The organism is Sphingopyxis sp. H053, from assembly GCF_001468225.1.
In the GTDB taxonomy this organism is placed as follows: domain Bacteria; phylum Pseudomonadota; class Alphaproteobacteria; order Sphingomonadales; family Sphingomonadaceae; genus Sphingopyxis.
Genome location: NZ_LNRU01000002.1, coordinates 453,085 through 508,682, shown reverse-complemented (window position 1 = coordinate 508,682; position 55,598 = coordinate 453,085). Strand labels below are relative to the sequence as shown.

The following is a 55,598-nucleotide window of genomic DNA, read 5'->3' as shown; positions in this document are numbered from 1 at the left end:
CTGCCGAAGCTGCGCAGCACCGAATATGACGGGCAGTTCGAAATCCCGACCTTCGAGGAAATTCTGACCCTGCTCGCCGAGGTCAACAAGGACCGGAAGAAGCCTGTCGGCGTCTATCCCGAAACCAAGCACCCGAGCTATTTCGTGTCGATCGGCCTGCCGCACGAGGCGCCGTTGCTCGCGGTGCTCGATCGCTTCGGTTATCGCGGCCGCACCGCGCCGGTGTTCACCCAGAGCTTCGAGGTCGGCAATCTGATGGACCTGCGCGCCAGGAGCGACCTGCCGCTGATCCAGCTGATGGATGGCGAGGGCGGACCCGCCGACCGGCCGGGCACCAGCTATGCCGCCATGACGTCGCCCGCGGGGCTGAAAATGATCGCCGCTTATGCCGACGGCATCGGCCCCAACAAGGCGATGGTGATCCCGCGCGGCGCGCTCGGCCGGCTCGGCAAACCCACCGACCTCGTGCGCGATGCGCATGCCGCGGGGCTCAAGGTCCATCCGTGGACGTTCCGCCGCGAAAATTATTTCCTGCCGCTGGACGACAAGGGCGGGGTCAATCCGGCCGGACATGGCGATCTCGCGGGTGAAATCGCCGCTTATCTGAAGACCGGTATCGATGGCCTGTTCAGCGACAATCCGCGCGAAGCGGTGGCGACGGTAAGGAAGGAAAGCGGACAATGACCGAAAGAGCCTTGGACCAGAGCGGCCTGTCGATCCGGCCCTTCGTCCTCGGCGGCAATGTCTTTGGCATGACCGCGGGGCGCGATGCGAGTTTTGCCGTTCTCGACCGCTTCGCCCTGCTTGGTGGCGGGATGATCGACACCGCCGACGTCTATTCGGCGTGGGTTCCCGGCCACAAGGGCGGCGAATCCGAAAGCATGATGGGCGCGTGGCTGAAAGAAAGCGGCGCGCGGGACAGCGTGCTGATCGCGACCAAGGTCGGGATGATGCCCGGCGGGCTGAAGCCCGACCGCATTCGCGAGGCCGTGCAAGATTCGCTCGACCGGCTCGGCACCGACGTCATCGACCTCTATTTCGCGCACAAGGACGATCCCGACGTGCCGCTCGACGAAGTGCTCGGCGCCTTTGCCGAGCTGGTCGACGCCGGCATCGTGCGCGCGATCGGGGCGTCGAACTATTCGGCCGACCGTTTGGCCGAGGCGCTGCGGGTGGCGGACGAAAGGGGTCTGCCGCGCTTCACCGCGATGCAGCCCGAACTCAACCTGCTCGACCGCGACCAATATGAAGGCGCGCTGCAACAACTTTGCATCGACGAGGGGCTGGGGGTCGTCACCTATTTCAGCCTCGCCTCGGGCTATTTGTCGGGCAAATATCGCAGTGCCGACGACCTTGGCAAAAGTCCGCGGGGCGCGCGCGTCAAACCCTATCTGGGCGGCAAGGGGCCGGCGGTGCTGGCCGCGATGGACCGCATCGCGGCGGAAACGGGCGCCACCCTGTCGCAGATCGCCCTCGCATGGGTTGCCGCGCAACCGGGCGTGACCGCGCCGATCGCCAGCGCGACGTCGGTGGAGCAGCTGGACGAGCTGATGGGCAGCCTCGACCTCCGCCTCAGCGACGAGCAGCTCGCGGCGCTCAGCGCGGCCTAAGGCCCGGCCCGACACCACCGGGGAGGGGCATCGGTCCGGGCCCGCGCGGCCGCGCTGTCTCAATCGCTGGCGTCATCCCACTGGAATACGACCTCGAGCGGCTTGTCGAAGACGTGCGCGATCCGGAACGCGACCTCGAGCGACGGCGAATATTTGCCCTGCTCAATCGCCGCGATCGTCTGCCGGGTCACGCCGACACGGTCGCCAAGCTCGCCCTGCGTCATTTCGTCGGCGAGGAAGCGGAGCGTGCGAATGTCGTTGGTGAAAGGCGGCCTAGCCATGCGGGCCTCGACGATGGGCTGTCCGAGCGTTGCCAATCCTCATGCGCCGGTCCGATAGAAACGGATCTGCAGTCCCAGCCGGACGAGTTCGGCGACCACGGCGGCCGCCAGAACGGCGTTGAGCACCAGCACCAGGTCGCGCGTGATGTGCGCGAGCGCGAAACAGCCGGCAAGCCCGGCGATCAGGACATAATAAGCGAAGCCGCTGGCGCGCCGCGTGATATTGCGGTCGCGCTCGTCGGCGGGGGCATTTGCATCCCGGGGTCGCATCACCGCAAACAGCGTCGCCGCAGTCGTCATGACGATCGTGAAGATGATCGCCAGCGCGATCAGCAATCCCGCCTGTGCCGCCATGCCCTCGCGGTCGCCGACACCATAAGGGAAAATCCAGAAATAGGCTGAAAAGCCGAGCAGGATCACCGCAAAGCTCAGCCAGTCGATTTTTTCGCGAAACGCCATCCTGCGAATCTCCAATGTTCGTTCTGTCTGACTTTATGTTAAAAATATACAACATGGAGTCAAGCAGGATTACCATTGCTGCTCTTCGACCTTTCGCTCCGGCCCACGAGGGGCTAGACCCCCGCCCCATGTCCACGCTCCCGAAAACGCTCACCTTCGACACATCGACCAGCCGCGCCAATCCGACGCCGCAGCCGATGAAACGCCTCACCGTACCGCGCATTCGCCAGCGCAAGGGCGGCGAACCGCTCGTGATGCTCACGGCCTATACCGTCCGCATGGCGCAGCTGCTCGACCCGCATTGCGACATGCTGCTCGTCGGCGATTCGCTCGCGCAGGTGATCTACGGCCTGCCGCACACCGTCGGGGTGACGATGGACATGATGGCGCTGCACGGCGCCGCCGTCGTGCGCGGCAGCTATCACGCCGCGGTAATCGTCGACATGCCGTTCGGCAGCTATGAGGGCAGCCCGCAGCAGGCGTTCGACAATGCCGCGCGGCTGCTCAAGGAAACCGGCGCGGCGGCGGTGAAGGTCGAGGGCGGCAAGGTGCTGGCCCCGACGATCGAATTCCTGACCCAGCGCGGCATTCCGGTGATGGGTCATGTCGGACTGACCCCGCAGGCGGTGAACATCCTCGGCGGCTATGGCGTGCGCGGCAAGAGCGAGGAAGAAGCCCGCTCGATCGTCGAAGACGCGATTGCCGTCGCACAGGCCGGCGCCTTTTCGATCGTGATCGAAGGCGTGCTCGAATCGATCGCGATCGAGATCACGAACAAGGTCGATTGCCCGACGATCGGTATCGGCGCTTCGGCAGAGTGCGATGGCCAGGTGCTCGTCACCGACGACATGCTCGGCATGTTCGAACGCGTTCCCAAGTTCGTCAAGCGCTATGGAAATATGGCGAGCGTCGTCGAAGGCGCGGTCAAGGACTATGCCGACGAAGTCAGGTCCCGTTCATTCCCGACCGAGGATCAGACCTACGCAGGTTAAGAGTCCGGCGAGCCGTGCAGAGTGAAACGCTTGGCGTTTTTCGGCGCCGTCGCTAAGGAAGCGGCCGGCGCGATGCTGAAGGCCCGGGCCAATATTGAGTTTATGGAGGTTTGATTGGCGCTGAGCCCGACGAATGATGCCGCGCTGTTGCAGGAAGTCGACGAAGCCGTCCGCAAGGACCGGCTCGATACGATCATGCAGCGCTATGGCCGCTGGATCATCGGCGGCGTCATCGCCGCCCTGCTGGCGTTCGGCGGCTATCTCTTCTGGAGCCACCAGCAGGATGCCGCGCGCGGCGAGCAGGCCGAAGAATTGATCGCGGCGTTCGAAAAGCTCGGCACCAACCAGCCGCGCGCCGCGGCGACCGATCTGCAGAAGCTCGCCGCCGAAGGCGATCCCGCCTATCGCGCGGTCGCGCAGATGCAGCAAGCGAACATCAAGGCGCAGACCGGCGATCTGAAGGCGGCCGCCGCCCTGATGGCGAAAGTCGCCGCCGATACGAAGCTCGACCAGGCGCTGCGCGATCTCGCGCTGATCCGCCAGACGGCGTTCGAATATGACACGCTGAAGCCCGAAGTGGTGATCGCGCGGATGAAGCCGATGGTCGATGCGAAGGATCCGGCGTCGAGCTGGTTCGCGAGTGCCGCCGAACTGTCGGCGACCGCGCATTACCAGCTGGGCCAGTTCGACCAGGCGGGCGCGCTGTATGGCCGCATCGCCAAACTGCCCAATGTGGCCAAATCGCTGCAATCGCGCTCGGTGCAGATGGCGGGGATGCTCGGCGTCGATGCGGTCGCGGACCGGGCGGACGAAAGCGCCGCAGCCGAAAACAAGGGCGCGGCGCAAGCCGCCGCCGCCGGGGACCAGAAAGGCAATGCCGCGCCAAAGGCCGCTGCAGCCGCAAAGACTGAGGAAGCCAATTAATATGCGGAAAGCGCGTTTCGGAATTTATGCGGCGCTGCTCGCGCTGCCGCTGACGGCATGTGGGGTGCTGAAGGGCGACGGTCCGCCAAAGACCCCGACGGTCGGTGACCGCGTCTCGATCCTGTCGAACGACAACAGCGTCAAGGTCGATCCGGCCACCGCGTCGATCGCGGTCGTGCTGCCCGAACCGGCGGTCAACGCCGCCTGGGCGCAGTCGGGCGGCAACGCATCGAAATCGATGGGCCATCCGGCGCTCGCCGCGACGCGGACGAAGCTGTGGGAAGCCAATATCGCGGGCAGCACCAACAAGCAGCGGATCGCCGCCTCGCCGGTGATCGCCGACAACCGTCTGTTCGTCGTCGATACCGACGCCGTGGTGACCGCCTTCGCCGCCGACACCGGCGCGAAATTGTGGAGCGTGCCGATCGGAAGTACCGGCAAGGATTTCAAGGCGTCGCTGTTCGGCGGCGGCGCTGGGGTCGACGGCAATGTCGTTTATGCGACCAGCGGCGTCGGTGACGTCGCGGCGCTGAACGTCGCCGACGGATCGGTGATCTGGAAGGTGAAACCCGCGGGCCCGCTGCGCGGCGCGCCGACGATTGCCTTTGGCGGTGTCTATGTCATCAGCCAGGACAACCAGATTTTCGCGCTCAACGCCGCCGATGGTGCGGTGCAGTGGCAGGCCACCGCATCGGCAGAGGCGGGCAGCGTGTTCGGTGCCGCCTCGCCCGCGGCGGGGCAGGGGACGATCGTCGCCGGCTTCTCGTCGGGCGAGGTCCAGGCCTATCGTTACGAAAACGGCCGCGATCTGTGGGAAGACGCGCTCGCGCGCACCTCGATGGCGCTGTCGGTGTCGACGCTCACCGACGTCGACGCCGATCCGGTCGTCGATCGCGGCCGCGTCTTCGCGCTCGGGCAGGGTGGCCGTATGGCGAGCTATGAACTCGTCACCGGCCAGCGCAGCTGGGAAATCTCGATCGCCGGCATCTCGACGCCTTATGTCGTCGGCGAATGGGTCTATGCGATGACCGACGACGCCAAACTGCTGGCCGTCGCGCGCGCGAACGGCAAGGTGCGCTGGCTGCAACAGCTCGCGCGCTTCCGCGTCGAAACCGAAAAGAAGAAGAAGGATCCGATCCGCTGGACCGGACCGATTCTCGCCGGCGGCCGTCTGATCGCGGTCAACAGCGAGGGCGTCTTGTCGGAATTCTCGCCGACCGACGGCTCGCTCCTGGGTACGACCGAATTCAAATCGCCGCTGTCGCAGGCCCCCGTGGTTGCGAACAATATTTTGTACGTCCTCGCGGACGACGGGCAGATCACGGCCTGGCGCTGATACAGCGTCCGGGCCGGGGCGGCCCGGTGTAATAGGGATAAGTCTCATGTCGCGATTCGCGACGATTGCCATTGTCGGCCGGCCCAATGTCGGCAAATCGACGCTGTTCAACCGGCTGGTCGGCAAGCGCCTTGCGCTCGTCGACGACCAGCCCGGGGTGACGCGCGACCGCCGCGAGGGCGACGGGCATCTGCTCGGCCTCGATTTTCGCATCGTCGATACCGCGGGTTTCGAGGATTATGACGCGGCGACGCTGCCCGGCCGCATGCGCGTGCAGACCGAAAAGGCGGTGCGCGAGGCCGATGCGGCGCTGTTCATGATCGACGGCCGCGCCGGCGTGACCCCGCTCGACGAGGAAATCGCGCGCTGGCTGCGTAGCGAGGACACGCCGATCATCCTCGTCGTCAACAAGGCCGAGGGGAAACAGGGCGAAAACGGCTTGATGGAGAGCTATTCGCTCGGCTTCGACAATCCGATCGCGCTCAGCGCCGAGCATGGCGAAGGCGTCGTCGATCTGTTCGACGCGCTGCGCCCGATCGTCGATGCATTTGACGCCGCCGCGTTCGAAGCGGTGCCCCCGCGGGTCGAAGGCGACGAAGAGGATGAAGACGCGCCGCTCGGTCCGCTGAAGCTCGCGATCGTCGGCCGCCCCAATGCGGGCAAGTCGACGCTGATCAACCGCATGATTGGCGAGGACCGCCTGATCACCGGGCCCGAAGCCGGGATCACGCGCGATTCGATCCGCGTCGACTGGCAGTGGGAGAAAGACGGCGAGGTCCACGAGATCCAGCTGTTCGACACCGCGGGCATGCGAAAGCGCGCCAAGGTGGTCGAAAAGCTCGAGAAGCTCTCGGTCGCCGACGCGCTCCACGCGGTCGATTTCGCCGAGGTCGTCGTCCTGCTGCTCGACGCCACCAAAGGCCTTGAGTCGCAGGATCTGCACATCGCCGACCGGGTGTTGCAGGAAGGCCGCGCGCTGATCGTCGCGCTCAATAAATGGGATGTCGCCGAAGACCCGTCGTCGTTGTTCAACGGCGTGCGAACCGCGCTCGAAGACGGGCTCAGCCAGGTCAAGGGCGTTCCGGTTCTCAGCATTTCGGGCGCGACGGGCAAGGGCATCGACACGCTGGTTCGCGTCGCGTTCGAACAGCGCGCGATCTGGACCAACCGCGTCTCGACCGCGAAACTCAACCGCTGGTTCGAAAATGCGGTCGAAAACAACCCGCCGCCGGCACCGGGCGGCAAGCGGATCAAGCTGCGCTATATCACGCAGGCGCGCACCCGGCCGCCGACGTTCGTCGTTTTCGGCACGCGGACCGACAGCCTGCCCGGAAGCTATACGCGCTATCTGGTCAATGGCATGCGCAAGGAATTGGGTTTCCAGGGCGTTCCAGTGCGCCTCAACTTCCGCAATTCGCGCAATCCCTATGATGAATGACGACGCCTAAGACATTGGGGGCGCTGGTCGTCGATGCGCGCGGCATGCGCTGCCCCTGGCCCGCGCTCAGGCTCGCGCGCGCGATGCGCGATGCGTCCGACGTGCTGCTGATCGCCGACGATCCGCAGGCGGGGCGCGAGGTTGCGGCGCTTGCGGGCGAGCATGGCTGGTCGGTCGAGACCGATGTCGCGACCGCCGACGAGGGACGCTGGCGCGTCCGACGCTGACCCAAAACGGGGCGACTTTCTTTGCGGCACCCCTGACACCGTAACGTCTTTTTTACCCAACTTCGGCATGGACCGGTTGGGACCACGGCCGAATTTGAACACCAAGGGACTAAAGCATTGGACGAAATCCTGGTCGATTGGGATGAGTTTCGCGCGACGCGCACCCAGTTGGGCGCCGCGTTCGTACGGATTCTCGGCTATTTTCGCGAAGACGGCACCAAATCGGTTGCCGCCATCGAAGAGGCAATGCGCGCGCGCGACGCCCGCGGCCTCGTCATGCCCGCGCACACGTTGAAAAGCGAAGCGCGGCAGTTCGGCGGCGAGAAACTCGGCGCGCTCGCCGAGGATATCGAAGTCTTCGCGCGCCATTGCGTCGAAAGCCAGACGAGCCCCGAAGAATATCTGCCGCGCGTCGTCGAACTGCGCCGGCTGTTCGAGGAGACGCTCGGCGCGCTCGAACGCGAAGCGAACCCACTCGTCCAGCGCCGTCCGACGGGTTTTGGCCGCGCGGTCGGCTACTGACGCATCGGTTGCAGCGACCCGCGCGCGAGGCTGCGCCACAGCCATTCGAGCGGGCCATAGCGATAGCGGTCGAGCCACGGCTTCGACCAGAGCAGCATGACCGCCCACATAGCGATGCAGAAGAGATAGAGCGTCCAGCGGCCGACGTCGCCGAACAGGCCGATCCCATAGCCATAGAAGATCGTCGTCATCACGATGCTGGTGCCGAGATAGTTGGAAAAGGCCGCGCGACCCGCTGCCGCGACGCGGGTTATCCAGGCGCTGGCAGCAGCGCGCCGGATCAGCAGCACGAGCAGCGCGGCATAGGCGATCGTCATCATCAGTCGTCCCGGCCCCGCCCACGCCATGAAGGCATTGACCGCGACGAGATAATCGAAGCCCGCGCGCCACTGGAGCCAGCCGACGAGCAATGTCAGCAGCACGCCGGGAGGCAGCCAGCGCAGCGCGATCCGCCGGTAGTCGGCCGCCGCCCATGCCCCCGTCAGGAAGCCGTTGCGGAACAGCGCCATGCCGAGCATCATCAGCGGCAGTGTCTCCCATATCGTCATCAGCACGCCGACGAACGGATTGATCGCGGTATCGAGCCGTGAGTTGAGGATCGGTAGATAGGGGCCGCGATAGAGCGCGAGTTCCTCGGTCACCTCGCCGTCGATCTTGGCATATTCGGCGCGGACCTCGCGGCCCGCCTCGGCCATCGGCGAAGCGGGATTGTCGGCCGCGCTTCCGATCGCAAGCTGCGCGCCGAAGAAAAGCGACGTCAGGACAACGCCGAGGGTGAAGATGCCCAGCGCCCATTTGATCAATCGGCGCGGTTCCCACGCGCGGAAGCGGAAGGCGACGCAGCCGACGGCGGCATAAAGGAACAGGATGTCACCCCACCAGAGGAAGACATAATGGCAGAGACCGAAGACCGCGAGCCACGCCATGCGGCGGTAGTGCACCGAGCCCGGATCCTGTCCCGACGCCTCCGCGCGGTCGACGATCAGGAGCATGCTCGCGCCGAACAGGATCGAGAACAGCCCGCGCATCTTGCCGTCAAAGAGGAGGAAGCCGAGCGCCCAGGCGGCGATGTCGGCCCCGGTTTCGCCGCCATAGGCCTTGGGCGAAACATAGGCCATTTCGGGCATCGCAAAGGCGGCGATGTTCATCGCCAAAATGCCCATCACGGCGAAGCCGCGCAGCGCGTCGAGGGTGACGAGGCGTTCGCTTGCAACTTGTCTGTCTTCGCGCATATCGCCCTCCACTGTGTTATTCGCCTATAACGGTTGGGGCGACGATCCGTCCAGCGCTTTAACCTGCTATTGACATCTATGTCAGTAATGCTATCTGAGCATCATCACCTGATTCGGACGAGGCCAGCCATGACCCCCACCATCTTCTCCCACCCCGACCGCCAGCCGCAGAAGTTCCGCCCGTTCAAGGCGTTCCAGCACTTCCGCAAGCTGATCGCGGACAAGGAAGACACCGAGCAGGTGTTCCACATCTTTGAAAATTTGCCGCGCAAGGGCTTCATGGACGACGCGCGCGCCTTCGTCGAAAGCGATTTCGGCCAGAAGCTGATGGAACGCGAACCCTATCTGCCCGACCTGCTCGACGACCATGCATGGATCGACGAACTGCCCGAGGGCAGCGTCGGCCACGCCTATGTCACCTTCATGCGCCGCGAAGGCCTCTCGGCCGCGGGGCTCGTCGCCGAAAGCGACAAGATGGGCCGTCCCAAGTTCGACGATCAGGTGCAATGGTATTCGAACCGTCTGCGCGACACGCACGACCTGTTCCATATCCTGACCGGCTATGGCCGCGACGCGCTCGGCGAACAGTGCGTGCTCGGCTTCACCTATGGCCAGACGGGCAACTACGGCAATTTCTTCATCGCCTATGCCGGCGGTTATGAGGTGAAGCGCGGCGTCAAAAGCGACGCGCCGGTGTTCGGCGCGATCCGCCAGGGCCAGCGCCACGGCAAGGCGGCGAAGGCGATCATCGAGCAGGACATCCGCTCGCTGCTCGCCGAACCGCTCGAAGCCGCGCGTGCGCGGCTGGGGATCGGCGAGCCGACGCTCTATCAGGAAGCGCACCGCGCGTACCGCAACCGTGGGATCGATCCGTACAACTTCCTCGCGGCAAAGGCTGCGATGGCCTGAACTGTCCCCGGCGAAAGCCGGGGAACCCGGTGCTCAGGCGACGCTTTCCGGCCAGACGCGCGGGCTGCGCGGCGTCTCCAGCCTGTAGTCGGAATAGGATCGCGAAAATATCTCCCGGCCCAGGCGTTCGGCGTCGCCGATCGGGTTCGCCGGATCGTTTCGCACTTCGCCGCGGCTGTTGCCGGCCCCGCGCACTACGTTGACGAAGTCCGAATTGGTGTAGCGGGAAAATTCCTGAATCTGGTGGATAATGCCGAGGGCGACGCCGGGATATGTTTCCTCGGACGCGAGCACCAAGCCGAGCCGTTTGCCGGCCATCGCCGCAAGCGCGTCCTGCGAGCCCGGATAGGAGGCCGCATAATAGCAGAAGCTGCGATCGAAGAACGCTTTGATCTGGGCGGACACGCCGTACCAATAGATGGGCGAACAAAAGATCACCCCTTGCGCGGGCAAGAACTCGTCGAAGAACAGGGCGCGATACGGGTCGTCGATCGCGCATTCCCCATCGGGCCCGCGGCATTGGCGGCAATCGCGCAGAAACCCCGAAATATGGTCATCCAGAAATCGCAGCGCGACATCGCTGCCCGCCGCCTCGGCGCCGCGCCGGACGGCTTCGGCAAGCGTCGCGGTGTTTCCGTTCCTGCGCGGGCTTCCGACAAGAATGAGCAGTTTTTCCGGCATATCGGCCGATCCTTTCGCGTGGGACACGGCGCGGCTGCCATGTCTTGTTGACGCAAAGGGGTGGCGTGATACTTTCGATTGATCAACTACCTACTATTTTATCAGGTACACACTTTCAGGTAAGAATTGGTAATCATGTCGACACGCAATCAACCCTATAATGACGGTCTTGGGCCGGTGTTCGCGATTATCGGCGGAAAATGGAAGGCGCTGATTCTTTGGGAGCTTCACGGCACCCCGGTGCGCTTCGGCGCGCTCAAGCGGCGTATCGACGGAATCAGCGAAAAGATGCTGATCCAGCAATTGCGGGAAATGGAAGCCGATGGTCTGGTCCACCGCGAGATGTTCCATCAGGTTCCCCCGCGTGTCGATTATTCGGTTACCCCCTTGGGGGCATCGCTCAACGAAGCGCTGACGCCGCTATGCGAATGGGGGAAACATAATCTGCCCGGCGGCCGGTGATGTTGGTCAGTCGAGCTTCGCGATCAGCGCTTGCGCAGCGGCGGGGTTGCGAACCTTCGCGCCGGATATGAAGAAGATATAGACGTCGCGGTCGCCGACCGCCCAATCCTTGGCGCGCTTCGCCCAATGGTCGAGCGCCTTCGCATCATAGCCGGTTTCGACATCGTCCTGACTGCGCTGGAGCCGCGCATAGGTGAAGTCGGCGGTCTGTTCGTCGATGCACGGAAATTCGTCGCTGTCGGCGAAGACGACCGCCATGTTCCGTTCGCGCACCATGTCGATAAAGGCTTGGTCGCGGAAGCTTTCGTCGCGCACCTCGATCGCGTGGCGGAGCGGCAAGCCGTCCTGCGTATCGGGAAGCAGGTCGAGGAAGCCCGCGAAATCGTCGCGGTCGAACTTCTTCGTCGCCATGAACTGCCAGTGGATCGGGCCGAGCCGGTCGCCGAGCCGCGTCAGCCCCTGCGTCAGAAATTTCTCGATCGATGCCGCGCCTTCCGCCAGCACCTTGCGGTTGGTCGTGAAGCGTGACGCCTTGACGCTGAACTGGAACCCGTCGGGCACCGACTCCGCCCAATTGGCGAAGGTTTCGGGCTTCTGGCTGCCATAATAGGTGCCGTTGATCTCGATGCCGGTCAGATGCTGGCCGGCATATTCGAGCTCGCGCTTTTGCGCGAGGCCGGCGGGGTAGAAGGGGCCGCGCCATGGTTCGAAGGTCCAGCCCCCGACTCCGACATAGATGCTCATTGGCCCCTCACTTTCAGCTATTATGCGAGCGCGGCGTCGGCCCCCATCAGGTTAGGGAAGAAGCCTTCATGCGCTTCGCGCAGTTCGGCGAGCGTCACCTGATGGTCGCTGCCTTCGAGTTCGAAGACGATGCGATCCTTGATCGTGCGTCCGACCGGATCGACCGGCACGTCGGCGCGGCCCGCGGCGTCGAGGAAGTCGGCGAGGCAGGTGTCGCACACCGTCACGAGGTAAAGCCCCTGATCCTCGCCGAAGAAGCTTTCGGCGACGCCGAACGGCTGTTCTTCGCTGACGAGCACCCCGATGTTCGACTTCAGCGCCATTTCGGCGAGCGTCACCGCCATGCCGCCGTCCGATACGTCGTGACAGGCGGTGATCCAGCCGGCGTTGATCGCGCCGCGGATGAAGTCGCCGGTGCGCTTTTCGGCGCGGAGGTCGACGGGCGGCGGCGGGCCTTCCTCGCGGCCCAGAATCTCGCGGAGCCACACCGACTGGCCGAGGTGGCCGGCGCGTTCGCCGACCGCGAGCACGATGTCGCCGGTGCGCTTGAAGCCGATGCCGACCGCTTTCCCGAGATCCTCGATCACGCCGACGCCGCCGATCGCGGGGGTCGGCAGGATCGCGCTGCCGCCGCCGGTCGCCTTGCTCTCATTATAGAGGCTGACGTTGCCCGACACGATCGGATAGTCGAGCGCGATACACGCCTGTGCCATGCCGTCGAGACAGCCGACGATCTGGCCCATGATTTCGGGGCGCTGCGGGTTCGCGAAGTTGAGGCAATTGGTGATCGCGAGCGGGGTCGCGCCGACCGCGCTGATGTTACGCCAGGTTTCGGCGACCGCCTGCTTGCCGCCCTCGACGGGGTCGGCGTAGCAATAGCGCGGGGTGCAGTCGGTCGACATCGCGAGCGCGCGGTTGGTGCCGTGGATACGGACGAGCGCGGCGTCGCCGCCGATCTGCACCGTGTCGCCGCCGACCTGGCTGTCATATTGTTCCCAGATCCAGCGGCGGCTGGCGATGTCGGGGGTGCCCATCAGCGTCTTGAGGTCCGCGGCGACATCCTTCGTCTCGGGGACGTTGGTGAGGTCAGCCTGCTTCGGGGTCGGGACATGCGGGCGATCATAGAGCGGGGCGTCGTCGGCGAGCGGCGCGAGCGGGATGTCGCAGACGATCTCGCCTTTATGCTCGAGCACCATGCGGCCGGTGTCGGTGACAGTGCCGATGACCGCGAAGTCGAGTTCCCATTTGTGGAAGATCGCGGCCGCGAAATCTTCGCGACCGGGCTTCAGCACCATCAGCATGCGTTCCTGCGATTCGGACAGCATCATTTCATAGGCCGTCATGCCGGTTTCGCGCTGCGGCACATCGTCCATCTTGAGGTGGAGGCCGACGCCGCCCTTCGACGCCATTTCGACCGACGAGGAGGTGAGGCCCGCGGCGCCCATGTCCTGGATCGCGACGATCGCGTCCGACGCCATCAGCTCAAGGCACGCCTCGATCAGCAATTTTTCGGTGAAGGGATCGCCGACCTGCACGGTCGGGCGCTTTTCCTCGGCATCCTCGCCGAAGTCGGCCGACGCCATCGTCGCGCCGTGGATGCCGTCGCGGCCGGTCTTCGAGCCGACATAAACGATCGGATTGCCGACGCCCGATGCGGCCGAATAGAAGATCTTGTCCTGTTCGGCGACGCCGACGGTCATCGCATTGACCAGGATGTTGCCGTCATAGGCTTTGTGGAAATTGACTTCGCCGCCGACGGTGGGGACGCCGACGCAATTGCCGTAACCGCCGATGCCGTGGACGACACCCGAGATGAGATGCTTCATCTTCGGATGGTCGGGGCGGCCGAAACGCAGCGCGTTGAGGTTCGCGACCGGACGCGCGCCCATCGTGAACACGTCGCGCAGGATGCCGCCGACCCCGGTCGCCGCGCCCTGATAGGGTTCGATATACGACGGGTGGTTGTGGCTCTCCATCTTGAAGATCGCGGCGAGCTTCTTGCCGCCTTCGCCGGTGCCGATGTCGATGACGCCGGCATTTTCGCCGGGGCCGCAGATCACCCACGGCGCCTCGGTCGGCAGTTTCTTGAGGTGAAGGCGCGAGCTTTTATAGCTGCAATGCTCGGACCACATGACCGAGAAGATGCCGAGTTCGACAAGGTTCGGCTCGCGCCCGAGCGCGTGCAGGACGCGATCATATTCCTCGGGCGAAAGCCCGTGCTCGGCGACGATTTCGGGGGTGATGGCGGGCGCTTGCTGAGTCATGGCGCGCCTTTAGCCGCACAGGCGCAAAACGAACAGACCCCATGATGCATTTTGCACCATGGGGTCTGCGGTCGGAGAGACGGATCAACGCGAGGCGAGGGTGGCCGACGGCTTCACGAGCGGCGCGACGTCGCGCAGCGCGAAGCTGACCTGCTGCGAACCGACGGTGCCGCGCACGCGGTGCTGGCCGACGCGGAGCGTGAACGGCTTGCCGGTGCGTTCCTCGACGCCGCTGATCACGCGCGTGTCGCCGACCTGCGTGACGCTATAGCTGTAGGTACTGCCCTCATGCTCGAAGCGGTTGGTCGGCGCATCCTTGGCAAGGGCGACGGACGGCGCCAGCGCGAGCAGGCCGAGGGCGGGGAGAATGAATTTTTTCATGATGCAAGTCCTTGTCTGATGAACAAAACTTGCCTTTGAGCCCCTCTCTTCTTGTGCAGTGCAGCATGACCGGCTCGCGCGGCGCGGGCAATTGCAAAAAACAGAAGCGTGATTGCGCGGCGCGAAGGGGTCAGGTGCGGACGGGCACCGCGAGCCGCCGGTTGGCGCCCGCCCACGCCGCGGTCCCGGCGAGCAGCGCATAAGCGAAGAGCATCGTCGCGGGGATGGCGAGCGAATAGGCGGGCTCTTTCGGGCCGAACCAGTCGATCGCCTGCGCAAAGGCGAGCAGCCCGGCGAGTATCCAGAGCCGGCGGTTGCCGCCCGGCGCTTCGGTGCGGCGCTGATAATGAAGAAAGGCGCCGCCGATCAGCAATATCTCGAGCGGCATCGCGATCAGCGGATGATTCCAGAGCCCGAGCCCCAGTTTGGGCGGCATGCCATAGAGCGTCAGATCGGGAATATGGACGAGAAGGTCGATGAACCAGTGCGACACCACGACCAGCGCGGCGCTGATCGCCGCCTCTTTGCGCTTGGTCGCGAACCAGACGAGCACGCCGAAGATCTTCGCCCAGATCAGCGCGCCGAGCAGGCTGTGCGTATAGGGCATGTGGTACAGGTCCATCGGGTTCATCGCGGCGATGCCGGGGACGATCCGCATCGCCTCGATCCCCGGGACCAGCAATGCGGCAAAACCGATGTCGATGAGCTGCGCCGCGACGAACAATGTCCCGAGCCCCGCCGCCTTTGGACGGGCCGCGACGATCAGCGCCGGGGCGAAATGGCCGATGAACATGGCGCGACGCTATAGGGCAAAATCACCACGTCAAGCTTGACCGGACGGGGGCGAAGGGGCCAAAGCAGGGCGATGACGGACACCCCCGAACCCGCTCGAGAAGGCTTTGGCGCCGCCGATATCGCCTCGCTGTCGTTCGAAGCCGCGATGGGCGAGCTCGAAACGATCGTGCGAAGGCTCGAGAGCGGCGATGTCAGCCTCGAGGAATCGGTGACGCTCTATGAGCGCGGCCATGCGCTGCGCGGCCATTGCGAGGCGCGGCTCGCCGCGGCACAGGCGCGCATCGAACAGGTCAGCCTGGGTGCCGACGGCCGACCGGCGGGAACGACCCCCTTCGGCGAAAGCTGATCCACGGTGACGCTCGTCGACAGCGAAGTTTCGCGCGAGCGGCAATTGCTGCTTGCCACCCAGAATGAGGTTGCGGCCGGGATCGACACGCTGTTCGATCAACTGCTCGCCGTTCCGTCCGACCCGCGCGGGCCGCTCTACGAAGCGATGCGCCATGCGGCGGTGGCCGGCGGCAAGCGGCTGCGTCCGCTGCTCGTTCGCGCCGCGGGCGATCTTTTCCACGTCGACCGCATGCTGACCCTGCGCGTCGGGGCGGCGGTCGAGGCGATGCACGTCTATTCGCTGATCCACGACGACCTGCCGTGCATGGACGATGACGACATGCGCCGCGGCAAACCGACGGTGCACAAGGCGTTCGACGAGGCGACCGCGGTGCTCGCGGGCGATTCGCTCCACGCCCTCGCGTTCGAATGGCTGTGCGACCCGGTGACGAGCGCCGATCCCTTCGTGCGCGGCGAGCTCTGCTGCGAACTCGCGCGCGCCGCGGGCCCGGCGGGGATGGCGGGCGGGCAGATGATGGATCTCGCCGCCGAGACGTCGAATTTCGACCTGCCGACGGTGACGCGGCTCCAGCAACTCAAGACCGGGGCGCTGATCGCTTTTTCGGTCGAGGCCGGCGCGATCCTCGCGCGGATCCCGCCCGAGGGGCGCGCGCCGCTGCGCGCCTATTCGCGCGACATCGGGCTCGCGTTCCAGATCGCCGACGACATCATGGACGTCGAAGGCGACGAGGAACTCGCGGGCAAGGCGCTGCACAAGGACGATGCCGCGGGCAAGGCGACCTTCGTCACCTTGATGGGGCTCGAACGCGCGCGCGAGCAGGCGACCGCGCTCGTCGACCAGGCGATCGGCCATCTCGCGAGTTTCGGCGAAGAGGCGGCGCTGCTGCGCGCGATCGCCCGTTATGTGGTGGAAAGGGACCGTTGATGCGCATTGGGGTTTATCCCGGAACCTTCGACCCGATCACGCTCGGGCATATGGACATCATCCGCCGCGGCGCGAAGCTGGTCGACCGGTTGGTGATCGGCGTGACGACCAACATTACCAAATCGCCGATGTTCGACGACGACGAGCGCATCGACATGGTGAAGGCCGAGGTCGCGTCGATCGAGGGCGATATCCGCGTCGTCGGTTTCAATGCGCTGCTGATGGATTTCGCCGAGCGCGAGGGGGCGACCATGATCGTCCGCGGGCTGCGCGCGGTCGCCGACTTTGAATATGAATATCAGATGGCGGGGATGAACCAGCAGCTCAACGACCGGATCGAGACGGTGTTCCTGATGGCCGACGTCGGGCTGCAACCGATCGCATCGCGGCTGGTCAAGGAAATCGCGATTTTCGGCGGCGATATCCGGAAATTCGTGACGCCGTCGGTGCGCGATGCCGTCGTCGCGCGCATCGCCGAGCGGGGGCTCCTCCAAGGCGAGCGCTGATACCGATCATTGAGCGTTCAGCTTTTTCCGGCTAGGGCGCGCCATCGGGGCGCAAATCCAGTTTATTATCCAAAGGCCGATCCAGCATGAAATCATCCTTCCGCCCCTTGGTTCTTACGGCGATGGCGTTCGGTCTCGTAGGCACGGCCGTCGCGCAGGATGCGCCGCCCGCACCGGGGCCGAACCCCGAGCAAAGCCAGCCGGCGCCGCCCGTCGAAACGCCGCCGCCCGCGCCGGTCGAAACCCCGACTGCGCCCGCGCCCGCGGCGGCCGAGGGAACCCCTGCGGTGGAAGCGCCCGCGGTGCCCGCGATGACGCCCGACCAATATATCAACGTCCCCGAATATATGCTCAACATCGACCTTTCGACGGGCGGCCGGATCGTGGTCCAGCTCTATCCGAATGTCGCGCCGAACCATGTCGAGCGGCTGAAGCAGCTCGCACGCGCGGGCTTTTACGACGGGATCAAGTTCCACCGCGTGATCGACGGCTTTATGGCGCAGACGGGCGATCCGACCGCGTCCGGGCAGGGCGGCTCGCAGCTTCCCGACCTCAAGGCCGAATTCAACCCGACCCCGCATCTGCGCGGCACGCTTTCGATGGCGCGCGCCGAGAGCGAGGACAGCGCGAACAGCCAGTTCTTCATCATGCTCCAGCCGCGCTTCAGCCTTGACCGCCGCTACACCGCGTTCGGCCGCGTCATCTCGGGCATGCAATATGTCGACGCGATCCATAAGGGCGAGCCGCCCGAAGTGATGTCGCGCATGGTGCAGGTGTCGGTCGCCGCCGACAACAAGCCGATCCCGCCCGCCTCGATGCTGACCGAAGCCGTGCCCGCGCCGGTCGCCGCGCCCGCCGTGACGGTCGACGAGCTTAACGCTCCGATCAAGCAGTAAGCGCGGGCACGCGCGTCAAGATCATGCGCGTCGACGCCTTCGATTTCGATTTACCCAATGAACGCATCGCGCTCCGCCCGGCGCGGCCGCGCGATGCAGCGCGGATGCTCGTCGTCGATGGCGGTGAGATCGTCGACGCGGGGGTCGCGGACCTGCCCGCATGGCTGCGCCCGGGCGACTGCCTCGTCTTCAACGACACCCGCGTCATTCCCGCCCAGCTCGAAGGACGTCGCGGCGACGCGAAGATCGGCGCGACGCTCCACAAACGCATCGACCTGCGCCGCTGGCAGGCGTTCATCCGTAACGCGAAGCGGCTGCGGGTCGGCGAGAGCGTCGATTTCGGCGCGGGGGTCGCGGCGCTCGCCGAGGAGCGGCTCGCCGACGGCAGCTTCATCCTCGCCTTCGCCGGCGACGAGCCGGTCGAAGTCCTGCTCGAGCGCGCGGGCACGATGCCGCTCCCGCCCTATATCGCGGGCAAGCGCCCCACCGACGACGCCGACCGCGCTGATTACCAGACAATGTTCGCGCGCGAGGATGGCGCCGTCGCGGCCCCGACCGCGGCGCTGCACTTCACGCCGAAGCTGCTCGATGCGCTCGCGGCGGCGGGGATTGCGAGCGAAACGCTGACGCTGCACGTCGGTGCGGGCACTTTCCTGCCAGTGAAGGCCGACGATACCGAAGACCATGTCATGCACGCCGAATGGGGGCGGATCGACGCCGATACCGCGGCGCGGCTCAACGCGGTGCGCGCGGCGGGCGGCCGCGTCATCGCGGTTGGCACCACCAGCCTGCGCCTGCTCGAAAGCGCGGCAGAGGATGACGGCATGATCGCGCCCTTCGCGGGCGACACCGCGATCTTCATCACCCCCGGCTATCGCTTCAAGGCGATCGACGGGCTGATGACCAATTTCCACCTGCCGCGCTCGACCTTGTTCATGTTGGTCAGTGCGCTGATGGGATTGGAAATTATGCAATCAGCTTACAGGCACGCAATCGAGGAAGGCTACCGCTTCTACAGCTATGGGGACGCAAGTCTGTTGCTGCCGGGCGACTAAGGCGAAAGGCACTTTAAAGGCATATCGACCAAGGCTCAGCGTCAGTTGCGGCCACAGGGCCTTTGGCCGCGTTTACACGGTGCTTAGGATTCCCGCGAAGGTGGTTTTCACGACGCCAGACGATGCCGTGGATCGGGTAAGGGCAGCAATACTGTCTGGAAGAATTCCCCGCAAAACGGTCGGCGATGCATTGCGCGCTGTCTCATTGCCGACAGCGAAAGGAGTGCTGGCCGGACTGGCTGGCGCCGCTGAACAATTCAATATGCACATGGCGACATCTCTCGCAGTGAAGGAAGCTCTGAAGCCGGTTGAGCTTGCGATTGAGAGTGAGAAAAGTGTCTTTGATGCAGCGATGCAGCGCTCCCGTCACAAGATTGAGATGGAGGAGTTTCGGAAACAGCACCGCATGGATCAGGAGTTGTTGGACCAAGCCAAACGCGATCTGGATGAGGCGATCCAGCGCCGACGCGGAGAAATGCAAAAGCCGCGCCCCGTCATTGAAGTGCCTGTCATAGTGCGCCCGAGCCCCCATCGCGATCCCTCTATCGATGGTGCAATCCAACGGCATTTCGATGGAGCGATGGTGGCAAGGTCGAAATATTATGCTGAAATTGCTGAACAGCTTGGTTCCGATGATCGCCTGTCGAACTTGATCCGGCCCTCATTGCAGGAGTTAGGTCACGACCATTTTTGGAACTTGTTCGTGTCGCAAATGACAGATGCAAAATTCCGCGCGTTCCTCAATTCCGAAAGCAATCTGCGATAGGTGATATGGGCAATGAAGTATGAACCACTGGGGGAGTTTCTCGACGCGCAAGCAGGGCCCGACGTTGTATTGAGCTTCGATCAGATTGCACGCGTCGTGAATGGCGGCCTTCCCAAGAGTGCCTATGTCCATGATGCGTGGTGGAGCAATTCGCCAGTTGCAGGCCGACACAATGAGGTTTGGCTTGGCCGAGGATGGGCGACGTCGGACCTCAATCGCAAGGCGGGGACCGTCAAATTCGTGCGCTCAAGCTTGCCACGCCAGATCGTCAGTAGAGAGCGCGGGCAGCGTCGTCGATCCAAGATTATCCAATCCTCCGCCCCTCTCGCACCTGCGCCGGTTGCGGCGTCAAATCACGTGTTCCTGTCATTCGATTGGATGACGCTCGGCGAAGTGGCTCTGGACGGAAATGGCGGCCTGCAATTTCCCACCGCCACGACTGATGCAGGCCTTTATCGCATCCGTATCAATCTGGCTGGGCGATCGCGGTTTTACGTCGGGGAATCTCAAAGCCTGCGCGGCCGATTCTCAAATTACCGTTCAGGCTCAAAAGGACAGCAGACAAGTCGCCGAATTCACCTTCTGTTGAAGGATGCACTGGCCGGTGGCGCGCGGGTCGAAGTCGATATCGTAACGAATGACGTGGCGGTTCAGATAAATGGCGTTCCCATTTCGACAGACCTGAACGATAGGGCTACCCGCCGGATGATCGAGCACGCGGCGATCGTTGCGACTGGGGGCATCGACGTTGAGCTTGCCAACCGATAGGGCGCATTTCCCAACCCGGAAGGCTGCTTGCGATAGGGCGGTGATGGGGCAGGTTCCAATGAGCCCATCCGACCAAAATCTTTTCACCTTGCGAAATTCGATTTCCCGGTTTTGGCTGCGGATAGGAGAGCGATGGGGCAGGTCAGAAACTTGCGCTTCCGGCGTTACCTAACCGATGGAATATATGCGAAAAACGTGTGTGGATCGCTGAGTTGTTCATGCTGGTGAGTGCATTGATGGGACTGGAGACGATGCAGGCGGCCTATGCGCATGCGATTGGGCATGCGTACCGCTTCTATAGCTATGGCGACGCGAGTCTGTTGTTGCCCGCACGATAGGGCGGGCGGCCCGTCAATATTCGATCGTGATCTTGACCTTGGCGGGCTCGACGCCGGCGAGCGCGGCGATCTCTTCGCGGCTCGCACGGACCAGCGCATGCATTTGCTGCGCGCTTGCCGCGGGATCGCCATGCGCGGCCGAAGGCGCGCCGGCGAGCAGTTCTTGCTCCGAAATGCCGAAAGCCTCTGCCAGCGCGGGCAGGTTGCTGCGCCGCGGCACGGTCTTGCCGCTTTCCCACGCCCAAATGCTCGGCCGGCTGAACCCCGTGAGATCCGAAAGCGCCGCGCGGCTGAGGCCGCGTTCCTTCCGGAGCCGGAGCAGGCGCTGGGCCAGCATTTCGTCGCCATCGGGGATGCGCGCCGGATCGACGTCGCCCGGAAGCGGATTGCGCAGCTGCGCCGCGCTGAGCGCCGCGCGCGACAGCGGCCGATCGAAACGGCAACCCGCGAGCGCCTCGCTGCGCCACACGATGGTGGCGGCGCAATCGGGCGCCTCGGGCAAGGCGACCGTCAGCCGCTGACCGATGGCCAGATCGGATGCGGTTTCGATCAGCATGCCGGTCGCCGACAGATTGTGGATCGCGACCGTCGTGCCCTCGCTGCCTTCGAGCGAGCCCGCCGCTTCAAATCGCATATGCATGCGCGGCGCCCCGCGCGTGCTTCCGTCGGCCTGCTTTTCGATCATCGCATGAATGGGCATGGGTCAGCTATGCGCGCGATCGGTTGTCGAGTGGTTAATGGGGAGCGCCGCATCGCGGGCACATGCTCCGCCGGATGCCCGGCAACAAGGTCCGTTCGCCATCCTTGGGGCGAACTGTGCGCTGCTTGCGGCGGGTGAATCGGCAATCCGCCGCGGATTTTTGCCGATTTCGACAGCTCCAATTAAACTTATAGCCTATTTTTCTGTTAATATATTAACATCGGTTGTCCCGATTCTGAACGCCGATAGCCAGGCTGGCCGCTTGACGCGCGCCGAATTAACCCTCTGCAAGCGCAGGAAAGCGCCAATTTCCGTTAAACTTGAACGACATCGCTGACACCCAATTTTGGCCCGAGCCAATTTGGGGGTGCGAAGCTGTCTTAATTTATGTACTAAGTTTTTATTAACAGACGGGTTGATGAGTCGGGTCGCGGCTTGTCGGGCACCGGGGGGTGCCGAGGGCTATCTGCAAAGCGGAGCCCGAACCGTTGGGATTTTTGGGGGTTCGAGTCATGAGGTTCATGCTTTTTGCGCTTGCCGCGGCGGCTTTTGCTGTGCCCGCGAACGCAGAAGAAATCCGGAACGTCACATCGCTCGACATCGCGGTCAGTGGGGCGATCCGCCAGCATTGCGCGATGGGCAGCATCGCCAATATGGATTTCGGCAATCTGGAACGCCGCGGCCTGGGCATCGAAACGCGCGTCGCGCTCGATTGCAACGTCCCTTTCACGATGACGATCAAGGGCGCCCGCGGCGGCCTGACCCACACGACGATGCCGAACGGCCAAGGCCCGTACAGCGGCGTCCTGCCTTATAATCTCGCCGTCGAAATGCCCGTGCGATACCCGTCGCGGCAGACGGTGAGCCAATCCTTCAACAGCCGCCAGCTTTTGGCCGGCGGCGTCATCTCCAGCAACGGCGGCATCGCGACGGACGGAATGGTCCTGGCGGTCGAGCTTGGCCAGCCTTCGGGCGAGGCCGGGCTGCTGGCTGGCGACTATTCGGAAACGATCACGATCACCGTTTCTCCGATCTAGAAATTCGCCTGCGGCCAGGTCGCGGGCGGAATTAAGCCGGAAGGGTAGGCACCGATGCCCTCCCGGTTCTCCGACCAGACGGTGCAAAAATTACGCCGTCGCCCGGCTTTTGGGCAGGGCGTTATAATAGAGGGAAGAAGATTATGAAGAAGATCCTTAGCGGCACCGTCGCCGCCATCGCGCTCATCGCCGTCGCCACGCCGGCTGCCGCTCAGACCAACCCGACCAATCAGCGCCACTATGCCGGTACGGGCACCGTCAACGTTCCCTTCATCGGTCCGGTTACGATCAGCGGAACTGACACCAACCCGAGCAATTTTGTTGCCGGTCTCTATGACGACTACGTCCTGCCCGCCGGCGTCGGCACCCGCTACCGCGCCCAGGCTGACGCTCCGAGCGACAGCGAAACCGCAACGCCGACCGTCAATGTCGCTTTCAACCTGAGCGGAACGGTGAACAAGGACTGTTCGTTCTACTCGGGCAACGGCGCCAGCGCGACCAACATCAGCTTCGGCGTGATCGGCGTTCGCACGGGCAACAACGAGAACGTCAATTCGGCGTTCGAAATGGTCGGTCCGGCAGAAGCCAACATCGACACGCTGACCGCAGGTTGCAACTTCAACAACGAAGTCGTGATCACCAAGAACAACGGCACCAACGGTCTGGTTAACTCGGCTGCTGGCGGTTATGACACGAACCAGTTCCAGGCGAACATTCCGTACAGCGTGAATGCAACTTGGACCGGCGTTGCGCTCAACGCAGTGACCACCGGTTCGGGCCAGTCGCTGAACGTTTCGACCACGCAGAACAACAACCTGATCTCGCAGGGCGCATGGCGTTCGCGCATGGACATCGACATCGTTGCTCCGGCTGTGACGAGCAAGGGTCTGGTCGCAGGCACCTACAGCGGCACCACGACGCTGACGCTGCGCGCTCTCTAAGTTCGCGCGGTAACGAATGGGGAGAGGGGAAAGAGCGATCTTTCCCCTTTCTTTATAAATAAGTGCAATTATGTCCGGCGAGGACAGGGGGATGGGAATATGACAGCTTTGGCGACGGTGAAGCGCCATGCGCGCGCGCTTTTGGCTGCGCTCGCCGCTCTCGTGCTAGTGGTCACCCCCGCGCTGGCGATGCGCGTCTCGCCGATGGTCGTCGAAATGGAATCGCGCGGCACGGGTGCGGTGGCGCGGATCGAGGTCCAGAATATCAATCCCGGCAATCTGGCGTTCCAGACCCGCGTTTTCCGGATGGAAATCGACAAGGACGGCAATATTTCCGAAACCCCCGCCGACCAGGATTTCCTGATTTTTCCGCCGCAGGGCATTCTGCCCGCCAGCGGACGGCAGGTCGTCCGCCTGCAATGGGTGGGCGGCGCCGAACTGGCGACTTCGCAGGCATATTATGTCTCGGTCGAACAGTTACCCGTCGCCTTCGAACCCGGCGCTGCCGATTCAGTTGGGGCGCAGGTTCAGGTTCTTTACAATATGCGCGCGCTGGTCGTGGTGGCACCTCCCGGCGCCAAGCCCGACGTGAAGGCAACGACCGTCAAGCAGGCTAATTATCAGCCGCCGGCGCTGCCGGGATCGAGCGAATTGCCGCCGATGCAGGATGGGGTGGAGATCACCTTGCGCAACGCCGGCCGCCGCCACGCGCTGATGGCGAATTTCGGCTGGCAGCTCGAAGGCACGGGCACCGACGGCAAATGGCTACGCGTCGATGTCTCGCCTGAAGAGCTCAATCGGGCGGTCGGCACCGGCTATGTGCCCGCGCAGGGCGAACGCGTTTTCCGCGTCCCCGTTCCCGGCTTCGGCCCCGGACCGATCAAGCTGTCGTTCAAACAGTGAGGATCGGCTTCGCTCTGAGTAGTGTGGCGCTGTCGGCGCTGTGCGCGAGCACGGCGGCGGCGCAGGTATCGATTCCGCTGCCGCAAAACCCGCGGCCGTCGCCGTCGGCGCAAAACCCGGGCGCGCCGACAGTCATTCCGTTACCGGGGACGCAGATCCCGCCGATCCCGACCCCGACGCCGGTCATGCCGCAGCTTCCGATCGGCGCGCATGGCCGCCCGGACATCAACCCGTACGACCGCGACATCGAAATGACGGTGCCGCTGACCTTCCAGAGCAGCAGCCTCGGCGATATTCCGATGCGGCTCACCGCGGACGACCGTTTCCTGCTCGATTCGGCGACCTTCGTGCGGCTGATGCAGCCGGTGCTGAACGAGGAAGCACATGCCGGGCTGGCGTCGCGTTTGGCGTCGCTGCCCAATTTCGGTCCCGACGATCTGGAAAAGACGGGCGTTCAGCTGACCTACGATCCCAGTACCCTGGCGGTCGTCGTCGTCGAGGTGTCCGCCGAACAGCGGGCGATCAAGGATATTTTTGCGCCGCCGCGCCAAGACACCAACGACGTGACGCTGCAGCCCGCCGATTTCTCCGCCTTTCTGAACCTCAGCGCCGTCCAGAGCTATATCTGGGAGGGCAATCAGGCCGACCCGCCGACGATAAACTTCGACGGTGCGGTGCGGCTCGGCAAATTCGTGTTCGAGGGCGACGCGCAGTTGGGGCAGCAATTCGGGCTGGCCGGCGATTCATATAAATTCACGCGCAACTACGCGCGTCTCGTCTATGACGAGCCGGAGGATTTTCGGCGCTGGTTCCTCGGCGACCTCGACCCCGAAATCCGTGGCCAGCAAGCCTTTGTCGAAATGGGCGGCGTCGGCGTGCTGCGCCAGCGGCGGCGTTTCAACAGCTTTCGCTCGGCGATCCTTCAGGCCAATCGTCAGCTCGTGCTGCAACGCGAATCGACCGTCCGATTTTTGCGCAACGGGTCGCTCTATCGCGAAGTTCGGCTTCAGCCGGGGCGCTACGACTTCAGCTCGCTGCCGCTGATTGCGGGCAGCAACGATGTCGATATTCAGGTTACCGACAACAGCGGTGCGGTCCAGAACCTCTCCTATCAGCAATATCTCGACCCGATCGACCTCGATCCGGGCGATTTCGAATATGGCGCCTTTTTCGGCCCGACCAGCCGCACCTTCGGCGGGGCGCCCGATTATCGCGGTCCGATCGCCTTCACCGGTTTCTTTCGCAAGGCATTTTTCAATCATCCCGCGATCGGTGTCGGTTTCCAGGCCAGCAAGGATGTCCAGACGCTGACCGGACAGACCCAGTTCGTCCTGCGCAACGGTAGCCGTCTGCTGCTCGATGCCGGCGGCAGCAATTCGAAAACTGCAGGACAGGGGTTCGCGGGCGGCGTCAGCTACGAACATTTCATCGATCGCGAGGGGCTGTCCGACAGTTTAACGTTTCGCGCGGATTATCTGTCGCCGCGCTTCGCGACCTTGGGAAACCTCGACGGGGTCAACACCACGTCGGCCACGATTTCGGCGCAGTATACGCGGCAGCTCAACTTCAAGTTAACCAGCACGTCGACCGCGTCCTATCTTCGGGGGCGCAACGGTGTGGGTGACAGTTATCGCGCGGGAACGACAGCTTACTACCGTCTCGATCGCAAATGGACGATTCGGGCGGGGGTAGATTATACCAAATTCCCGTCAAGCTTTTCGCGCGGCAACGGATTCAGTTTCAACATCGGCATTGTCTTCCAACCCGATTATCGCCGCCGCGCCGAGGCGCGCTATGAGAGCCGCGACAATCTGGGCGAGCTCTCCTACAACCAGAGCGGCCTGAATCAATTGAGCAGCGTCGGTTTCGGGGGTGTCGTGACCCGCGACGACAACAGCGCGCAGGCGCTCGGCTATGCCACTTATGCTGCCAACCGCTTCGATGCGTCGGTAAGCCATGCGACCTTCGGACCGAACCTGTCCAATGTCGCCCAAATCAACGCGACGACCGTCCGTGTCGGCACGTCGCTGGCCTTTGCCGACGGCAGCTTTGGTATCGGGCGGCGCATCAACGACAGCTTCATGCTGCTCTCGCCGCACAAGAATCTGGGCAAGCGCAGCGTCGTTGCCGGACAGTCGCTCGCCGAGAATGACTATATCAGCAAGAGCGGCGCGCTGGGCGCGGCGGTCAACAATTTCCTCGGCTCCTATGCCACCCAGTCGGTGCAATATGATGTCGAGGATCCGCCGACGGGCTACGACACCGGTCCCGGCGTGTTCCGCGTCCATCCGCCCTACAAGAGCGGTTATGCGGCGCGCATCGGCACCGATGCCTTTGCCAGCGTGATGGGCACGTTGATCCTCGCTCCCGAAATGCCCGTGTCGCTGATCGGCGGCCGCGTGACGTTGCTCGACGTCAAGGACGCCGAAAGCCCCAAGCCGATTCCGTTCTTCACCAATTCGGTCGGACGCTTCGCGATCACCAACCTGCTGCCGGGCCGCCGCTATCTGGTGGAAACCTATGGCCCGAATGGCACGGTCGACCGGAGTTTCGAATTCACAGTACCCGCGGACACCGATGGTCTATTGAACCTTGGCACCGTTCGCCCCGGTACGAAAAATTAGGAGGCATTATGCTGCGCCATACCCTGTTCCTCGCCGCGGCTTTCCTCGCTGTGCCGCTTCACGCGCAGGCACCGGCGCCGGGTGCCAACATCCGCGGCGCCGATTGCCTGATCCGCGCCAACGCGACGCCGTCGAGCTGGCTGATCCAGGGCTATGACCCGTTCGACAGCGCGATTCCCGAAGGCACATTCGGGGTCACCTTCGTCAACGAAGGTACGGCGGAATGCCGCTTCACCCCGACGTTCGAACTGAGCCAGCCGCCCTTTGGCCTGTCGAAGGGCACGGGGAAGCCGATTGGCTATGCCCTGCTCAACCTGACCGACACGCAGGATGTGACGCCGCGCGTCGGGCGGACGCAGCGTAGCCCCTCGCAGCGGATGCTGACGCTCGGCGCCAATGCCTCGCGCACCTTGCTCTTCAAGCTCGTCGCCGATCCCGACGATGTGAAAGAATCGGGCACCTTTACCCAGGATGTGACGCTCGAAGCGCAGGACGGCAATTTCCGTTCGCTCGGCGGCACGCGCATCGTGCTTGGCATCGATGTCCTGCCTTCGGCGCGGATCGGCCTGGCCGGCGCCTACACGATGAGCGACGGGCATGCGGTCGTCGACCTTGGCGAACTGCGGCCCGGCGTCGCGCCGGTGCCGCTCCAGCTTCGCGTCGCCAGCACGGGTTCCTATGACCTCAGCGTCACGTCGGCCAATTCGGGCCGCCTGCGTCTCGGTTCGAGCGAATGGTATGTGCCCTACAGCCTCGCGATCGGAGGAAATTCGGTCAATCTGACGGGCATGCGCACGATATCCGGTTCGACGAACGGCAACCTCCGCCGCGACGCGCTGCCGATCCAGTTCCTGATCGGCAATACGTCGGATCGCCGCGCGGGCGTGTACAGCGACGTAATCTCGATTGCGGTGACCGCACGCTGACGCACCCGCTCCGGCCGCGTCGTCCGGCGGCGCGCCTTAACTGAATGTTAGATTTGCGAGCCTAAACAATCATCCAACAGCTTCGGCCTACAGGCGGAAAGGTTTGGCGGATGATTCAGAAATTCTCGCTCGGCGTTGCGAGCTTCGTACTCGCTGCGGCGCCGACGACCGCCACGGCGGCCACGTTCGGCTTCAACCTCAGCCTGACGGTGCCCGTGCATTGCACGGTGCAGCATCAGGCGACGGGATTCGGCGCGATCAGCGGCAATGCCGTGTCGCTGGGCAGCTTCCGTGAATATTGCAACGCGCCGACGGGTTATGATCTTGTGATCAACTATGCGCCGGGTTCGCTGGAAGGCGCCCGGATCATCGCCGGAAATGACGAGATTATCCTCAACGGCTCGGGCCGTGCGGTGCTCAGCCGCGCGACCGGTCCGCGGGTCCGGGAACGCCCCATCGCGGCGGTGCCCGGTGAGCAGGGCTTCGATACCGATCGTTTCGAGCTGACGATCATTCCGACCTGACGCCAGCCAGTTACGGCCAAACACAAAACCCTCCGGCGACGTCGGAGGGTTTTGTGTTTGCGCGACCGGCGGGTCACATCTCGATCGTGAACTTGATGCTGCCCGGGCTGACGCCGGCCGCCTTGGCGATTTGCGCCTTGGCTTTCGCGACCAGCTCGTTCAGATTTTCGGCCTCGTCAATGCCGAGGAGTTCGGCGATTTCGACGCCGAGCGCGAGCGACAAGGCTTCCATCCGGCCGGCTTTGGGCCGCGCCTTGTCGAGCTCCCAGGCGGAAATCGACGGTTCGCTGACCCCCAAATGGGCGGCGAGCTGCCCTTGAGTCAGCTCCTTTGCCGTTCGCAGCCGCTGCAGGCGGACGCCGAAGCTTTCCGCAGGGGCGAGCTGGTGGTCGGGCGCGGGCGCATCGACGCCCACCACGCTTCGCAGCTGCGCGGCGCTGAGCGTCGCGGGCGAGATCGGTATTTCGAACTGGCATCCCGCGATGCCGCCGCTGGTCCAGATCACGCGGGTGGCGGTTTTGCCGCTGTGCGGCAGATTGACCTCGACGATCTCGCCGATCGCGAGCGGCACTTTGCTTTCGACGAGCATGCCTGTGGCCGAAATATTGTGGACCAGCGCCTCGATTTCGGCGCCCGCCGCCTTCGACCCGTGGAGCGGAAGCCGCAATTGCCGGCGCGACGCCCGGCCATTTCCGGCCGATCGCGGCGTGTTGTCGAGATACACAGTCATCGCCATGCGCGCATCCATCGCGAGCCCGATATTAACATTTGGCTTCGCCGAACGGTAAATAGGGCAGGGCGCCCGAAAGTCACGAGGGCCGCCCCGCGCCGCGGGCGCGCGATGCCGGCAACGTCCTCAAACGGCACGGTTTCCGGAAAACCCTTAGATATTTACACTATCGCAATTCCTTGTCGGCATAGCAGCGGGCGTGTGGGGACCAGTTGAAGAGTTTGTTTGATGGACAGTCCATCGCGGATCGATTCGGGCGATCGGAGGGATGACGAAGCCGATGAAGGCCAGCGCGGCTTTTTCGGCTTGATCGGCTCGCGTATCGGCAAGCAGCGCGGCGATACCGCGGCGAACCTGCACACCCACGAAGCGCTGCTGCTGCTCCAGAATTACGAGGAAAGCGGCCAGGGCTGGTTCTGGTCGACCGATGCCAAGGGCCGGCTGACCTATATCACCGATTCGGTGGCGCGATTGATGGGGCGAACGGCCGGCGCGCTGCTCGGCACCGTTTTCACCGACCTGTTCCTGCCCGTCGACAGCCATGGCGAGCGCCAGCGCACCTTGCCTTTCCTCCTCACCAAACAATCGAAATTCGACAAGCTGCCACTGCGCAGTGCGTTCGAAGGCGACGACCGCTGGTGGGCGATTTCGGGCCGGCCGCAGTTCGACGGCGGCGGCAAGTTCACCGGCTATCGCGGCAGCGGGGCCGACGTGACCGCGCAGCGCCGCTCGGCCGAGGACGCCTCGCGGCTTGCGCTCTATGACTCGCTGACCGGGCTCGCCAACCGCTTCGCCATTTCGAAAAAGCTCGACACGACGCTCGCGGCCTTTGCGCAGCAGCAACGTTCGTGCGCGATCATGCTGCTCGACCTCGACCGCTTCAAGCAGGTCAACGACACGCTCGGCCATCCGGCGGGCGATGCGCTGCTCAAACAGGTCGCCGAACGTCTGCTCAAGATCGTCGGCGACAAGGAGATGGTCAGCCGTCTTGGCGGCGACGAATTCCAGATCATCCTTCCCGACATCGAAGATCGCGGCAAGCTGGGCGACATGGCCGCCGACATCATCGCCAGCCTGTCGCAGCCCTATTCGGTCGAGGGCAGCCGCTGCATCATCGGCGCGTCGGTGGGCGTCGCGATCGCGCCCTTCGACGGCTTGAGCAGCGACGACCTCGTCCGCAACGCCGATCTTGCGCTCTATGCGGCAAAAGGGAACGGCCGCGGACGGTTCGCCTTTTATTCGAGCGACCTCCACACCGCGGCCGAAGATCGCCGCGCGCTCGAGGATGATCTGCGCGACGCGCTGGTGCGCGGCGAGATGGCGCTGGTTTATCAGCCGGTCGTCCATTCCAAATCGAACATGGTGAGCGGGGTCGAGGCGCTGATCCGCTGGGCCCATCCCGAACGCGGCGTGATCTCTCCTTCCGTATTCATTCCGATCGCCGAGGAAGCCGGCCTGATCTGGGCGCTCGGCGAGTGGGTGCTGCGCACGGCGTGCGAAGATGCGGCGAACTGGCCGGGCGACATGCGGGTGGCCGTCAACGTCTCGCCGATCCAGTTCGCGAATGCCGACTTGCCGAAAGTCGTCGCCAAGGCGCTTGGCGCGACCGGGCTTGCGCCGGGCCGGCTCGAACTGGAAATCACCGAAAGCGTGTTCCTGGGCGATACCGCCGAGACCGCGCGGATGTTCAAGGCGCTGAAGGCGCTGGGGGTTCGCCTGGCGCTCGACGATTTCGGCACCGGCTATTCGTCGCTCGCCTATCTGCAATCCGCGCCGTTCGACAAGATCAAGATCGATCAGAGCTTTGTCCGCGACGCGACGATCCCGGGGTCGCGCAACGGCGCGATCATCGCCGCGATCGTCGCGCTCGCCGAGGCGCTCGAGATGGAAACGACCGCCGAAGGCATCGAATCGCTCGACCAGCTCGAACTCATCCGCAAGCTCAACGTCAGCCATGTCCAGGGCTATGTCTATAGCAGGGCGGTGCCGCAGGCCGAGCTGCTCGATCATGCCGAGGGGACGTGGACGATCAAGCCGGCGGGCCCGGCGCGCCAGCGCAACGACCGCTTCTCGCTGTTCCGCAAAGTGGGCGCGATCCATGACAACCACCGCTATGCCGTCGTGATCCGCAACCTGTCGGCGACCGGCGCCTTCATCGAGGGTCTGCTCGACGTGCCCGTCGGCACGCGCTTCGTGATCGATTTCGGCGAAGGACAGCTCGTCACCGCGATCGTCCGCCGTTCGATGAGGCACCAGCAGGGGGTCGAATTCGAACAGACGATGGTCAGCGACGGCAATGGCGGGCTCTGCACGCGCCACCGCGTTTCGCCCTATCTGATCGCGGCCGCGACCCAGTCGACTGCGGCGCTGGCGCTGCCGTCTTTCACGACGACGAGCGACTGGAAGGCGGCCTGAGGCCGGAACCCTCGCTGGGCTGACCCGTTCTCTCTCCGACCGCCCACCGACGGAGACCGACATGACCGAGACCAAAATCTTTGCGCGACTGAAGGCCGACCACGACCGCCATCGCGAGCTTCTCGCCCGCATCGATGAAACGCAGGGCGACAGCGACGAGCGACGCTATCTGTTCGAAGCCTTCCGCGTCGAGGTGACCGCGCATGCGGCGTCGGAGGAAATGTCGCTCTATGCGACGATGCTCGCGAACCCCGATCTCCGCGACGAAGCGCAGCACAGCGTTGCCGAGCATAAGGAGATCGAGGATTTTCTGACCGAACTTTACGAGATGGACTTTGCCTCGACCGGCTGGCTCACGCGCTTCCGGTCGATGAAGGAACGTTACCTCCACCATATCGACGAGGAGGAGGACGAGATGTTCCCGCAGGCCGAAAAGGGGCTGTCGGACGCGAAGAAGCGCGAGCTCATCAAGATATTCGAGAAGGAAAAGCCGAAGGAAAAGGCGAAAGCCGCCGAGGACGAACCGTCGAGCGAGCACGCGAAGGCCTGACGTCTTGATCCTCCCTGCGGCGAAGCCGTGGGGAGGGGGACCGTCGCCGAAGGCGATGGTGGAGGGGCGGCAACCTCACTCACCGGCCCCTCCGTCAGCGCTTCGCGCGGCCACCTCCCCATGGCTTCGCCGCAGGGAGGATTCTCGCGGCCTCGACTTTTCGCGCTCCCCCCGCCATAGGCGCGCGCCATGACCGACAGATTCGCCTTTTCGATCGCCGCGACCGACGGCGCCGCGCGCACGGGCGTGATCCGGATGCAGCGCGGCGAGATTCGCACCCCCGCCTTCATGCCCGTGGGCACCGCGGCGACGGTGAAGGCGATGCGCCCCGCCGAGGTGCGCGCGACCGGCGCCGACATCATCCTTGGCAATACCTATCACCTGATGCTGCGCCCGACCGCCGAGCGCATGGCGCGGCTGGGCGGGCTTCACAATTTCATGGGCTGGGACCGGCCGATCCTGACCGACAGCGGCGGCTATCAGGTGATGAGCCTGTCGGCGCTGACCAAGCAGAGCGAGGAGGGCGTCGCGTTCAAGAGCCACCTCGATGGCTCGCGTCATATGCTGACCCCCGAGCGATCGATGGAAATCCAGCGCCTGCTCGGCAGCGACATCGTGATGGCGTTCGACGAATGCCCGCCGAACGGCGTCGATGGCAAGCGCGCCGAGGCGAGCATGGAGCGATCGATGCGCTGGGCGGCGCGCAGCCGCGCCGGCTTCGACGCGGGCGAGGAGCATGCCGCGCGCTCGGCGCTGTTCGGCATCCAGCAGGGCTCGCTCGACGCGACGCTGCGCGCGCGTTCGGCGGCGGCGCTGACCGACATCGGTTTCGACGGCTATGCGATCGGCGGGCTTGCGGTGGGCGAGGGGCAGGCGGCGATGTTCGGGGTGCTCGATTATGCGCCGGGACAGCTACCCGCCGACAAGCCGCGCTACCTGATGGGGGTCGGCAAGCCCGACGACCTCGTCGGCGCGGTTGCGCGCGGGGTCGACATGTTCGATTGCGTGCTGCCGACGCGGTCGGGGCGCAACGGACAGGCGTTCACCCGCGACGGCCCGATCAATATCCGCAACGCGAAATTCGCCGAGGATCCGGCGCCGCTCGATGCCGATTGCCGCTGCCCGGTGTGCACGACCTGGTCGCGCGCCTATCTGCACCACCTCGTACGCTCGGGCGAGATGCTCGGCGCGATGCTGATGACGCAGCATAATCTGCATTATTATCAGGATCTGATGCAGGATATGCGCGACGCGATCGCCGCGGGCCGTTTCGCGTCGTTTCAAAGCGATTTCGACGCGCGTTACCGGCGCTGAAAATCAGTCGAGTTTGCCGAGCAGGTCGAGCAACGACTGCGGAATATCTTCGTCGACGGTGGACTCATAGGCGCGGCGCAGGGCGCCGTTAACGTCCTGCCCCTTGGCGGAAGGTTTTTTATCCGCGTCCTTTCCGGAGGTCTCGCTGCGTGGCGAACCGGTTTTAGACGACATTATCGAGGTATCCGCTGGACATGGGACCTTTTGCTAACCGCGCGTACACCAAAGCGCAATGGCGCGTTTGTTCCTTCCCGATGAAACTATTTTGCGGCTAAATCGTTCCCAAAGGTTGAAATATATCGGATGGTGCGGGGGAAGCACGGGCGTTTGTCCCTTTTCCGGACGCGTCCGCCAAAATATGTGCGGCTATCAGGAGGTAAAATATGTCATTGGGTCAGTCGGTTGCGCCGCATCTTCCCTATCTGCGGCGCTATGGCCGGTCCATTTCCGGGAGCCAGCAAAGCGGCGATGCACTGGTTGCGCGGTTGCTCGAAACGCTCGTTGCGAACCCCGGCGCGGTCGATACCGGCGCCGATTTGCGGATTCAGCTTTACCGGTTGGTGCATGACAATTTCGGGCTGATGACCGAACAGGCGACCGCGGCCGACGACGGCGCGCTGTCCGATATCGCGATTGCCGATGCCCGTCTGCGCCGGATTCCTTCGCTCGCGCGGCAGGCGCTGCTCCTCACCGCGGTCGAGGGTTTCAGCTTCGAGGACACCGGACGGATCATCGGCCGCGACGCCGAGGCGGTGCGCACGTTGATTTCGGACGCGACCGACGAGATCGACCGCCAGACGCGCGCGCGCATCCTGATCATCGAGGACGAGCCGATCATCGCGATGGACATCGAAATGATCGTCCGCGAACTCGGCCACGACGTCGTCGGCGTCGCGACGACGCACCGCGAGGCGGTCGACGAAGCGCAGAAGCATCAGCCGGGCCTCGTGCTCGCCGACATCCAGCTCGCCGACAACAGTTCGGGGATCGAGGCGGTGCAGGAAATCCTGACCGAAGTGAAGGTGCCCGTCATCTTCATCACCGCCTTCCCCGAACGGCTGCTGACCGGCGACCGGCCCGAGCCCGCCTTCCTGCTCACCAAGCCGTATCAGCCCGCGACGCTGCGCGCGGCGATCTCGCAGGTGCTGTTCTTCGACGAATCGACGATTCCGGCCTGAGAAAAAAGCGTCGCCCCCGCGAAGGCGGGGGCCGCTGTCGGCTTGTACGGAGACGCTGAGTAAGGATGCCGGCGGCCCCCGCCTTCGCGGGGGCGACGGATTCCCCTGAACCGCCTTGCCTCATACTGCATCGCAAGCGATAGCCACCACCGATGACTGTCACCGACGCTTCCCGCCGCCAGTCGGCGCTCGACCGGCTTGGTACGCACGCGCCCTTCCTCGCGCGGCTCGCCGAACTCTACCCCGACGACGTTGCGCGATATCTTGGCGAAGGCACCGATGCTGCGCTCGCGGCGGTCGCGCCGCCGCCGGTCGATGACGATATCATGCGGACGCTGCGCCAGTGGCGCGGGCGGATGGCGCTGCTGCTCGCGCTCGGCGATTTGTCGGGCGAGCATGATGTGGCGACGACGACGCGGCTGCTGTCGGACTTCGCTGATGCAGCGTGCGATGCGGCGCTCGCGGCGGCTTTCGCCGAACGTGTGCCCGGCGAGGAGCCGCGCGGCCTCGCAGTGATCGCGCTCGGCAAGCTTGGCAGTTACGAGCTCAATTACTCGTCGGACATCGACCCGATCCTGATTTTCGATCCCGAAACGCTGCCGCGCCGCCAGCGCGACGATCCGGGCGAGGCGGCGGTGCGGATCGCGCGGCGGATGACCGAAATCTTGTCGGCGCGCACCGGCGATGGCCATGTGCTGCGCGTCGACCTCCGCCTCCGTCCGCATCCCGAGGTGACGCCGATCGTGCTGCCGGTGGACGCGGCGATCTCCTATTATGAATCCGAGGCGCTCGCGTGGGAGCAGGCGGCGTTCATCCGCAGCCGCGCGTCGGCGGGCGACCGCATGCTCGGCGAGCAATTCCTGTCGGCGATCCAGCCCTTCATCTGGCGCCGCAGCCTCGATTTCCGGCAACTCAAGGAAATCGGCGCGATGAGCGACCGGATTCGCGACCATTTCGCGCAGGGGCAGGCGTTCGGGCCGGGCTTCGACCTCAAGCGCGGGCGCGGCGGCATCCGCGAGATCGAGTTTTTCGCGCAGGTTCATCAGCTCATCTACGGCGGGCGCGATCCGTCGCTGCGCGTTAAGGCGACCGTTGATGCGCTCGCGGCGCTCGCCGCGGCGGGGCGGATCGAGCTGGACGACGCTAATCGCCTGTCGGGCCACTATGCGACGCTGCGCAGGATCGAACACCGACTCCAGATGATCGAGGACCAGCAGACGCATTGTCTTCCCACCCAGGAAGCGGCGCTCGATTGCGTCGCGCGGCTCGACGGCGAGCCCGATGGCGCGGCTTTGCTCGCGATGCTCGAGCCCGTCGTGACCGACGTCGGCGGCTGTTACGACCGCCTCGTCGCCGAGCGTGCGGTGACGACGGGCTTGCCGCGCGACGAAGACAGCCTCGCGGTGCAATTGGTCGCGGCGGGGTTCGACCCGCCCGACGCCGCGCTGCGCACGATCGCCGAATGGCGCGGCGGGAAGCTGCGCGCGCTGCGCAGTCCCGCGGCACTCGACGCGCTCGAGACGATGCTGCCCGAACTAGTCAAGGCGCTCGGCGCGGCGCCCGATCCGCAAGCGACGCTGACGCGTTTCGACAAGCTCGTCGCGGGGCTGCCGAGCGCGATCAATTTCTTCCACCTGCTCGCTGCGCAGCCGGCGCTGGCGCGCATCGCAACGCGGATATTGTCACTCGCACCGACGCTCGCCGACGCGCTCGGCACACGCGCCCAGCTGATCGAGGGGCTGATCGACCAGCGCGCTTTCGACGCGCCGGCGAACAAGGAGCAGCTGGCGGCAGAATGGCGGCCGGGGCTAGCTGCGCTCGATTATGAGCGATTGCTCGACCGGGTGCGCGACCATGTCGGCGAGCGGCGCTTCGCCTATGGCGCGCAGCTCGTCGCGGGGGCGACCGACCCGCTGGTGATCGCATGCGGTTATTCGGAGCTTGCCGAGGCGGCGCTGCAGGTGCTCGCCGACGCGACGGTCGCCGAATTCGTCGCGGCGCACGGCCGCGTTCCCGACAGCGAGCTTGTCGTGCTCGCGCTCGGGCGGCTCGGGGGCAGGGCGCTGACGCATGCGTCGGACCTCGATCTCATCTATCTCTTCACCGGTGATCATCTCGCCGAATCCGACGGGCCGCGCCCGCTCGGCGCGACGACCTATTACAACCGCCTCGCGCAGCGCGTGACCGGCGCGATGTCGGTGCCGACCGCGGCGGGCAAGCTCTACGACGTCGACACGCGGCTGCGCCCGCAGGGCGCGCAGGGGCCGCTCGTCGTCACCGTCGACAGCTTCGAACGATACCAGCGCGAAGAAGCGTGGACGTGGGAGCATATGGCGCTGCTCCGTGCGCGGCCGGTGTACGGTTCGGATGCGGCGAAGGCGGAGGTGCAGCGCATCATCGACGATCTGCTTGCGATCCCGCGCGACCCGACAAAGCTCGCGGCCGACGCGGCGGAGATGCGCCGCAAGATCGCCGCGCACAAGCCCGCCAACGGCGCGCTCGACATCAAGGGCGGGCCGGGCGGGCTCGTCGACCTCGAATTCGCGATGCAGGTGACGCAGCTCGTCAGCGGCCAGTGCCATGACCCGAATATCTCTGCCGCGCTCGCCTGCATGAAAACGGCGGGGCTCGTCCCGCCCGAGGTGGTCGACGCGCACGGGCTGCTCGCGCGGATGCTCGTGATGCTGCGCCTCACCGCGCCCGAGGGCGAGCCGCCGACGGCCGCGGCGCGGCAATTGGTGGCGAGCCAGTGCGGCGAGCCCGGCTGGCCGCAACTGCTTGCCGCGCACGATGCGGCGCGGCAGGAGATCGCGAACTGGTGGGCGTCGATTCGTCCCGGACAGGAGAATGAAAAATGAGCGGTCCCCAAATTGGCGATGCGATTCCCGCGGTCAAACTCCTCGACGCCGATGGCGCGGCGATCGACCTCGCCGCGCTGAAAGGCGCGCCGTTAGTCGTCTATTTCTATCCGAAAGCCGACACACCGGGCTGCACGACCGAAGCGCAGGATTTCACCCGCCTCGCGCCCGAATTTGCGAAACTGGACGCGCAGGTCCTCGCGGTATCGCGCGACGCGCCGGCGAAGCTCTGCAAGTTCCGCGACAAATATGGCCTGACCGTCCGCCTCGCCTCCGACGAAGATGGCGCGGTGTGCGAAGCGTTCGGCACCTGGGTCGAAAAGCAGAATTACGGCCGCACCTATATGGGCATCGAGCGCTCGACCTTCCTGTTCGGCGCCGACGGCAAGCTCGCGAAGGAATGGCGCAAGGTGCGCGTGAAGGGCCATGCCGACGCGGTGCTGGAGGCGGCAAAAGCCCTCTGACATGCGGAGTTTGGGTGAAGCCGCGCGCGCGGTCCTGCTGACGCCGGACCCGCACGACAAGCGCCGCGCGGCGCGCAGCATGGCGCGGGCGTGGCGGCAGGGAAAGCTTGCGCACCGCTGTGACACGGCGATGCCCGACGAGCCGGCGTGGCCCGCCGCGCCCGAGCTGCTCGCGCCCAACCGGATGCCGCGGCGCGGCAAGGGCGGGTCGGAGCGGGGGCGCATCGCGCTGCTCCACGCGCTCGCGCATATCGAATTCGTCGCGATCGACCTCGCGGTCGACCTGGTGGGCCGCTTCGGCGGCGAATTCCCGCGCCAATTCGTCGACGACTGGATCGGCGTCGCCGCCGACGAGGCGATGCATTTCGCCTTGCTCGACCGCCGTTTGCGTGCACTGGGCAGCCATTATGGCGCGCTGCCGGCGCACGCCGGATTGTGGGAATCGGCGCAGGATACGGCGGATGACGTGCTGGCGCGGCTCGCGATCGTGCCGATGGTGCTCGAAGCGCGCGGACTTGACGTCACGCCGTCAACCGTCGAGCGCTTCCGTGCCGTCGGCGACGAGGCATCGGCAAGGATTTTATCGCGTATTTACAACGATGAAATCCGCCATGTGAGCGCGGGCACAGTCTGGTTCCGGCAAAAGTGCGACGAAAGGGGATTCAACGTCGTTGAAACGTGGCAGTCCCTAGTGAAATCGCGCTTTCGGGGCAGTTTGAAGCCGCCGTTCAACGACTCGGCGCGCCACGACGCCGGTTTAACGCAAGAATTCTACGCCGTTATTGCTTCGTAAGGATTGGGGCAGCACACAGGCTTCCGCGGGGGATGAGCAATCATCCAAACCAAGAAACACCGGCGCCAAGGCCCATTTTACGGACTTTGGCGACATGGCAGATGCGGGGTCGTAGTTTTGATCAACACTCTTCTGGCGCAGAAGTTGCACCAAGTCGCAATAATCTGCGCGGCAGCATGTTTTGGACTGGCCACACCGGCCGCCCACGCTGCCGAAACCAGCGCCGACGCCGGCATTGTCGCTCCCGACGAACCCGATGACGACAGCTTCACCGCTGGCGTTCCGTCGACCGGCGAAGACAGCGAAGCCCGCGCGATTTTCCAGGCATGGAAGCGTCTCGACACCGGCCTGACCGCCTCGATCGGCGTTGCGGTGCCGTCGCGCCGCCCGATCGACCAGATGTCGCTGTCGTCGTCGTACGGCATGCGCGTCCACCCCGTCACGGGCAAGGTCGCCCGCCACAACGGCATCGACATTCCGGCGCCGCGCGGCACCCCGATTTACGCGACCGCCGACGGCATCGTCGGCCGCGCCCAGCGCCTCGGCGGCTACGGCAATTATGTCGAAGTCGAACATGGCAACGCCATCCAGACGCGCTACGGCCACATGTCTTCCTATGTCGTCACCCCTGGCCAGTCGGTCAAAAAGGGCGATGTCCTCGGTTACGTCGGTTCGACCGGCCGTTCGACCGGCAACCACCTCCATTATGAAGTCCGCATCGAAGGCGCGCCAGTCAATCCGATGCCGTTCGTTCGCTCGGACCAGATGGCGATCGCAGCGATCACCGGCAAGAATGTCGCGATGGGCGGTCCCGAATAAAAGAGCTTTCCTGGGTCGGAGAGGAGGGGCGCCAGGCGGGTTAACCGTCGAGGCGCCCTTTTTATTTGAGAACAGGACGCCTATCTAGCGATCATGGCCACGCAGCTTTCCGATATCACCCTGTCGCCCGCCGCCGCGGCGCGCGTCCGCTGGATCGCCGACCGCAAGGGCGGAACCGAGGCTGCGCTCCGCCTCGCGGTCGATGGCGGCGGCTGTTCGGGCTTCACCTATCGCTTCGGGTTGGCCGAAGGAATCGATGCCGACGACATCGTCACCGAAACCGACGGGGTGAAGCTGGTCGTCGATCCGGTCAGCATCGACCTCGTCCGCGGCTGCATCGTCGATTTCGTCGATTCGCTCGGCGGATCGTCGTTCAAGGTCGAAAACCCCAATGCCGCCTCGGGCTGCGGCTGCGGATCGAGCTTCTCGATCTGACGCCTTTCTAAGCTGCGTGCTTGCTGCCATAGGTGCGGCATGAAAATCGCGACCTTCAATATCAACGGGATCAAGGCCCGTTTGCCGCGCCTCGTCGAATGGCTCGAGGAAACGCAGCCCGATGTCGCCTGCCTGCAGGAATTGAAATCGAGCGACGAAACGATGCCGACCAAGGAGATCGAGGCGGCGGGATACGGCTTCCTCTATCATGGGCAAAAGGGTTTCAACGGCGTCGCGATCCTCGCCAAGGGCACGCAGCCGGTCGAGATGCAGCGCGGGCTCGCAGGGGAAGCAGAGGACGAACAGTCACGCTACCTTGAGGCCGACGTTCACGGCCTCCGCGTCGCGTCGATCTATCTTCCCAACGGCAACCCGCAACCGGGGCCGAAATTCGATTACAAGCTGCGCTGGATGGCGCGGCTGCGCGAGCGCGCGAAATTCCTCCTCGCGTCAGAGATTCCGACGGTGCTGACCGGCGACTACAATGTCATCCCGCACGACGACGATGTGTGGGATCCGCGCGTCATGGCGACCGACGCGCTGATGCAGCCCGAATCGCGCGACGCCTGGTTCCGCCTGCTCGGCGACGGCTGGACCGACGCGCTTCGCAGCCGCCATCCGGCGGGCGGCATCTGGACCTTCTGGGACTATCAGGCGGGCGGCTGGCAGCGCGACCATGGCTTTCGCATCGATCACCTGCTGCTCAGCCCCGCGCTCGCCGACCGGCTGGTCGATGCGGGCGTCGACAAGGACCATCGCGGCCGCGAAAAAGCCAGCGACCACGCGCCGACCTGGGCCATCCTCGACTAGGATCAGGATCCATTAAATTCCGTCATTCCCGCCTTCGCGGGAATGACGAAAGGAAATTGGCGACCTGATCCTATGCGTCGGGATAAAGCGTCGTCATCACCCGCTTCGGGTCGAGCGCATAATGATGCGCGACCGCACCCGCGATCACGCTTTCGAGGCTGCGCGTCGGTTTGAGGTCGCGGCCTTCGTAGCGCGCCGCGGCGCCGAGACCCGGCCAGTCGGCCGACACCTTGCCGCCCGCCGCCAGCCCGCCGCCGAGCAGCATCGCGGTCGATCCGGTGCCATGGTCGGTGCCGCCGGTGCCGTTGACCTCGACGGTGCGGCCGAATTCGGTGGCGACGATGACCAGCGTGTCATTCCACGCGGGACCTAGCCCGGTCTGTAGCGCGCCGACAAGCTGATCGAGCCCGCGCAGCTGCGCCGCCAGCCGGCCGCGCTGGGCGCTATGCGTGTCCCAGCCGCCCGTTTCGACCATCATCACCCGCGCGCCGTCCTCGGGCAGCATCAGCGACGCCGCGAGCTTGCCGAGGTCGGCGCCGTTACGGCCATTATTGCCGCCGATGTCGCTCGCCAGCTCCTGCGTCTTGACCGCGCTGTCCCACAGCGGGTGGAGCAGCGGGTCGTTCGCGTACATCGCGGTCAGCCGCGCAATCAGGTCGGCGTCGGCTTGCGGCAGGCGGCTCGGGGCATAGGTCCCGACCTGCACCGTCCCGCGCAAGGCGAGCGGCACCGCGGGCGCAATCGCGATCGCATCGCGCTCGGCGGCGGGAAGCAAGGTGAGCAGCCGCCCGACCCAGCCGGTGTCGCGCCCATAGGGGCGCGATCCGCCGCCCTCGAGCATATTCTGCCCGTCGAAATGCGACCGGTCGCGATAACCCGTGGCGACCGCGTGTGCGAAATGCGCCTGCTTGCCCGTATAGAGGCCGGCGGTCGCCGCGAGCGCCGGGTGCAGCGTGAACATGCCGTCGAGCTTCGCGCCGCCCGCCGTTTCGTCGGCCAGCGCGCGCCGCGCGGCGGCGAAGGCGGGATCGCCGGTCGGTGCGACGGTCGCGAGCCCGTCGGCGGCCCCGCGCTGGATGATGAAGACGAGCCGCTTCGGCGTGCCCGCGGCGGCATAGGCAAAGCGGGGCAGCGCGCCCGCGGCGGCGACGGTGATCCCCGACAATATGATCGAGCGGCGTGAGAGGATCATCGTCTATCTCCGCAAAAAGGCCGGGCTGGCGAACAGCATCACGATGCCCTGTCCGGGACTGTCGGCGCGCGCGATCGCTTGGCGCGTTTCGGGGGTGAGCGCGTCGGCGAGGACGAGCGGCGCGAGCACGCGCGCATCGGCGCGGTCGCCGATCCGCCCCGCGACCCGGCTCGCGAGCTCGACGCGCTGCATCAGCGCCGCCGATCCCGCCCAGGTCGCGACCTTGTCGTCATAGCCCGCGGGCGACCCGGGGCGCCACACGGGCTGGCCGAGCTGGGTGAACATCGCGGCGATATTCTGCCGCTCGCCAAGCGCGGGGACTTTCAGCGCGCGCAGCATCGACACCGTCCAGTCCCACGGCGATTTGAACATCGCGGGCATGGCCGCCCACGGCTCGGGCGAGGCGACCAGCGTTCGGTAGAGCGAGCGAAGGTCGCCGCCGGTCTGGAGGAAGTCGGCCGACAGCCGGTCGACCAAGGCCGCCGGCGGCACATCGCCGGTGAAATGACGCGCCAGCTTGGCGGCGATATGTTTCGCCGTCGCGGGATGAACGGCGAGGTCGCGCAGCACGGCTTCGGCCTGCCGGGCACCCGTATCGTCGTATCGCTTGCCAAGGATCGTCTGCGCCCCGGGTTGGTGAAGGCGGTCGATGAACACCGTCTCGCCGGGCCGGGCATCGGCGGGCATCAGCCGCTGCCCGGCGCCGCGGCCAAGCCCAGCGACAGTCAGGCCGGTGAGCGCCTTCGCAAAAGCCGTCACGTCGCTCTGCGTATAGCCCGTGCGCACGCCCAGCGTATGCAGCTCCAATATCTCGCGCGCCAGATTCTCATTGAGCCCCGGCGCCTTGCCCCTGCCGCGGTTTCGCACGCGCGTCGCGAACGGGCTGTCGGGGCCGAAACTCTGCGCCTGATCGAGATAGAGCAGCATCGCGGGATGATGGGCCGCGCTGATAAGAAGGTCCGAAAATTTTCCCATGACATGCGGGCGGATCGCTTCATTCTCGTAATTTCCCGCGAAGCCGACGACGGTCTGCTTGTCCGCCGACACCGCGAAATGATTCGCCCAGAAATGGACGAGCCGCTCGGGGAAGGGGGTGGACGTCGCGATCGCGGCGGACAGGCGCGCAGCGCTCGCATCGACATAGTGCCGGCGGATCGCCGAGCGCAACAGGCGGCGGAGTTCGGGGTCCATGCCCTTTTCCTCCTCGTTCATCGGCATGTCGGCGGCCTCGCGGCGCATCGCCTGCCGTTCGCCGCGATATTCGACATAAGCGGCGGCGATCGCGTCGCGTCCGGCGAGGCTCGCCAGCGCGGCGGGGGCGGGGTCATAATCGCCGATCTGGCGCGTCAGCCAGGCTTTCGGGTCATCGATCGCCGGATCGTCGAACCGGCGGCCGAGCCCGAAGCGATTGGCGGCAAGATATTGGACTGCCATGACAAAGCCTTTCCGTGCCCAAAACGCACGATGGCCCCGAATTGTCGCAAAGCTGTCCCGGTGTCAGAGCGGTTTGTCGTAAATCTGGTACACGCGGTTGACCTTGGCCTCGATCGCCTCGGCGACCGCATTCATCCCCTGATTATCGTCGAGCACCCAGCCGATATCGCCGCGCTTGGTGCCGTAATCGACGACCGCGTCGCGGCGGATATATTCGATCATCATAAAGGCGAGCGTGCTCGCCATGCGGCTGTTCTGAAGCTTTTTCGCGACGCCCATCAGCGGCACGCGCAGGATATGGCTCTGGGGTTTGCGCAGCCACCACAGCAGCCGCGCCCAGTTGAAGGGGAGCAGCGAGCCGTCCATGTCGATCAACAACTGGTTGATGTTCGGCAGCACGATCATGAACGCGACCGGCTCGCCGTCGACTTCGGCGACGCGGATCAGATCCTCGAAGACGATGTCCTTCAGTTTTTTGCCGACATAGGCGATCTCGCTGTCGGTCAGCGGGACAAAGCCCCAATTGTCCGACCAGGCGTCGTTGAGCAGCCCCATGATCAGCGTCGCTTCGGCGGCGAAGCGGCGCTTGTTGACCTTGCGGATGCGGATGCGCGCATTCTTCTCGCCCGCCGCGACGATGCGGTTCACGATCGGCGGAAATCCCTCGTCGATCGCGACGTCGTAATTCAGCAGCTGCTTGACCGGCCGATAGCCTGCGCCCTCGACCCAGCCGCGATAGAGCGGACTATTGTGCCCCATCATCACCGTCGGCCGGTTGTCGAACCCCTCGATCAGCAGCCCGGGTTCGTCCCAGATCGAAATCGACAGCGGCCCCAATGAGCGGTGCATGCCCTGACCGCGCAGCCAATCCTCGGCGGCGGCGAGCAGCGCCTGCGCCGCCCCTTCATCCTCGGCTTCGAGCAGACCCCAATTGCCGGTGCCCGGCCCCATGCCCTGTTCGGCGGGCTGTGCGAGTGCGAGGGTGTCGATATGCGCCGAGATGCGCCCGATCGTGCGGCCATTGCGGCGCGCGAGGAAGAACTGCGCCTTGCCATGTTCGAACCACGGATTCTTGCCGGGCGTGAGCAGGCCGTAGACCTCGCCCTTCAGCGGCGGCACCCACGACGGATCGCCGCGATTGAGCCGAAAGGCGAGCTCGACAAACTCGCGCAAATCATTCTTGTTCTTGACCGGGTGGATCGTAATCGGGCCGTCCGAATGTCCGCTCATACTGGTTTCCTGAAAGGGGCGTCCTATACTTGTGGCGACGCATTACGGCATAGAAATGGCGCTGGCGACCCGCATTCGGCCATTTTGCTGCCACGAAATCATGGTGAAGACGCCCGTATGACGACGATCAATCCCCCCGCCGATCGGGTCGCGACTCCTTTCGCGAAGTCGATTGCCAAAACGCCAAAGTCGGCGATTGCCGACGATATGGCGATGATCCGCGCGGCGTCGGAGCTGACGCGCGATCTCGTGCAACCGAGCGCGCGTATCTATTGGACCGATATGCTCGCCTCGGCCTTTGTCGGCTATGCTGGCATCGCGGCGGCGATTCTCGCGCCCTCGACCGCGTGGATGCTGGTCGCCGCGCTGGTTTCGGTCGTCGCGCTCTACCGCGCGGGCAGCTTCATCCACGAACTGACGCATATCCGCAAAAATGCGCTGCCGGGCTTCCGCCTCGGCTGGAACATCCTCGTCGGCGTGCCGATGCTGATTCCGTCGTTCATGTACGAAGGCATCCACAGCCTGCACCACAATCGCACCAAATATGGCACGGTCGAGGACCCCGAATATCTGCCGCTCGCGCTGATGAAGCCGTGGACGGTGCCGTTGTTCGTGGTCGCCGCGGCGTTCGCGCCGGTGGCGCTCGTCTTCCGCTATGCGGTGCTCACCCCGCTGTCGTTCCTGATCCCGCCGCTGCGCCGGATCGTCGTCGAACGCTATTCGGGGATGATCATCAATCCGCTGTTCCGCCGCAAGCCGCCCGAGGGCGAGTTCCGCCGCCAATGGGCGTGGCAGGAAGGCGGCGCCTGGGCGTGGTCGAGCCTGTTGATCGCCGCGGGCGTTTTCGGCTGGGTGCCGCTGCGCGCGCTCGCCATTTTCGGCGCGATCGCCGCCGCGACGCTCGTGCTCAACCAGATCCGCACGCTCGTCGCGCATCTGTGGGAAAATGACGGCGCGGTGCTGACCGTGACCGGCCAGTTCCTCGACAGCGTCAACGTTCCGCCGCCGGGCCTGCTCCCCGAGCTCTGGGCGCCGGTGGGCCTGCGCTATCACGCGCTGCACCATCTGCTGCCGGGCGTGCCCTATCATTCGCTCGCCGAGGCGCACCGCCGCCTGAAGGACGCGCTGCCCGCCGATTCGCAATATCATGGCGCGAATTACGACAGCTTGCCCAAGCTGGTGATGAACCTGGTTGCGGGGTCGGCGCGGGGCGCTGCGGCCTAATATTCAAGGTTGCGGGCTTGCCCGCTCCTCTTTTGCTCTTTTCGATACGATGGAATCTCTGACTCGGGTTGCGATGACAATGGCAAGCCCGATGCCCACGAGAGTCATCAGAACATCGTCCCCAAACCACCTCATTATGCCCCGCGCGACAAGGATCGACACGCAGATTAACGTCAATTCTCGCCGCCAATTCATCAACTGCTCTCCTCGAAACCGTCCCTATTCCTCGGTCCGGATCAAGATCATCTCACCGATCAGCGCAAATAATATGAACGGCCCCCATGCGGCGAGGAAGGGCGAGTAGGCGCCCAGATCGCCCATCGCGAGCGCGAAATTGTCGGCGACGAAATAGGCGAAGCCGAGCCCCATGCCGATGATCGCGCGGATGAACAGCTTGCCCGATCGGGCAAGGCCGAACGCTGCGACCGCGCCCAATAGCGGCATCAATATCGCCGACAGCGGGCCCGAAATCTTGTGCCACAGCACGCCCTTGAGCGCATCGACCGGCCGCCCCGCCGCCTCGAGATCGGCGATCGCCGACTGGAGCTTCAGGAAGGGCAGCTCGTCGCCGTCGACCTGTGCCAGCGTGAACTGGTCGGGGCGGACATCCTTTGCCGCGACGATCGTGCCGAGCGGTTCGAGCGTGCCCGAGCGGCGCAGGAAACGCCGCGCATTGGTGAGTTCCCAGCCGCCGGCCGGAAGCGCGCGTGCGCTGTCGGCCGACAGCATCGACGACAGCACGCCGCCGGTGCGCTCGTAAATCGTCACATAGCCGAGGACGATCACCGGGCCGCTGGTATCGACCGTCGCGGCGTTGATCAGATTGTCGCCGTCGCGCACCCAGATATTGGTGCGTATGCCGCTGTCCTTGGGGACTTTCTTATATTCGACCTTCTGCCAGGCGCTGAGCGCCGCGGTCGAGCGCGTGACGATGCGTTCGTTGAACGCGAAGCTGATCCCCGCGACGAGCAGAGCCGCGAGGAACAGGGGCGCAAGCACCTGATGCGCCGACATGCCCGACGCCTTCATCGCGATGACCTCGCTGTTCTGGTTGAGCGTCACCATCGTCAATATCGTGCCGAGCAGCACCGAAAAGGGCAGGAAGGTCTCGATAATCTGCGGCATCCGCATGCCGACATAGCGCCACACGTCCGAATCGCTGTTGCCCGCGACCGCTAGGATCTTGCCGCTCTCGCCGAGCAGGTCGAGCGTCTGGAGGATCAGCACCAGCGCGAACAGGATCGAGAAGGAGCGGACGAGGAAAAGGCGGCCGACGTAGAGCGCCATCGTCCGCGACGGGAAAAAGTGGAGCTGATGCATTTAGTTCACACTCTCCACCAGCCCCGGCTTGCGCTGAAACATCGTCAGCATTTTGCGGATTTTCTGCGCCGCCTTCGCCGCGACGCGCTCGAGCGCACCGATCGGCTGGCCGCCGGGGACATGCGCGACGACATAATACATCCAGATCGCGAGCGCCGCGAACAGCAGATAGGGTACCCACAGCGCGATCAGCGGGTCGACCACCCCGCGCGCGCCCATGTCCTCGGCATATTGGTTGATCTTGTGCTGGGTGACGAGCAGCACGATCGACAGGAAGACGCCGAGCGACGAGGTCGATCGTTTGGGCGGGATCGCGAGCGCGATCGCGATCAGCGGGATCAGGAACATCGACATCACTTCGACGATGCGGAAATGGAAATTCGCGCGCGATTCGAGCCGCGTCTGCACCGACTGGCTCTTGTCCTTGCCCGCGACAAACAATTCGGGGATCGTCATTTCGCGGTCGGCGCCGCCGCGCAGGCGGAAGGCCTCGATCTTGGGCAGCGGGATCGGCAGGTCGTGATTGTCGAAGGTCAGGACGCGCGGAACCGAAAATTTCGGCGATTCATGGATCAGCACGCCCTGCGACAGGCGGAGGATGATTGTGTTCGGATCGTCGGTCGCGAGGAACTGCCCGCGCGCTGCGGTGGCCGACACGCGCTGTCCGTCTTTCTGCTCGCCGCGCACGAAAATGCCGCGCAAGCTGCGCCCGTCGTTATAACTTTCCTCGATCCGGAGCGTCATGCGGTCGCCCAATTTGGTGAATTCGCCGACCTTGATCGACGCGCCGAGCGCGCCCGAGCGCAGTTCGAACTGCAGCCCTTCATAGGCGTAGCGCGCGACGGGCTGGATAAAGCCGACGATCGCCAGATTGAGCGCGGCGAGCGCGATCGCATAGGCAAAGGGCACGCGCATCAGCCGCCCGAAACTCATCCCCACGCCCTTCAGCACATCGAGCTCGCTCGATGTCGCAAGGCGCCGGAAAGCAAGGAGAATCCCCAGCATCAGCCCGATCGGGATGCCGAGCGAAAGATATTCGGGGATGAGGTTCGCGAGCATGCGCCACACGACGCTGACCGGGCCGCCCTCGGTCGCGACGAAATCGAACAGGCGCAGCATCTTTTCGAGCACGAGCAGCATCGCCGACAGGACGAGCGTGCCGAGCATCGGGAAGAAGATGAGCCGCGCGATGTAGCGGTCGATGGCAGGAAGCTTATTCAATCTTTGGTCGCCCCATCACCATGATTTGGCCGCAGTTGTTTCCGATATGCCGATTCAAGGGCGACAGGGACCCGTGTCAGCGTGCGCTCTCGCGCTTGCTGAGATGGCTATAGCCTCTGGAGGTTTTGAGGTCATGTCGAAAATGTTTCTCGCCGGACTGCTTGGCGCCGGTGCTGCCGGAGCGCTGATCGCGCCCGTCGCGGCGCAGGGTGCCGCGCTGGGTCCGAGCGCCGCGCTGTGCAACAGCAACGCCACCGCCGTCCAGGTCGACGTGCGCGGTTTCAAGCAGCGCACGGGAACCGTGCGCGTGCAGATTTACAGCGCGAACAGCAGCTATCTGGAAAAGCGCAAATGGCTCGAGCGCGTCGATGTGCCCGTGTCGCGCGCCGGCACCATGTCGGTCTGTGTGCCTGTGAAGCAGCAGGGCAATTATGTCATTTCGGTGCGGCACGACATCAACGGCAACGGCAAGTCGGACCGTAGCGACGGCGCGGGCCTGTCGGGCAACCCCGACATGAAGGTCAGCGACTTCATCTTCAAGCGGAAGCCCAAGTTGGCAACGGTCAGTTTTGCGGTCGGCGGCGCCACCAAGCGCGTCCCGGTCGTGCTGAACTATGTCAACGGCCTGTCCTTCGACCCCGTCGAATAGAGAGACTTTAGGGATATATGGCAAGCGTCGCGCTCCTTTCGAATCCACGCTCCACGGGCAACCGCTCGCTGCTGCCGCGGGTTCGCGAATATTGCGCGGCGCACCCCGACATCTTTCATTATGAGGTCGAGGACGTCGACCAGATCGAAAAGGCCATTCGCACCATGGCGATGGTCGGCCCGCGCGTCGTCGTGATCAACGGCGGCGACGGCACGGTCCAGGCGGCGCTGACCGAAATTTATTCGGGCGACCATTTCGGCGGCTCGCCGCCGCCGGTCGCGGTGCTTCCGAACGGCAAGACCAACCTCATCGCGCTAGACCTCGGCGCCGAGGGCGATCCGATCAAGGCGCTCGATCGCGTGCTCGAACTCGTCGCGAGCGGCCGGCTTGAGGATCATGTGATCGAACGCCAGCTCATCTCGCTCGACAGCGGCGGCGAAGCGCGGCCGGTGCTCGGCATGTTCCTCGGCGGCGCCTATCTCGCCGACGTGATGCTCTATTGCCGCAACCGCATCTATCCGCTCGGCCTGCCGAACGGGATTTCGCATTTCCTCGCGGCGATCCTCGGGCTGTTCGCGATCATCTTCGGGATCGGCGGCGGCCGCCTGCCGCCCAAGCCCGAAAATATGACCGTGTCGCTGATCCGTCAGGGCGAGTTCAAAGGCAAATTCTCGCTGCTGATCGTCACGACGCTCGAAAAACTGCTGCTCAGCATCCGCACGAGCGACGGCGGCGGCACCAACGGGCACATGAAATTGCTCGCGACCGACAGCAATGTCGGCGCGATGTTCCGCATGCTCGGCGCGACCTGGCGCGGGACGTTGGGGCAAAAGCCGCTCGACGGCGTGCATTTCCAGCAGGGCGACGAAATCCGCATCGAGGGCGAGCGGTCGAACGTCATCCTCGACGGCGAAATCTTTCAGGCGAAGCACGGCATGCCGATCATCCTGACCTCGACGCAGCCGGTTCCGTTCCTGCGCCTCGCCGCCTGAGCCTTCGCGCGTGTCCGACCTGATCGATCTGGTCCGCGCCGAACTGGCGACCCCCGTCGACCCGCGCGCCGCCGCGATGGCAGCGGCGATCGCTGCCCAATATCCGGGCAGCGCGCGCGCGGTGCTGTTTTACGGCAGCTGCCTGCGCGAGAGCGAGCTCGATGGGCTGATGCTCGATTTCTACCTGATCGTGTCGGACTATAGCGACGCCTATCCCAAGCGCTGGATGGCGGCCGCCAACCGCCTGATCCCGCCCAACGTCTTCCCGTTCCAGTCGGGCGGGCTGATCGCCAAATATGCGGTGCTCAGCGAAGGTGATTTCGACCGGCTGAACGGTGCGGAGACGCGCAATGTGTCGGTGTGGGCGCGCTTTGCGCAGCCGTCGCGCCTCGTCTGGGCGGTCGACGATACCGCGCGCAACCGGGCCGTCGCGGCGGTGGCGCGCGCGGCACCGACGCTGCTCGCCGCGGCGGGCCGGGTCGATGGCGAAGCGCCGCTCGACTGGTGGCGGCGCGCCTTTTCGCTCACCTACTCGGTCGAGCTGCGCGCCGAGCGCACGAGCCGCGCACAGTCGGTGGTCGACGCCGATGCCGAACGATACAAGCGGTTCAGCCTGCCCGCGATCGCCGCGATCCCGGCCGATGCGCGCGCCGGCGGCTGGGCGCGGCGGCGGCTGGAGGGCAAGGCGCTCAGCATCGCGCGGCTTGCCAAGGCCAGCCTGACCTATGCGGGCGGGATCGATTATCTGGCGTGGAAGATCAATCGCCACGCGGGGACCAAGATCGAGATCAAGCCGTGGCAGCGCCGCTGGCCGCTCGTCGCCGCGCTGACTTTGGTGCCGCGCCTGATGAAGAGCGGGGCTATTCGGTAGCACCCGTAGTCATCCCGGCGAAGGCCGGGATCTCGCCGGTGCGTCAGAAATCGAGGGTGAGATCCCGGCCTTCGCCGGGATGACGGATAACCCTAACTCGCCAGCCTTTGCCCTTCGGCCGGCCGCGCCTCGCCGCGCCGGCGGATGGCCTGGTCGAGCGCGGTGAGGGTAAAGGGTTTGCGCAGCACATCATGGTCGCCGAAGCTTTCGACCTCGCTCGCGTCGCCGGCATAGCCGGTCACGAACAGCACCGACAGGTCGGGCCAGCGCTGTTTCAGCTGCGCGACCATTTCGGGGCCGGTCAGCTGGGGCATCAGCACGTCGGACAGGATCAGGTCGAAACCGCTCCCTCCCTCCGCCAGCCGCCGCTCGACCAGCGTTTCGGCCTCGAGCGGGTTGCCGCAGGCGACCACGCTATGGCCCAGCTCGCTGACCGCATCGACCGTCGCCGCGAGGACGCGTTCGTCGTCCTCGACGACGAGGATGCTGAGCGCGTCGTCGGGCGATGCGGGACCGTCGGCATCGACGGGCAAAGTTTCGGTGGCCGCATCGGCCTCAGGCTTGGCGATCGGCAGCAGCATCGCGACGCTGGTGCCTTCGCCCTCGGTCGACGAAAGCTGCACTTCGCCGCCCGACTGGCGGCAGAAGGCGAAGACCTGGCTCATGCCCAGCCCGGTGCCCTGGCCCGCGGGCTTGGTCGTGTAAAAGGGATCGAACACGCGTTCGAGCACTTCGGGCGACATGCCGCAGCCGGTGTCGATCACCCGCACCGCGAGCGCCTTGCCTTCGCCATCGTCGAGCGTCTGGATCGTGAGCGAACCATGGCTGTTCATCGCGTCGCGCGCATTGACCGCAAGGTTGAGCAGCGCATTTTCGAATTGCTGCCGGTCGACCCAGCAGGCACGGCCCGGCGCCTGCAGGTCGAGCGTCAATGCGATGCGGTCGCCGATCGTGCGTTCGATCAGCTCGGCAAAGCTCGTGATGCACGCGTCGACCGCGACCATCTCGGGTCGCGCGGGCTCCGACCGGGCAAAGGTCAGCAGCCGGCGGGTCAGGTCGGCGGCGCGATTGGCGCCGTCGAGCGCGTTCGCGAGGTGGCGCGACGCTTTTGCGGGCGACCGTTGCGCCAGTTCGAGCCCGCCGACGACGACCGCCAGCATATTGTTGAAATCATGCGCGATGCCGCCGGTCAGCTGGCCGACCGCCTCCATCTTTTGCGCCTGGCGCAGCTGGGCCTCGGCGGCTTCGCGCTCGATCATCTCGCCGCGCAGCGCATCGTTCGCGTGCGCAAGTTCCGCGGTTCGTTCGTTGACCGCCGCCTCGAGCTGCGCGGCGCGGTCGCTTTCGATCAGCTGCTCGTTCCGCGCGAGCCGCCGTTCGCCTTCGGCACGGATCAACGAGAAGGTCGTGCCGATCGCGATCACCGCGGCGCCCGCGCCGAGTAACGAAAAGAGCAGGATCGCCTGGTTGAGGCTGGCGCGGTCGGCCACGGCAAGCCGGTTGCGCTCGCGCAGCAACGCGCGCTCGTTCGCGATGATTTCGCTGAGCAGCTTGTCGATCCGGCTGACGCCCTGGCCTTTGCCCGCCGCGTAATATTTCGAAATGGCCGCGACGGTCTGGTTGTAGTTGGCGCTGAGCGCCGCGTCGCCGAGTTGCGCCCCGCGGCTGTCCATTTCGCGCGTCAGCTGTTCGACCAGCGCCATCTGTTTCGGATTGTCGCGGACGTTACGCTGCAATTGCGCGAGGAACTGCCGCGCGCGGCCCCATTGATATTCATAGACGCGCCCGTCCTCTTTCTGCAGCCCGACCGCAAAGCGGCCGAGCGACGCCTCGGCGCGCGCGATCGCGGCGTCGACCGACCGCGTTTGCGAAATAACTTCCATGCTCTGCGTCTGCCAGCCGAGCGAGCGGTCGTAATTGTCGTTGGCGCGCGCAAGCAGCAGCACGAGCGCCCCGACCACACCGGTCAGGATCGCGCCGAGGACGATCGTCAGCCAGAAGCGAACACGCTCCCGCCGGCCGTCATTTTCGCTGTCGCCATCCCTCTCGAACACGCGCATCTCTTACCGGACAAGCGCGGCGCCGCAAAGCGCCGAAGCCGCCGTTAACTTAACACCGCTTCAACTCGACCCGAAAAGGAATCCGCTGGTCGGCGCGCAGGCTCGGTTCAGCCGATAATGCCGACGCGCTGGCCGGCGCGTTCGAACCGGCCGAGGATTTCGCCGACTTGTTCGATGCTATGCTCGGCGCAGAGCGAGCAGCGCAGCAAGGTCATGCCCGCGGGGGTCGCGGGCGGGCGCGCGAGATTGACGTAAAGGCCTTCTTCCAGCAGCGCTTCCCACATCATCGCGCCGCGCTCGAGGTCGGGCATGATCACCGCGATGATCGCCGACTGCGGTTCTTCGGTGCCGAGCTGGAAACCGAGGTCGCGCAGTCCCTTGTGCAAAACCTTCGAATTTTCCCACAGGTGCGCGCGCTTGTTCGACCCGTGCATCAGCTTGCGGATGCTCGTCGCCGCGGTCGCGACGACGCTCGGCGGCAGCGAGGCGGTGAACACATAGGGGCGGCACACGAGCCGCAAAATCTCGAACTTCGGATGGTTCGACACGCAGAAACCGCCGACGGTGCCCACGCTCTTGCTGAAGGTGCCGATGACGAAGTCGACGTCGTCCAATACGCCCTGCGCCTCGGCGACGCCGCGGCCATTCTCGCCGATAAAGCCCATCGAATGCGCTTCGTCGACGAGCACCATCGCGCCGGCTTCCTTCGAGACGCGGATCATTTCCTTCAGCGGCGCGACGTCGCCGAGCATCGAATAGACGCCTTCGAGCACGACAAGCTTGCCGGCTTCGGGGGGCAGGCGCTTCAGTCTTTTTTCGAGCGCCTCGACGTCATTGTGGCGGAAAGCGACGATTTCGGCATTGCCCATCGCGCAGCCGTCATAGATCGACGCATGGCTGTCGATGTCGAGGATGACATAGTCGCCCTTGCCCGCGATCGTCGAAATGATGCCGAGGTTCGCCTGGTATCCGGTCGAAAACACCATGGCATGGTCCATGGCGTAAAATTCCTTGAGCGCCTCTTCGCACTCCTTGTGCCCCTGATAGGTGCCGTTGAGCACGCGGCTGCCGGTCGTGCCGCTGCCGAACTTGTCGAGCGCGTCCTTGCCCGCGGCGATGACATCCTCGTCGAAGGTCATGCCCATATAATTATAGGTGCCGAGCAGGATCGTCTCGCGCCCGTTACAGATCGCGACGGTCGGCGAGATCACCTTTTCCATCACCAGATTATACGGATCGGTGACCCCGGTCGCGAGCAGATCCTCGCGCTGCTGGATCAGCGGGTCGAATTTCGAAAAGAGGTCGGTCATGTCAAATGTCCAAAATCCGTTCGCATCGAGCGAAGTCGAGATGCCCCTCGAACTTGCGCTGTCCCGATGGGTGTCTCGACTTCGCTCGACACGAACGGGGAAAAAGATTTAGCCCTGCAGCTTCTCGACCGCGGCGACCAGCTGGCCGACGGTTTCGATTTCGGCCTGCATGTTCATGCTGATGATGATGTCGAACGTGTCCTCGACCTCGGCGACGAAATCCATCACCGTCAGGCTGTCCCATTCGAGGTCGCCGGCAAAGGTGGTGGCGTCGGTCAGTTCGACGCCCTTCTTGTTGAAAGGGGCAATCAGCCCGAAAATCTGGTCGCGCAGGGCGGTGCTCATGTGGTGCGTCCCATAAAGATATGAAGTTGCGTGCGGCATGCCGCGAAGGCCTCCGATTGGCAAGCGAATGCGGCGGGAACAGGGCAGCATCTTGCCGCTGGCGGGACTTCGTGGCATCGCTGTGGCGGGTCGCCAGCAGGGGCAGCTTGGCATGGACAGCGAAGATTCAAAGATATCGCAGGGCCGGCCGGCGATTTCCTTTCCGCCGAACGCGGTGCACCTCGTGCGCACCAACCAGCAGATCACGATGCAATTGTCGCAGATGGCCGACCAGAAGGCATCGATCCTGATGGGCGCGACCTTTGTCGTCTTCACGCTCGCGATCGGGCAGGCGCGTTCGGGCGGCGGCGCACTCGCGATGCCGCTCGCGATCCTCGCGACCTTTTCCTTCCTCTCGGCTTTGCTCGCGGTGTCGGCGGTGCTGCCGCGCGTCGGCAGGGCGCCGCCGGTCGTCTACAAGGACGGCAAGGATCACAGCAATATCCTCTTCTTCGGCCGCTTCGAACAGATGGACGAGGACGAGTTCATCGCCGCGGTGAAGGCGCGCCTGCGCACCGAGGAGGATCTCTATGAGACGATGCTGCGCGATACCTACCAGAATGGCGTCGTGCTCGCGCGGCGCAAATATCGCTACCTTGCCTACGCCTACCGCCTGTTCGTCGTCGGGCTGACGCTGACCTTCATCGCGTTCGCGGTCGAGATGGCCGGGATGTGGCGAGGATGAATTCATAGATCCTCCCTGTCGCGACGCGATGGGGAGGGGGAGTGCAGGGTTGAATTGCCCCCGGCAATTCAAGTCCAGTCCGGGGGACTGGACGACCCAGCACTCTCGCGCAGCGAGTGGTGGAGGGGTCGCGCCATAACCCCTCC

57 protein-coding genes and 1 pseudogene (1 of these 58 running past the window's edge) are annotated in these 55,598 nt (G+C 64.8%); 39 read left to right on the top strand and 19 right to left on the bottom strand.

What is annotated here, in order from left to right; all coding sequences use genetic code 11:
* A protein-coding gene (locus ATE70_RS05490) for a glycerophosphodiester phosphodiesterase (RefSeq protein ID WP_082639983.1) crosses the window boundary here: on the top strand, positions 1-684 show its 3' portion. Its footprint begins 393 nt before the window's first position; 684 of the gene's 1,077 nt are visible here — the last part of the coding sequence; the start codon falls outside the window, past its left edge; its stop codon occupies positions 682-684.
* Positions 681-1,610: an aldo/keto reductase gene (locus ATE70_RS05485; RefSeq protein ID WP_058536896.1), complete on the top strand. Its 930-nt coding sequence runs from the start codon at positions 681-683 to the stop codon at positions 1,608-1,610. The genes ATE70_RS05490 and ATE70_RS05485 overlap by 4 nt, the downstream gene beginning before the upstream one ends.
* 59 nt (positions 1,611-1,669) lie before the next feature.
* On the opposite strand, the gene ATE70_RS05480 is transcribed toward ATE70_RS05485, so the two are convergent.
* Together ATE70_RS05480 and ATE70_RS05475 are read right to left on the bottom strand one after the other, a co-directional pair.
* On the bottom strand, positions 1,670-1,891 hold the full coding sequence (locus ATE70_RS05480; protein WP_058537029.1) for a helix-turn-helix transcriptional regulator: 222 nt from the start codon (positions 1,889-1,891) through the stop codon (positions 1,670-1,672).
* Positions 1,892-1,930: 39 nt separating this feature from the next.
* Complete coding sequence (locus tag ATE70_RS05475) at positions 1,931-2,350, bottom strand: hypothetical protein (RefSeq protein WP_058536895.1); 420 nt, start codon at positions 2,348-2,350, stop codon at positions 1,931-1,933.
* A 128-nt stretch (positions 2,351-2,478) separates the two neighbouring features.
* On the opposite strand from ATE70_RS05475, the gene panB reads away from it, so the two are divergent.
* From panB to ATE70_RS05445, 6 genes are all read left to right on the top strand, one after another.
* Positions 2,479-3,342 carry a 3-methyl-2-oxobutanoate hydroxymethyltransferase gene (panB, locus tag ATE70_RS05470; protein WP_058536894.1) on the top strand — a complete coding sequence of 288 codons (864 nt, stop codon included), beginning with the start codon at positions 2,479-2,481 and terminating at the stop codon, positions 3,340-3,342.
* A 114-nt stretch (positions 3,343-3,456) separates the two neighbouring features.
* Complete coding sequence (locus ATE70_RS05465; RefSeq protein WP_058536893.1) at positions 3,457-4,266, top strand: tetratricopeptide repeat protein; 810 nt, start codon at positions 3,457-3,459, stop codon at positions 4,264-4,266.
* A gap of 1 nt (position 4,267) precedes the next feature.
* Complete coding sequence (locus tag ATE70_RS05460) at positions 4,268-5,602, top strand: outer membrane protein assembly factor BamB family protein (protein WP_058536892.1); 1,335 nt, start codon at positions 4,268-4,270, stop codon at positions 5,600-5,602.
* Positions 5,603-5,648: 46 nt separating this feature from the next.
* Positions 5,649-7,040, top strand: a complete 1,392-nt coding sequence (gene der, locus ATE70_RS05455) for a ribosome biogenesis GTPase Der (protein WP_058536891.1) — start codon at positions 5,649-5,651, stop codon at positions 7,038-7,040.
* Positions 7,037-7,267, top strand: a complete 231-nt coding sequence (locus tag ATE70_RS05450) for a sulfurtransferase TusA family protein (protein WP_058536890.1) — start codon at positions 7,037-7,039, stop codon at positions 7,265-7,267. Before der ends, ATE70_RS05450 begins: the two co-directional genes overlap by 4 nt.
* A 117-nt stretch (positions 7,268-7,384) precedes the next feature.
* Positions 7,385-7,789 carry an Hpt domain-containing protein gene (locus ATE70_RS05445; protein WP_197411390.1) on the top strand — a complete coding sequence of 135 codons (405 nt, stop codon included), beginning with the start codon at positions 7,385-7,387 and terminating at the stop codon, positions 7,787-7,789.
* Here the strand turns inward: ATE70_RS05445 and ATE70_RS05440 are convergent.
* A complete protein-coding gene (locus ATE70_RS05440) occupies positions 7,783-9,021 on the bottom strand; it encodes a DUF418 domain-containing protein (RefSeq protein ID WP_058537028.1) in 1,239 nt (412 codons plus the stop codon). The genes ATE70_RS05445 and ATE70_RS05440 overlap by 7 nt on opposite strands.
* 129 nt (positions 9,022-9,150) lie before the next feature.
* On the opposite strand from ATE70_RS05440, the gene ATE70_RS05435 reads away from it, so the two are divergent.
* A complete protein-coding gene (locus tag ATE70_RS05435) occupies positions 9,151-9,930 on the top strand; it encodes a Coq4 family protein (RefSeq protein ID WP_058536889.1) in 780 nt (259 codons plus the stop codon).
* A 33-nt stretch (positions 9,931-9,963) separates the two neighbouring features.
* Here ATE70_RS05435 and ATE70_RS05430 read toward each other — a convergent pair whose 3' ends face one another.
* Positions 9,964-10,611: a flavodoxin family protein gene (locus tag ATE70_RS05430; protein WP_058536888.1), complete on the bottom strand. Its 648-nt coding sequence runs from the start codon at positions 10,609-10,611 to the stop codon at positions 9,964-9,966.
* Positions 10,612-10,746: 135 nt separating this feature from the next.
* Here ATE70_RS05430 and ATE70_RS05425 point away from each other — a divergent pair, with 135 nt between their 5' ends.
* A complete protein-coding gene (locus ATE70_RS05425) occupies positions 10,747-11,073 on the top strand; it encodes a winged helix-turn-helix transcriptional regulator (protein WP_058536887.1) in 327 nt (108 codons plus the stop codon).
* Between the two features lie 6 nt (positions 11,074-11,079).
* On the opposite strand, the gene ATE70_RS05420 is transcribed toward ATE70_RS05425, so the two are convergent.
* From ATE70_RS05420 to ATE70_RS05405, 4 genes are all read right to left on the bottom strand, one after another.
* Entirely contained in the window at positions 11,080-11,817 is a 738-nt protein-coding gene (locus ATE70_RS05420; protein WP_058536886.1) for a DUF72 domain-containing protein, read from the bottom strand.
* A 20-nt stretch (positions 11,818-11,837) separates the two neighbouring features.
* Positions 11,838-14,081, bottom strand: a complete 2,244-nt coding sequence (gene purL, locus ATE70_RS05415) for a phosphoribosylformylglycinamidine synthase subunit PurL (protein WP_058536885.1) — start codon at positions 14,079-14,081, stop codon at positions 11,838-11,840.
* 84 nt (positions 14,082-14,165) lie between these two features.
* A complete protein-coding gene (locus ATE70_RS05410; protein WP_058536884.1) occupies positions 14,166-14,462 on the bottom strand; it encodes a hypothetical protein in 297 nt (98 codons plus the stop codon).
* A 130-nt stretch (positions 14,463-14,592) separates the two neighbouring features.
* Entirely contained in the window at positions 14,593-15,255 is a 663-nt protein-coding gene (locus ATE70_RS05405; protein ID WP_058536883.1) for a hypothetical protein, read from the bottom strand.
* 72 nt (positions 15,256-15,327) lie between these two features.
* On the opposite strand from ATE70_RS05405, the gene ATE70_RS05400 reads away from it, so the two are divergent.
* The 8 genes and pseudogenes from ATE70_RS05400 to ATE70_RS24120 all read left to right on the top strand — a co-directional run.
* Positions 15,328-15,603 (top strand): exodeoxyribonuclease VII small subunit, encoded by a 276-nt coding sequence (locus ATE70_RS05400; RefSeq protein WP_058536882.1) that lies wholly within the window; start codon positions 15,328-15,330, stop codon positions 15,601-15,603.
* Between the two features lie 45 nt (positions 15,604-15,648).
* Positions 15,649-16,530, top strand: coding sequence for a polyprenyl synthetase family protein (locus ATE70_RS05395; protein ID WP_058537027.1), 882 nt, complete (start codon positions 15,649-15,651; stop codon positions 16,528-16,530).
* Positions 16,530-17,036 (top strand): pantetheine-phosphate adenylyltransferase, encoded by a 507-nt coding sequence (coaD, locus tag ATE70_RS05390; RefSeq protein WP_058536881.1) that lies wholly within the window; start codon positions 16,530-16,532, stop codon positions 17,034-17,036. The genes ATE70_RS05395 and coaD overlap by 1 nt, the downstream gene beginning before the upstream one ends.
* A 122-nt stretch (positions 17,037-17,158) precedes the next feature.
* Positions 17,159-17,932, top strand: a complete 774-nt coding sequence (locus ATE70_RS05385; protein ID WP_231740055.1) for a peptidylprolyl isomerase — start codon at positions 17,159-17,161, stop codon at positions 17,930-17,932.
* Positions 17,933-17,955: 23 nt separating this feature from the next.
* Positions 17,956-18,987 (top strand): tRNA preQ1(34) S-adenosylmethionine ribosyltransferase-isomerase QueA, encoded by a 1,032-nt coding sequence (gene queA / locus ATE70_RS05380; RefSeq protein ID WP_058536879.1) that lies wholly within the window; start codon positions 17,956-17,958, stop codon positions 18,985-18,987.
* A 100-nt stretch (positions 18,988-19,087) separates the two neighbouring features.
* Complete coding sequence (locus ATE70_RS05375) at positions 19,088-19,753, top strand: hypothetical protein (protein WP_156419756.1); 666 nt, start codon at positions 19,088-19,090, stop codon at positions 19,751-19,753.
* A 12-nt stretch (positions 19,754-19,765) separates the two neighbouring features.
* Positions 19,766-20,521, top strand: coding sequence for a DUF7662 domain-containing protein (locus ATE70_RS24690; RefSeq protein ID WP_156419757.1), 756 nt, complete (start codon positions 19,766-19,768; stop codon positions 20,519-20,521).
* Positions 20,522-20,733: 212 nt separating this feature from the next.
* Positions 20,734-20,859, top strand: a pseudogene (locus ATE70_RS24120) (S-adenosylmethionine:tRNA ribosyltransferase-isomerase); the annotation flags it as partial.
* Positions 20,860-20,872: 13 nt separating this feature from the next.
* Here the strand turns inward: ATE70_RS24120 and ATE70_RS05365 are convergent.
* Positions 20,873-21,559: a helix-turn-helix domain-containing protein gene (locus tag ATE70_RS05365; RefSeq protein ID WP_058536876.1), complete on the bottom strand. Its 687-nt coding sequence runs from the start codon at positions 21,557-21,559 to the stop codon at positions 20,873-20,875.
* 512 nt (positions 21,560-22,071) lie between these two features.
* On the opposite strand from ATE70_RS05365, the gene ATE70_RS05360 reads away from it, so the two are divergent.
* The 6 genes from ATE70_RS05360 to ATE70_RS05335 all read left to right on the top strand — a co-directional run bounded on the left by ATE70_RS05360 (position 22,072) and on the right by ATE70_RS05335 (position 28,514).
* Positions 22,072-22,596, top strand: coding sequence for a spore coat protein U domain-containing protein (locus ATE70_RS05360; RefSeq protein WP_058536875.1), 525 nt, complete (start codon positions 22,072-22,074; stop codon positions 22,594-22,596).
* 143 nt (positions 22,597-22,739) lie between these two features.
* Positions 22,740-23,537 carry a hypothetical protein gene (locus tag ATE70_RS05355; RefSeq protein ID WP_058536874.1) on the top strand — a complete coding sequence of 266 codons (798 nt, stop codon included), beginning with the start codon at positions 22,740-22,742 and terminating at the stop codon, positions 23,535-23,537.
* Between the two features lie 99 nt (positions 23,538-23,636).
* On the top strand, positions 23,637-24,440 hold the full coding sequence (locus ATE70_RS05350; protein ID WP_058536873.1) for a fimbrial biogenesis chaperone: 804 nt from the start codon (positions 23,637-23,639) through the stop codon (positions 24,438-24,440).
* Positions 24,441-24,463: 23 nt separating this feature from the next.
* Entirely contained in the window at positions 24,464-27,064 is a 2,601-nt protein-coding gene (locus tag ATE70_RS05345) for a hypothetical protein (protein ID WP_231732787.1), read from the top strand.
* 8 nt (positions 27,065-27,072) lie between these two features.
* Positions 27,073-27,990 (top strand): hypothetical protein, encoded by a 918-nt coding sequence (locus ATE70_RS25365; protein ID WP_058536872.1) that lies wholly within the window; start codon positions 27,073-27,075, stop codon positions 27,988-27,990.
* A 110-nt stretch (positions 27,991-28,100) separates the two neighbouring features.
* Positions 28,101-28,514 carry a hypothetical protein gene (locus tag ATE70_RS05335; RefSeq protein WP_058536871.1) on the top strand — a complete coding sequence of 138 codons (414 nt, stop codon included), beginning with the start codon at positions 28,101-28,103 and terminating at the stop codon, positions 28,512-28,514.
* A gap of 73 nt (positions 28,515-28,587) precedes the next feature.
* On the opposite strand, the gene ATE70_RS05330 is transcribed toward ATE70_RS05335, so the two are convergent.
* The gene (locus tag ATE70_RS05330) at positions 28,588-29,250 is read right to left on the bottom strand and encodes a helix-turn-helix domain-containing protein (protein ID WP_197411389.1); all 663 of its coding nucleotides are present in this window, start codon (positions 29,248-29,250) and stop codon (positions 28,588-28,590) included.
* A 222-nt stretch (positions 29,251-29,472) separates the two neighbouring features.
* Between ATE70_RS05330 and ATE70_RS05325 the strand changes: the two genes are divergently transcribed.
* From ATE70_RS05325 to tgt, 3 genes are all read left to right on the top strand, one after another.
* Entirely contained in the window at positions 29,473-31,659 is a 2,187-nt protein-coding gene (locus ATE70_RS05325) for an EAL domain-containing protein (RefSeq protein ID WP_058536869.1), read from the top strand.
* A gap of 61 nt (positions 31,660-31,720) precedes the next feature.
* Positions 31,721-32,209, top strand: coding sequence for a hemerythrin domain-containing protein (locus tag ATE70_RS05320; protein WP_058536868.1), 489 nt, complete (start codon positions 31,721-31,723; stop codon positions 32,207-32,209).
* 189 nt (positions 32,210-32,398) lie between these two features.
* The gene (gene tgt / locus ATE70_RS05315) at positions 32,399-33,523 is read left to right on the top strand and encodes a tRNA guanosine(34) transglycosylase Tgt (protein ID WP_058536867.1); all 1,125 of its coding nucleotides are present in this window, start codon (positions 32,399-32,401) and stop codon (positions 33,521-33,523) included.
* Positions 33,524-33,526: 3 nt separating this feature from the next.
* Here tgt and ATE70_RS24685 read toward each other — a convergent pair whose 3' ends face one another.
* Positions 33,527-33,697, bottom strand: a complete 171-nt coding sequence (locus tag ATE70_RS24685) for a NepR family anti-sigma factor (protein WP_156377358.1) — start codon at positions 33,695-33,697, stop codon at positions 33,527-33,529.
* 209 nt (positions 33,698-33,906) lie between these two features.
* Here ATE70_RS24685 and ATE70_RS05310 point away from each other — a divergent pair, with 209 nt between their 5' ends.
* The 7 genes from ATE70_RS05310 to xth all read left to right on the top strand — a co-directional run bounded on the left by ATE70_RS05310 (position 33,907) and on the right by xth (position 40,880).
* A complete protein-coding gene (locus tag ATE70_RS05310; protein ID WP_058536866.1) occupies positions 33,907-34,701 on the top strand; it encodes a response regulator in 795 nt (264 codons plus the stop codon).
* Between the two features lie 152 nt (positions 34,702-34,853).
* A complete protein-coding gene (locus tag ATE70_RS05305; RefSeq protein WP_058536865.1) occupies positions 34,854-37,559 on the top strand; it encodes a bifunctional [glutamine synthetase] adenylyltransferase/[glutamine synthetase]-adenylyl-L-tyrosine phosphorylase in 2,706 nt (901 codons plus the stop codon).
* On the top strand, positions 37,556-38,023 hold the full coding sequence (locus ATE70_RS05300) for a peroxiredoxin (protein ID WP_058536864.1): 468 nt from the start codon (positions 37,556-37,558) through the stop codon (positions 38,021-38,023). The genes ATE70_RS05305 and ATE70_RS05300 overlap by 4 nt, the downstream gene beginning before the upstream one ends.
* Before the next feature lies 1 nt (position 38,024).
* Positions 38,025-38,816, top strand: coding sequence for a ferritin-like domain-containing protein (locus tag ATE70_RS05295; RefSeq protein ID WP_058536863.1), 792 nt, complete (start codon positions 38,025-38,027; stop codon positions 38,814-38,816).
* Positions 38,817-38,960: 144 nt separating this feature from the next.
* Positions 38,961-39,635, top strand: coding sequence for a M23 family metallopeptidase (locus tag ATE70_RS05290; RefSeq protein ID WP_231738350.1), 675 nt, complete (start codon positions 38,961-38,963; stop codon positions 39,633-39,635).
* A 93-nt stretch (positions 39,636-39,728) separates the two neighbouring features.
* Positions 39,729-40,070 (top strand): iron-sulfur cluster insertion protein ErpA, encoded by a 342-nt coding sequence (gene erpA, locus ATE70_RS05285; protein WP_058536861.1) that lies wholly within the window; start codon positions 39,729-39,731, stop codon positions 40,068-40,070.
* 39 nt (positions 40,071-40,109) lie between these two features.
* Positions 40,110-40,880 carry an exodeoxyribonuclease III gene (gene xth / locus ATE70_RS05280; RefSeq protein WP_058536860.1) on the top strand — a complete coding sequence of 257 codons (771 nt, stop codon included), beginning with the start codon at positions 40,110-40,112 and terminating at the stop codon, positions 40,878-40,880.
* A gap of 70 nt (positions 40,881-40,950) precedes the next feature.
* On the opposite strand, the gene ATE70_RS05275 is transcribed toward xth, so the two are convergent.
* The 3 genes from ATE70_RS05275 to ATE70_RS05265 all read right to left on the bottom strand — a co-directional run bounded on the left by ATE70_RS05275 (position 40,951) and on the right by ATE70_RS05265 (position 44,736).
* Positions 40,951-42,072, bottom strand: a complete 1,122-nt coding sequence (locus tag ATE70_RS05275; RefSeq protein ID WP_058536859.1) for a DUF1501 domain-containing protein — start codon at positions 42,070-42,072, stop codon at positions 40,951-40,953.
* A 3-nt stretch (positions 42,073-42,075) separates the two neighbouring features.
* Positions 42,076-43,506: a DUF1800 domain-containing protein gene (locus ATE70_RS05270; protein ID WP_058536858.1), complete on the bottom strand. Its 1,431-nt coding sequence runs from the start codon at positions 43,504-43,506 to the stop codon at positions 42,076-42,078.
* Positions 43,507-43,569: 63 nt separating this feature from the next.
* Positions 43,570-44,736 (bottom strand): hypothetical protein, encoded by a 1,167-nt coding sequence (locus ATE70_RS05265; protein WP_058536857.1) that lies wholly within the window; start codon positions 44,734-44,736, stop codon positions 43,570-43,572.
* 117 nt (positions 44,737-44,853) lie between these two features.
* Here ATE70_RS05265 and ATE70_RS05260 point away from each other — a divergent pair, with 117 nt between their 5' ends.
* Positions 44,854-45,960, top strand: coding sequence for a fatty acid desaturase family protein (locus ATE70_RS05260; protein WP_058536856.1), 1,107 nt, complete (start codon positions 44,854-44,856; stop codon positions 45,958-45,960).
* 219 nt (positions 45,961-46,179) lie between these two features.
* Here the strand turns inward: ATE70_RS05260 and lptG are convergent, their stop codons facing one another.
* Positions 46,180-47,280 carry an LPS export ABC transporter permease LptG gene (gene lptG, locus ATE70_RS05250; protein WP_058536854.1) on the bottom strand — a complete coding sequence of 367 codons (1,101 nt, stop codon included), beginning with the start codon at positions 47,278-47,280 and terminating at the stop codon, positions 46,180-46,182.
* On the bottom strand, positions 47,281-48,501 hold the full coding sequence (gene lptF / locus ATE70_RS05245; protein ID WP_082639649.1) for an LPS export ABC transporter permease LptF: 1,221 nt from the start codon (positions 48,499-48,501) through the stop codon (positions 47,281-47,283).
* 133 nt (positions 48,502-48,634) lie between these two features.
* Between lptF and ATE70_RS05240 the strand changes: the two genes are divergently transcribed.
* From ATE70_RS05240 to ATE70_RS05230, 3 genes are read left to right on the top strand one after another with little or no spacing between them, the layout of a single operon-like run.
* On the top strand, positions 48,635-49,150 hold the full coding sequence (locus ATE70_RS05240; RefSeq protein WP_082639648.1) for a DUF2141 domain-containing protein: 516 nt from the start codon (positions 48,635-48,637) through the stop codon (positions 49,148-49,150).
* Between the two features lie 17 nt (positions 49,151-49,167).
* Positions 49,168-50,142, top strand: a complete 975-nt coding sequence (locus tag ATE70_RS05235; protein WP_058536853.1) for a diacylglycerol/lipid kinase family protein — start codon at positions 49,168-49,170, stop codon at positions 50,140-50,142.
* Positions 50,143-50,152: 10 nt separating this feature from the next.
* Positions 50,153-51,013, top strand: a complete 861-nt coding sequence (locus ATE70_RS05230; protein WP_058536852.1) for a hypothetical protein — start codon at positions 50,153-50,155, stop codon at positions 51,011-51,013.
* Positions 51,014-51,105: 92 nt separating this feature from the next.
* On the opposite strand, the gene ATE70_RS05225 is transcribed toward ATE70_RS05230, so the two are convergent.
* The 3 genes from ATE70_RS05225 to ATE70_RS05215 all read right to left on the bottom strand — a co-directional run bounded on the left by ATE70_RS05225 (position 51,106) and on the right by ATE70_RS05215 (position 54,728).
* The gene (locus tag ATE70_RS05225; RefSeq protein WP_231733415.1) at positions 51,106-53,073 is read right to left on the bottom strand and encodes an ATP-binding protein; all 1,968 of its coding nucleotides are present in this window, start codon (positions 53,071-53,073) and stop codon (positions 51,106-51,108) included.
* Positions 53,074-53,180: 107 nt separating this feature from the next.
* Positions 53,181-54,383 (bottom strand): serine palmitoyltransferase, encoded by a 1,203-nt coding sequence (spt, locus tag ATE70_RS05220; RefSeq protein WP_058536851.1) that lies wholly within the window; start codon positions 54,381-54,383, stop codon positions 53,181-53,183.
* Between the two features lie 108 nt (positions 54,384-54,491).
* Positions 54,492-54,728, bottom strand: a complete 237-nt coding sequence (locus ATE70_RS05215) for an acyl carrier protein (RefSeq protein ID WP_056372169.1) — start codon at positions 54,726-54,728, stop codon at positions 54,492-54,494.
* A 151-nt stretch (positions 54,729-54,879) separates the two neighbouring features.
* On the opposite strand from ATE70_RS05215, the gene ATE70_RS05210 reads away from it, so the two are divergent.
* Positions 54,880-55,452 carry a Pycsar system effector family protein gene (locus ATE70_RS05210; RefSeq protein ID WP_058537022.1) on the top strand — a complete coding sequence of 191 codons (573 nt, stop codon included), beginning with the start codon at positions 54,880-54,882 and terminating at the stop codon, positions 55,450-55,452.
* The last annotated feature ends 146 nt before the right edge of the window (positions 55,453-55,598 follow it).

Bases quoted from the DNA above. Each gene is read 5' to 3' on its own strand.
- ATE70_RS05275 (WP_058536859.1), bottom strand. From the start codon at position 42,072: ATGATCCTCTCACGCCGCTCGATCATATTGTCGGGGATCACCGTCGCC.
- ATE70_RS05450 (WP_058536890.1), top strand. From the start codon at position 7,037: ATGACGACGCCTAAGACATTGGGGGCGCTGGTCGTCGATGCGCGCGGC.
- ATE70_RS05400 (WP_058536882.1), top strand. From the start codon at position 15,328: ATGACGGACACCCCCGAACCCGCTCGAGAAGGCTTTGGCGCCGCCGAT.
- ATE70_RS05325 (WP_058536869.1), top strand. From the start codon at position 29,473: ATGGACAGTCCATCGCGGATCGATTCGGGCGATCGGAGGGATGACGAA.
- ATE70_RS05425 (WP_058536887.1), top strand. From the start codon at position 10,747: ATGTCGACACGCAATCAACCCTATAATGACGGTCTTGGGCCGGTGTTC.
- ATE70_RS05430 (WP_058536888.1), bottom strand. From the start codon at position 10,611: ATGCCGGAAAAACTGCTCATTCTTGTCGGAAGCCCGCGCAGGAACGGA.
- xth (WP_058536860.1), top strand. From the start codon at position 40,110: ATGAAAATCGCGACCTTCAATATCAACGGGATCAAGGCCCGTTTGCCG.
- ATE70_RS25365 (WP_058536872.1), top strand. From the start codon at position 27,073: ATGCTGCGCCATACCCTGTTCCTCGCCGCGGCTTTCCTCGCTGTGCCG.
- lptG (WP_058536854.1), bottom strand. From the start codon at position 47,280: ATGCATCAGCTCCACTTTTTCCCGTCGCGGACGATGGCGCTCTACGTC.
- ATE70_RS05365 (WP_058536876.1), bottom strand. From the start codon at position 21,559: ATGCCCATTCATGCGATGATCGAAAAGCAGGCCGACGGAAGCACGCGC.
- ATE70_RS24685 (WP_156377358.1), bottom strand. From the start codon at position 33,697: ATGTCGTCTAAAACCGGTTCGCCACGCAGCGAGACCTCCGGAAAGGAC.
- der (WP_058536891.1), top strand. From the start codon at position 5,649: ATGTCGCGATTCGCGACGATTGCCATTGTCGGCCGGCCCAATGTCGGC.
- panB (WP_058536894.1), top strand. From the start codon at position 2,479: ATGTCCACGCTCCCGAAAACGCTCACCTTCGACACATCGACCAGCCGC.
- ATE70_RS05335 (WP_058536871.1), top strand. From the start codon at position 28,101: ATGATTCAGAAATTCTCGCTCGGCGTTGCGAGCTTCGTACTCGCTGCG.
- ATE70_RS05435 (WP_058536889.1), top strand. From the start codon at position 9,151: ATGACCCCCACCATCTTCTCCCACCCCGACCGCCAGCCGCAGAAGTTC.
- ATE70_RS05355 (WP_058536874.1), top strand. From the start codon at position 22,740: ATGAAGAAGATCCTTAGCGGCACCGTCGCCGCCATCGCGCTCATCGCC.
- ATE70_RS05215 (WP_056372169.1), bottom strand. From the start codon at position 54,728: ATGAGCACCGCCCTGCGCGACCAGATTTTCGGGCTGATTGCCCCTTTC.
- spt (WP_058536851.1), bottom strand. From the start codon at position 54,383: ATGACCGACCTCTTTTCGAAATTCGACCCGCTGATCCAGCAGCGCGAG.
- ATE70_RS05240 (WP_082639648.1), top strand. From the start codon at position 48,635: ATGTCGAAAATGTTTCTCGCCGGACTGCTTGGCGCCGGTGCTGCCGGA.
- coaD (WP_058536881.1), top strand. From the start codon at position 16,530: ATGCGCATTGGGGTTTATCCCGGAACCTTCGACCCGATCACGCTCGGG.
- ATE70_RS05350 (WP_058536873.1), top strand. From the start codon at position 23,637: ATGACAGCTTTGGCGACGGTGAAGCGCCATGCGCGCGCGCTTTTGGCT.
- ATE70_RS05485 (WP_058536896.1), top strand. From the start codon at position 681: ATGACCGAAAGAGCCTTGGACCAGAGCGGCCTGTCGATCCGGCCCTTC.
- ATE70_RS05480 (WP_058537029.1), bottom strand. From the start codon at position 1,891: ATGGCTAGGCCGCCTTTCACCAACGACATTCGCACGCTCCGCTTCCTC.
- ATE70_RS05475 (WP_058536895.1), bottom strand. From the start codon at position 2,350: ATGGCGTTTCGCGAAAAAATCGACTGGCTGAGCTTTGCGGTGATCCTG.
- ATE70_RS05260 (WP_058536856.1), top strand. From the start codon at position 44,854: ATGACGACGATCAATCCCCCCGCCGATCGGGTCGCGACTCCTTTCGCG.
- purL (WP_058536885.1), bottom strand. From the start codon at position 14,081: ATGACTCAGCAAGCGCCCGCCATCACCCCCGAAATCGTCGCCGAGCAC.
- ATE70_RS05210 (WP_058537022.1), top strand. From the start codon at position 54,880: ATGGACAGCGAAGATTCAAAGATATCGCAGGGCCGGCCGGCGATTTCC.
- ATE70_RS05235 (WP_058536853.1), top strand. From the start codon at position 49,168: ATGGCAAGCGTCGCGCTCCTTTCGAATCCACGCTCCACGGGCAACCGC.
- ATE70_RS05410 (WP_058536884.1), bottom strand. From the start codon at position 14,462: ATGAAAAAATTCATTCTCCCCGCCCTCGGCCTGCTCGCGCTGGCGCCG.
- ATE70_RS05270 (WP_058536858.1), bottom strand. From the start codon at position 43,506: ATGGCAGTCCAATATCTTGCCGCCAATCGCTTCGGGCTCGGCCGCCGG.
- ATE70_RS05405 (WP_058536883.1), bottom strand. From the start codon at position 15,255: ATGTTCATCGGCCATTTCGCCCCGGCGCTGATCGTCGCGGCCCGTCCA.
- ATE70_RS05310 (WP_058536866.1), top strand. From the start codon at position 33,907: ATGTCATTGGGTCAGTCGGTTGCGCCGCATCTTCCCTATCTGCGGCGC.
- ATE70_RS05295 (WP_058536863.1), top strand. From the start codon at position 38,025: ATGCGGAGTTTGGGTGAAGCCGCGCGCGCGGTCCTGCTGACGCCGGAC.
- erpA (WP_058536861.1), top strand. From the start codon at position 39,729: ATGGCCACGCAGCTTTCCGATATCACCCTGTCGCCCGCCGCCGCGGCG.
- ATE70_RS05300 (WP_058536864.1), top strand. From the start codon at position 37,556: ATGAGCGGTCCCCAAATTGGCGATGCGATTCCCGCGGTCAAACTCCTC.
- ATE70_RS05385 (WP_231740055.1), top strand. From the start codon at position 17,159: ATGGCGTTCGGTCTCGTAGGCACGGCCGTCGCGCAGGATGCGCCGCCC.
- ATE70_RS05420 (WP_058536886.1), bottom strand. From the start codon at position 11,817: ATGAGCATCTATGTCGGAGTCGGGGGCTGGACCTTCGAACCATGGCGC.
- tgt (WP_058536867.1), top strand. From the start codon at position 32,399: ATGACCGACAGATTCGCCTTTTCGATCGCCGCGACCGACGGCGCCGCG.
- ATE70_RS05330 (WP_197411389.1), bottom strand. From the start codon at position 29,250: ATGGCGATGACTGTGTATCTCGACAACACGCCGCGATCGGCCGGAAAT.
- ATE70_RS05360 (WP_058536875.1), top strand. From the start codon at position 22,072: ATGAGGTTCATGCTTTTTGCGCTTGCCGCGGCGGCTTTTGCTGTGCCC.
- ATE70_RS05305 (WP_058536865.1), top strand. From the start codon at position 34,854: ATGACTGTCACCGACGCTTCCCGCCGCCAGTCGGCGCTCGACCGGCTT.
- ATE70_RS05225 (WP_231733415.1), bottom strand. From the start codon at position 53,073: ATGCGCGTGTTCGAGAGGGATGGCGACAGCGAAAATGACGGCCGGCGG.
- ATE70_RS05320 (WP_058536868.1), top strand. From the start codon at position 31,721: ATGACCGAGACCAAAATCTTTGCGCGACTGAAGGCCGACCACGACCGC.
- ATE70_RS05440 (WP_058537028.1), bottom strand. From the start codon at position 9,021: ATGCGCGAAGACAGACAAGTTGCAAGCGAACGCCTCGTCACCCTCGAC.
- queA (WP_058536879.1), top strand. From the start codon at position 17,956: ATGCGCGTCGACGCCTTCGATTTCGATTTACCCAATGAACGCATCGCG.
- ATE70_RS24690 (WP_156419757.1), top strand. From the start codon at position 19,766: ATGAAGTATGAACCACTGGGGGAGTTTCTCGACGCGCAAGCAGGGCCC.
- ATE70_RS05265 (WP_058536857.1), bottom strand. From the start codon at position 44,736: ATGAGCGGACATTCGGACGGCCCGATTACGATCCACCCGGTCAAGAAC.
- ATE70_RS05460 (WP_058536892.1), top strand. From the start codon at position 4,268: ATGCGGAAAGCGCGTTTCGGAATTTATGCGGCGCTGCTCGCGCTGCCG.